Source organism: Eubacterium sp. ER2 (genome assembly GCF_000765215.1).
Lineage (GTDB): Bacteria > Bacillota > Clostridia > Lachnospirales > Lachnospiraceae > Claveliimonas > Claveliimonas intestinigallinarum.
This window is the reverse complement of sequence record NZ_JPJE01000048.1, coordinates 1-56,137: the sequence shown is the minus strand read 5'-3', so window position 1 is coordinate 56,137 and position 56,137 is coordinate 1. Positions and strand designations below refer to the sequence as shown.

The window sequence follows — 56,137 nt, the reverse complement described above, 5'->3', positions numbered from 1 at the left end:
TCAATTCCCTCGATCAGCTCCAGCCGCCCCGGGACGGAGGACTTATAAAAATCCAGCATTTTCCGGTTGTAGCCGATGATCCCCACATGCTTATAATAGGAAAAAGACACATCGCAGAAGGGGTATGGCACCGGCGTCCTGGACATGTAGAGGGCCCGGAAGCTGTCGTCAAAGACCACCTTGATGTTGGAGGCGTGACAGAGCTGGGCCGGGTCCTTCACCCGGGCGATGATGTTGGTGCCGAACTCCACGTCCAGGGGAACCTCGTCCGGCACGGCGGCGTCGATGTTGGCCGGGTCGATGAGGGGCTCATCCCCGTTGATCTGCACGTAGAAGTCCGCCCTCACCTGCCCTGCCGCCTCCTGCAGCCTCTCCGCCGCCGTCCGGTGCTCCCGCCCTGTCATGACCACCGGGATCTGAAGGCCTCTGCAGGCCTCCTCTATCCGCCGGTCGTCCGTGGCCACCCACACCTCATCCAGCCGCCGGGCCCTCCTGGCCCTCTCGCAGACCCACCACACCATGGGTCTGCCCTGGATCTTAAGCAGGGGCTTCCCGGGCAGCCTGGTGGAGCCGTACCGGGCCGGTATGATGCCTGCTGTCCTCACTGCGTCCTCCCCCCTCTTCTCTCGCCCGCTTCCTTCAGGCTTCTTATTTCCTCTCTCAGCTCCTTCTCCGTCTCTATATACTCCAGCAGCCGCCGCTCCGTAGCTGCCAGAATTCCCTCCAGCATGCAAATCCGCAGCTCCTCCTCTGTCAGCCCTTCCACGGAGATGGTCTTCCCCTGGTGGGGAAGCTCCCTCCTTTCCCTGAACTCCTCTGCCATCCTGTTCACCTCGCTCCTTGCCGAATAAAAATACATGATATGCCGCGCATCTCCCTCCCGGACCACCAGGGGCCGCAGCTGAAAAAAGCGCTCCCTGCTGCCGGGGTCATACATCCTGTACCTTCCCTTTTCATTGAGCCAGAGGACTGCCCAGGGATCCGTCTCCTCCCCGGGAGGACGCTCCCCCGGCAGCTCCCGGGAGCCTTCATCTCCCCGCAGCAGGAGGAGGGCGCAGGCCTCCGCCTCCCGGCACTCTTTTTTCCGGTACTCTCCTTCCCGGTACTCCCGGATGTCCAGGGCGTCCCAGGGCTCTCCCATACACCTGGCCATATTCCGCAGCTGCGCCAGGTTGACCCCCTCTGTCAGGATCCCCTCCATCCCTAAATGCAGCGCCAGACAGAGAGCCATACAGTAAAGGGCATCGTGCTGATAGCTCTCCTCGTACTCCGGATTAAAAAGGATCTGTCTGTCAAAAAACCGCCGGATCTGGTTCACCCCTGTGGAGCTGACCGTGCAGACCGTGCCCGGAAGCCGGTCAAAGGCCAGGGGCAGAAGCTCCGAGGGAAAGTTCCCCTCTATGAGCTCCGCCTCGGGAAAGAGGAGGGAGTAGTAGAGGATATCGTCCGGATGGGGCTTGATGCGCACCCGTCGGCCCTCCAGATAGTAGTCAAACAGATGCCGGTAAATGTCGATCTGGCCGTCAAAGGTAAGCTGGCCCAGGCTGGCAAACTGCTGGGTGAGAAGGAGCACCTCATCCTCCCGCCCCGAAAGCCTCGGAACCTGGAAAATGCACCGGATCTCCTCCTGCTGCCGCCCGGGCAGTCTGTGGAATTCCTCCATGACCTGAAAATCCTCCGCTCTGGGGTCCAAAAAGCCCGGCTCCTGGGCAGCCATGTCGCAGTACTTCTTTGTGATCAGGGGACTGGTGTGGTCGTAAAGTCCGTATTTCTCTATGAGGGCGTACCGCCCCGGCGCGCTCTTTTGGTGAATCTGCGCCAGGACCCAGGGACGGCTCAGAGCCCCGCTGCCGTCCTCGAACATCTCAAAGGAGATGCCCTCTGACAGGAGATAGACCTGCAGGTAGGTGTGGATCCCGGCGATGAGTATCCTCTCAAAGTCCTGTGGCCTGTAGGGAATGCTCCTTGCCAGCTCCTCTCCCACCTGGCGGATGATCTCCTCCTCCGACCCTCTGTAGCCCCCGAACCGGAACAGGTACACCTCATTGAAGAACCGCTTCGTCTCCAGCTCAAAATACCGGGGCATCCTCTCTTTGATGTAGTCCCCCAGTATGAGGACACATTTTCTGTCTCTGTAATACATCTGCCGGTGGACCATACACTCCAGTATCTGGTAGGCCGACAGAGCCTGGTACAGTATCATTGTCTCTCCTCCCATAATCCGGCCTTTTCCATCACCTCCCGCACGGACTCCATCACTGCCTTGTCCTGGGTGGCAAAAAGGTCTCTCCCGAAAATATAGTCTCCAAAATATTGTCTCATCCAGAGAAGGTTTCTGGAAAAATACTGGAAGGGCATGTAGGCGTCATGCCCGGAGATATCCATCATATAGGGGAAGTCCCTGAATATCTCCGTGTAGTCCCTCACAAAATCCAGCGCACCCTCATGGATCTGTCCGTCTCTTGCGTAGTTCTCCACCTCCGGAATGTCGTAGAGGAACCGGCCCTGGCTGTCAAAGCCGAGGAAGGTGGGGGTGGCGGACTGGGTCAGTATCTCAAAGAAGAAGGAGTTAAGCCTCTCATTTTCCTCCTGGTGGGCATCGTGGAGCCCCTTGTTGTGCATGGGGGAAAAGAGGTAGGTCTGCACCTGCCCCCGCTGCATCATGCCTGCCATGTAGGTGTCGTTGACATCCCTCGCGGCCGCCAGAAGACAGTGGATCTTGCAGTCCATGCCATACTCCTCCTCGATCAGATGCCTGACCTGGAGCACATTGTTGCCGGACCAGCCCACGTCCACCACGGCGGCTCTGCGGGCGTCCCCCACCTGCCGTCTCAGGTAGGACTCTATGCAGGCCTGGTCCGCGCTGTAGCAGGAGGCCAGCTCATCCCAGTGCTCCGTCACCAGTCGCCGCACCGCCTTCTCGTTCTCACTGGTTAGGTACTCCTCCTCCCGCAGCCTGTAGGCGGGAAAATATTTTTTCAGGGCCCCGATGCCCACTCTATCAAAAAGGATTCCCAGCCTGGACTTGTAGAGAGCCCCGGCCTTGTGGTGGATGATCTGGAGAAGAAAGGGATGCCTGTTCCAGTTCACAGTAGTCTTCACCACGGGAATTCTGGACCAGAGCACATAGGCTGTGGGGAAATCCGGGTACATCTGGCAAAACACCTTCTGGTACAGATCCCCTTCTCTTGCCAGAAACAGGATCTTCTCCAGCCCGTGTGCCCTGGCCTGCTCCATGATCCAGCGGCAAAATCCCATACAGTACAGCCCTGTGTACACATAGCCCACCTCGTACCAGGGTGTGTACCGGTCTCTGCCGTTGTGTAGCTTCGCGTTGACGATGCCCCGGTAGGCGCTGCCCGCCAGGCGGGACATATCCTTTGCCCGGAAGGGCCTTCCGGCCTCGTTCACATTCCTGTACTGCCTCGCCTCGATGCCCCTCTCCCGGGCGGCCTCCACATCGGACCTTGGATGGTCCCCCACATGGAAGATCGCGCCCCTGTATTTCTTTCTCAGGATGTCGAACAGGCCGCCCTTTCTCTTGGTGCAGCTGTAGTCGCAGGAGACGAGGATGTCGTCAAATCCCTCGTATCCGCAGGACCGCAGCAGCTCCTCCATCAGCTCCCGGGGCAGATACATGTCCGACACGGCCACCACCGTCTTTCCCCTGGCCTTCACCATGCGGAATACCTCCAGCATATAGGGGTTGGCAAAGCAGAGCTTTCTCTCTGTGAGGAACTCTGTCCTGGCCCCCGACACCGCCTCCACGCCGGTCTCCTCCTCCACCATCTCGTAGATGTCGTACAAGGTCACCTCCCGGCTGCCCCGCAGGAACTCGCTCCTTCTGCGGGCGTCCTCCTCCGCCTTCTTTCGTATCTCGCAGAAGTCCATGATACCCAGCTCCTCACCCACCAGGATAAAGAGGTCTGAGGGCTCGGAAAAGGGGCGCAGGATGAGTGTGTCAAAGACGTCAAAGGAAACCACGTCAAAGGCCAGCATGCTCTTGGCCAGATGGACCGGCAGAGGCCGCCCCACTGCCTCCGACTCAGCCCCTCTCTCCCAGAGACGCCCGCTGTTGGCGTTCCGGTATTTTTCCAGCGGCGCCCGCCCGGCCGCCTGCTCCGGGAACTCGTGGTACCTTTTCCCGTCAAAGGTGTACTTGAGCTTATATACATAGGCGTCTCCGCCCTTCACCTGGCTGTCCAGATACCGGTCCTCCTCGGTCTGCACCGCAAAACGCCAGTTGCCGCCCTCCCGGGACCGGTACAGATTGTAGTGGAGGGCTCCCGGGATCTTCTCCCAGACAAGCAGCAGGCCTCCGGACTCCCCCGGGGAGGCCGAAAAAGCATAGCTGCCGTCCCCCTTTTTTTCTCTCCTGTCCTTCCCCGACCCGGTCTCCGCTCCGGGGAACTCCCTGTCATCGGCCCTTCCGCAGCCTCCCTCCGCCTCTCTTACAGAGATCTGCTCCATCAGGTAGTGCTCCTTGTTTTTGACAGCCGTGACAGTCAGCGCCTCGGAGAACTCGCTGTAGCTGCTGCCGTCCAGGGAGACCTTGAACCGGAAAAAGTACATTTTGTCCTCCTCCAGCCCCCGCACCTTGCACACGTGCCTCTTCACCTTCTCCACAAAGCGGTAGTTCAGCCCGTCCCGGGACATATACACATTGTACCAGACCGCCCCCGGCACCCACTCCATGCGCAGCTTCGCGGTCCCCTCCTTCAGCTTCACAAGGACAAGGCTGTGGACCCGGTCCTTCTGGCTGTCCCTGTATTTCACTGCCAGCAGGAGAAGGACGATCCAATGCTTCCACCTTTTCTTCCTGTGCTCTCCCATATGTCCCCGCACATACCGCTCATACTCCCTCTGGATCCTCTCGTTATGGCGGACGATCCTGTCATAGAGCCAGTCCTTCATACTGTATCCCTCGCTTTTCCAGTATCATTTCCACAAATTCCCGCACAGCCCCCTCACCGCCTCTGGCGGAGAGAACGATGGGACAGTAGGCCTTCACCTGCTTGGCCGCGTCCTGAGGGCAGACGGCAAGGCCCACGCACTGCATGGCCTCCAGGTCGTTCAGGTCGTCCCCCATATAGGCCGCCTCCTGGGGGAGGATCTCATTGGTCTCAAGAAATTCCAGAAGGAACGCCCTCTTGTCCTTCACTCCCTGGAAGACGAGAGGGATGGCAAGCTCCTCGGCCCGCTTCCGGACACACTGGCTCTCTCTCCCTGTGAGGATGACGGACTCGATGCCTGCCCTCCTGGCCAGGAGGATCCCCGCCCCGTCCTTGATGCTGAACTTCTTCATCTCCGCTCCCCTGCTGTCCAGATAGACACCCCCGTCCGTCATGGTGCCGTCCACGTCCAGTATGAGATACCGTATTTTCTCCAGATTTTCCATCACCTGCTGCATCTACACCGCCTCCTCGTACAGAGAGGGAGTGAGGAAGGTGACAGGAAGACTTCTCCCCACTTCCCGGATCTCCTCCGCGATCTCTTCATTGTCCGCGCTCCTGGCGCTGTGGTATTCCCCGAAATATCCCTTCATGTAATTGTCCTGCCCCGTACTGTAGCCGTCAAAGCCGGCCAGGGCCGCCTCCTTTGCCCCCAGAAGCCGCATCAGGCGCAAAAGCAGCACCCCGCAGTTCTCCGTGGGACGGCCGTCCTGTGCCAGCCGTCCGTAGCTGACCACATCGTCCTCCTCTCCCACCCCTCTGGTAATGTTGGAGGTGAGGATCACGTGCTCCCGCGGGTTCCGGAAAGCCCGGTAGCTGTCGTACCTCTTGGCGTTGCTGAAGAAGGCGTAGCCTCCCTGCTGTTCCTCAAAGTAGAAATTGGCTGACACAGGGATGGCATCCTTCTCACGGATATAGTCCCGCACCCTGTCCCACTGGTACTCCAGGGACTTTCCCGGCGCCAAAAGGACTGCGGTCCTCCCGGCAAATACCTCCCCCAGGCTCCGGATAGCGGCCTGATCCTGGACCGTGCGGTCCTCGTAGACCCGGTACAGCTTCTCCACAAACCGCTCGTCATAGACACTCTTTTTCTCCTCTGGTATGAGCTGCAGGATGCGGTGCATGTCCCGGGCTGTCAGATTGCCCCTGGAGAGCAGGTACTCCGCGTAGTTTCTGTGGAGGTTCAGTTTGGCGGACAGAAAATATTCCGCCATGTATCCCCAGGGCTCCTTCTCCCTGATGGGCGTGATGCAGGTCTCGATGACATCCAGCACCGGATCCAGGTCGTAGCGCTTCCCGTAGCTTCGGTTCAGATAGTCCATGATCAGCTCCATGCACAGGTTGCCCGGCACCCGCCCCATCCCGTTCAGGGAGGCGTCCAGCACGCAGGATCTCTCCTGGCTCTTGATCTCCAGAAAGGTCTGGGCCAGCAGAAAGGACTGGGCCATATTCTCGTGGAGATGAAGTCCCAGCACGGTTCCCCTGTCCAGGTTGTTCTCGCACAGGGAGCTGATCCGCACCAGCTCTTTTTTGGTCATGGAGCCAAAGGTGTCCACGATGGAGAAGCCGTAGGGCCGAAGCTCCCTCACCTTCTCCAGGAGCCGCAGGAGACTGCTGTCGCTGTAGCCCATGATGTTGATGGGGTTGACAAAGAGACGGTATCCTTTCTCCATGACCCTTCTGCCAAATTCCAGCCCCTCGTCCACATCGTAGTCGTGAAAGGTGACCCGGATGGCCTCCACAGTACCGTCATTTTCCTCCAGCTTGCGGACATCGTACTTATCGTGGAGGGCCATGAGGACGTAGCCGCCCCGTCCGCCGCCCTCAGGCAGGATCTGCTTAAGCTCCCGCACCGAGTTGAAGAGGGTGCGGTCCTCCCGGTAGGCGCAGTCCCGCAGGAAACCCGCCTCAATGAGGTCTGTCCCGGCCTCCTCCAGCCCCGCCATGATCCTTCGTATGTTCTTCCGCTTAAAGTCCCAGTCATTGATGTACCCCCCGTCTCTGAGGGTACAGTCAAGAAGTCTGATCGTCTCCATCCTGTCTCTCCTTTCTTTCCCTCACAGCGCTCCTGCGCCCCTCCTCCACCCCCTCTGCGCTCTCCTTCTGGAATAAAATCCGGACCGTGAGGAAAAGGAGGCGCACATCCAGCCTGAGGGAGTAGTTGTATATATAGATGAGATCGTACTTGATCTTGTCCTCCGGCCCGGTGTTGTACTTGCCATAGATCTGGGCGTACCCGGTGAGGCCGCCCTTCACCTTCATGCGCTGGGAGAACTCTGGGATAACGCGGGAGTATTCTTCAATAAACTCCCGGCGCTCCGGCCTGGGCCCCACCATGGACATGTCCCCCTTCAGCACATTGACAAGCTGGGGCAGCTCGTCAAAATGCAGGTTCCTTATGATCCGCCCCACCCGGGTGATCCGGCTGTCATTCCTGCTGGCAAGCCTGGCCCCCTCCCGCTCCGCATCCACATGCATGCTCCGGAATTTGAGCATCCGGAAGGGCCTGCCCCCTTCAGTGTACCTGATCTGCCTGTAGAGCACAGGCCCCCCGTCCTCCAGCCGGACGCACAGAGCGATGACCAGCATCAGAGGCGCCGACAGCGCAAGGAGAGCCAGAGCCACCCCTATATCCAGGGCTCTCTTTGCCTTTTTCTGCCCCGCCGTCAGCCCTCCTTTGTGGTACTGGAACAGTACCTTGTCCTGGAGCCGCAGAATACGGGCGTTCTGGGTATAGACATCTATGAGCCCGGGGATGCTGTAGCAGTCCTTTCCCATGATCATGCACTGCTCCAGGATGGCCCCCTTGTCCCCCGGGGGCAGGTCTCCCAGGTACACCGCCTGGTATCCGCCCAGCACCTCCCCCGGCCTTTTGGCCGCCTCCCGGCAGGGGACACTGGCCGCAATGTGAAAATAGCCGTTGATCCGGTTGTTTTTCTCTGTGATCTCCTCCGGTTCCTCCCTCTCCCCGTAGATGAAAAGCGCCCGCTTGTGGGATTGTCCCCGCAGGTACAGGCCAAAGCAGAGGGCCGCCCATGCCATGCCCGCCCCGGACTGCAGGACGAGGAGCAGGAAGAACTCCCCCAGTATCTGCCACATGGAAAGGGAGCTCACCGCGCACATCAGCGCCCCGAAGAAAAGGCTGGCCGCCGCGGCCCCGAAGAACTGACTGTACATGAGATCCAGAAATCTTCGCTGTTCCACATCTCCTGCCTCCAGAATAAGCCAGAACCCCTCCAGAAGGACAAGGTACAGGACCGCCAGGGGAAGAGGCCGCCCATGCCCCAGATCTTCCAGCACCCGAAAGGCTCCAAGAAAGCTGCCCCCAAGGACCAGGAGATGACCGCCCGTCTTCAACGCCCTGAATATAGTGTATCCCTTCCTTCTTTTCTTCATACCTGCCATTTCTTTCTACTCCACATTCACGTCCGTGTCCCAGCAGAAGGAGGCCTCAAATTTTCGCCTTATCCTCCTGTCCCTCAGGAACAAAAGCAGCGGGGCGTAGGCGTCCCGTCCGGAGATCCAGCCCGTCTCCCCCTCCAGGAATTCCGGGAAGCAGCGCATGTAATCCCGGACAAAATCCAAAATTCCCTTCTGGATCCGCCGGATCTCATCCGCATGCTTTTCCTCCCTCCCGTACCGGAACACCACCTCCCCCTCCTCCCCCAGGGCAAAGCCTCTGAGCCCCGGGGAGGGGGAGGTAAACAGAAGCTCCATGTAGAGGTTATGCTTTTCCCCCAGGTTGTGGAATTTCCAGAGATCCCTGTTCTTGCTCTGGGAGAAGAGGTAGCTGTCCATCTGTCCGGAGAAGAAAAAGCCTTCCGCCGTGTCCGGGGAGGCGCTGTACACAGTGGCCGTGCCCGCCAGGGTACCGTAGACCCAGCAGGGCAGCCCCAGAACCTGGCGCAGGAACACATCCAGGGAGGCGGCCCCGCTTCCGGCCCACCCCACGTCCACCGCCGCCATGGCCGCCGCGCCGGAGGAAAGCCCCGCCAGGTATTTCCCGGCCGCCTCCCGCTCTCTCTCGTAGGACGCCTGCACCTCCTCCCACTTAGAGAGGAGAAAATCACGGCACGCTTCGGCCCTGGCGGCGCTTAGCCGCTCCTCCTGTCCCCAGCCCTGCTTCCGGCAGGCCTCCTCCAGGAGAAAGTCCAGCTCCATACTGGCAAAGATCTGACGGATGGAATACCCCTGGTCCGCCTTCTGGAAGAGAAACCTCTGAAAAAAATCGTGCTGATTGACGCCAGACAGAAGCCTGGCGGCCGCGCTCCTGGACCAGAGCACATAGCAGGTATCCTCCCCCGGATAGAGCTGGTCGTACACCTTCTTCAGCACCTCCCCGTCCCGGGAGAGAAACCAGAGCCGGCGGATTCCCCTGTCCCTGACAAACCTGTGTATGAACCGACAGTAGCCAAGGGCCAGGAGACCGCCGTACACGTAGCCGTACTCGTAGAAGGAGGTGTATCTCTTAAGTCCGCTGTGGAGCCGGATGTTGACAAGGCCCGCGTACATGCTGCCGGTGACGGCGGACATGTCCCTGGCACGGCAGGGCCGTCCGGCCTCCTGGGGACCCGGGTACCAAAAGGCCGCAAAGCCGGCCCTCTCTGCCATGCGCACATCCGCGTGGAGATTATCCCCCACGTGGACTGCCCGGCAGTCTCCCCCGTCCGTCCATTTTCTCTCAATGCTCCCTCTTACCTCCTGGTACAGGTCTCCCCTCCACTTGGACCGTCCCTGCTGGCAGGACACAAAGCAGCCGTCAAAGGCCCCCAGCCCCTTCTCCTTCAGGAGCTGCCGGATAAAATCAGACTCCAGGTACATGTCGCTCACAAGGAGGAGCCGCTTTCCCTCTCCTCTCAGCCGCTCCAGGATGGGGATGAAATAAGGATTGGCCTGACAGTACTGCCTCTCCAGCTCCATCTCCGCCCTCTGTCCCTCTTTCGCGTCCGCCCCTGTCATGGCGGAGAGGATCCTCCAGATCTTTTCCAGGGTTACCTCACCGCTGCCGCCCCGCCTCACATCCTCCTGCCTTGCCAGATGCTCCGCCTCTATCCGAAGATGCCGGAAATCCGGAATGGACAGCCTCATTCCCAGCAGATAGAAAAGATCCGCAGGCTCCCGAAAGGGGCGAAGGAGCAGAGTGTCGAAGACGTCAAAGGATACCAGGTCAAAGGAGAGCAGCAGCTCTGCCGTCTCCTTCCAGGTGGGAAGACCAGTGGCACCCGACTCCGGCAGCCTCAGCCTCCTCCTCTCATAAAAGCCGTATCCGTCCGGAAACCTGAGGCTCTCCTTTCGCCCTCCATAGTAGAGAGCGTTCCACCACAGGAGGCCTGCCGCCGCCCCCACTTTGCCGGCCATCCCCGGATGGTCTTTCCGAAAGCGCTGGTATCTCCCGGCGATCCCCGGCACCCTGCCGGCCAGGAGGCTGTACACCTTCCGTTTTACATTTTCCTGTCTCGTATGCTCCTTCATCCTTCTTACCCCTTCCCTTCGTTTTCCTGCCTGCCCCACTTTGTGTAGGCCGCACACACCTCCCCGGGGGATCCTTCCATCCGCTGACGGCCTCTCTCGAGCCACAGGGTCCGGGTACAGTTTTTCCGTATCGTGTCCACCGAGTGGGACACGATCAGGACCGTAGCCCCGCTGTGGATCATCTCCTGGATCCGGCCGGCGCTTTTTTCCCGGAAAAACATATCTCCCACGCTGAGCACCTCGTCCAGTATGAGAATGCCAGGCGTCTCCCTGGCTGTGGCGATGGCAAATCCCAGTCTGGAGACCATGCCGGAGGAAAAATTCTTCACCTTCTGCTCCATAAAGCCCTCCAGCTCCGCAAATTCCACGATCCGCCTGTATTTGCGCCGGATAAATTCCCTGCTGTAGCCCAGAAGAGCGCCGCTTAAATAGACATTCTCCCTGGCTGTCAGCTCCCGGTCAAACCCGGTTCCCAAAGTGAGGAGCTGGATGCTGTCCTGGTCCGCCACCACCCGCCCCTCCGTAGGAAGGAGGGCGCCGGAAATGATTTTCAAAAGGGTGCTCTTTCCGGACCCGTTTGTCCCGATAATGCCCAGTATCTCTCCCCGCCTGACCTCAAAGCTGATGTCGTCCAGGGCGCGTAAAATCCGGGTCTTGTTTTTCCCACGCAGCCCTCCTATGACATACTCTTTCAGGCTGGAGGCCCCCTCCAGGGGCACCTTAAAATGCATGCTCACATGCTGCACCGAGATGATCGGCTTTTCCTCTGTTCTCTTCTCCATGACCTCTCACCTGCCTTACAGTTTCTGTATCACCTTGCTCTGACTCCTGCGGAACACAAGCCTCCCGATCCCGTACATGCCGGCTCCCCACACTGCCGTCCGAAGGAGGACGCCGGCCGGGGGGATCCTGCCGTAGAGGATGCAGTCCCTGGCCCCGGCGATGAAGTTGTACACCGGGTTCTGCCAGATCACCGCCTGCATAGTCCCAGGCAGAAGCTCCAGAGGGTAAAACAGGGCGGACAGATACATCCACAGCGTCAGGGCCACTCCGTACAGGTGGCGGATATCCCCGAAAAACACATAGAGGACGGACAGGATATACCCCATGCCCAGGGAGAAAAGGAAGAGAAAAAAGACCAGCACCGGAAAGACAAGCGCGCTCCCCCTCACCGGAATGCGGAACAAAAGGAGCATGACGCCGTAGGCTGCCAGGGAGTAGAGAAAATTCACAAAGGCTGTCACCACCCTGGAGAGGGGGAAGACAGACCTGGGCAGCCGGACCTGGAGGATCAGGGCCTGGTTGTCCGCCAGGGCTGTCATAGCCGTGTTGGTGGCCGCAGTGAAAAAGCTCCAGATCACAAACCCGGTCAGATAGTATACCGGATAGTTCTCGATAGACTTTCGGAACATGGTGGAAAAGACCAGGGACAGAACAGCCATGGAGAGGAGCGGACTCAGCACACTCCACAGGATGCCCAGCCTGGAACGGCTGTATTTTCTTTTCATTTCCCTTGTCACCAGCTGCCTCAGCGCAAAGTATGGCTGTCCCTTCATCGCTTCCTTCTCTCTCCCATCTGTTTTCTGTAATACAGAGCGTATTTGTACAGGCGGTTATGCCAGAGATGGCGCCTCACATGTCTCCCGCAGAGGAGAATGGAGCCCTCCATCCAGGCGCTCTCATGGACCGGATCCCTGCGAAGTCCGACCATGGAAAGGCCCCGTGCCAGAAACCTGTTTTCCCGGATCTGCTCTTCGCTTAAGGGCGCCGCCAGGGTCTGATCCGCATCCAGCACGTCGTCGGAGAAGGCCATGCCCCCGAAGGCCTCCGCCTCCTCCCGGGTAGGGCTTCCCATGAGCCGGGCCAGCTTCCTCTGGGCTGTCCCCGGATCCTGGATATGCCAGTCCAGCGTCCGCTCTGCCAGCTCCTTTCTCTCCTCTCCCGCCTGCTCCTCCACCGCCTCAGTCACACAGGTGAGGAGGGCCCGGTTTTCAGGCCGGCCTTTCTCCCGCACGGGAGCCATCCCCTCCTTTGTCCTCCCGTATCCGACGCACATGCCCTCGGGCTGGCTGAACACGCACTCAAAGAGACTGTTGGAGAAATACACCTTTCTTCTTATCTTTCCATCCGGGCCGAAATAATATGCATGGTAATCCCGGGGATCTGCCTGTTCCGGAATGTGGTACAGCCCGTAGTAAAAGCCCTCCAGCTTCCCTCTGTAGTTCATGGACTCCAAAAGCCGCTTCAGCGTCAGCTGCATACTCCCTGTCCACCCGCTGTCCGCCACAGCGCACCGGACCGGCTCCAGAAATCCCTCCTGGGCGATCCAGGAGACTGCGTTGTCATAGGCTTTTGCCGCGTGGCTGTACACATACCGCCAGAACAGCTCCCCCTCCAGGAGGCTCTCCCGCAGCCGGAGAATCTCCCGGTAGGGGAGGACCCGGTCCAGCTCCTCACGCATGCCCATCACCTCCGCCGTCCTCTCTGCCTCCTTTTCATCCAGCCCCCCTCTTTTCAGGATTTTCCGCAGTGTGACATCCACTCCTCCCACGCAGACCTGATCCGCTATCTCTCTTTTGTCCATGAGGTGAAAGCAGGGGATCCGAAGCGCATACCTGGAGCAGCAGAAATACCGGCAATCAACAGCAGGCTCCACATCCCTTCCCAAAATCCTGGCAGCCCGGTACATAGGCCAGCCGTCCCTGGCAAGAAAATAGATCCGCCGGATATTTCTCTCTCCGGCGGATCTTAAGATCCACTTTACAAATTCAACCATGGCAGGCGCCAGCACCTCCCGGGCACGATCCCGCACAGTCTCGAGGCGCTCCTCCTCTGTGACAAGACTTCCGTCCATATCCGCTCCTTCCTCTGTCACCTGCCCCCTTATCTCCCCCGCCGGCTAGTCCGGGCCGGTCTGCGGGCCGCTGTGTGAAAGCGCGGCCTGCCGCCTCTTCAGCCATCTTCCCGCTGACCGGGGAATCATCCCTGCGGCCAGGGGACGGAAACGGCAGATCCAGGCCTTGCCCCCTGTGAGCCCCAAAGCCTGAAAGCCCTGGCTGCGAAAACGCATTTCGTCCAGGCGGTAACAGAATTTTCTCTTCTTCCAGCTGTCCGCTCCCTCCCGGTAGCAGATCAGCCTCTCCTGGAGATTATACCCACGGCAGCCCAAAATATGCAGCCTCACAAAAAGCTCATAGTCCTCACATCTCCTGACTCTCTCTGACTCATCATAGAATCCGCACTTTTCAAAAATGCTCCTGCGAAACATGACAGAGGGGTGGATGTAGGGGGAAAAGCAAAGGAAATCCTCCCTCTTGGGCTTCTCCCTCATCAGTCTCTCTCCCCAGATGCCGCCCTCGTCAAAGAGCCAGGCTCCGGTGCCCACAAAGCCGTACTCCTGGTGTTCCTCAAGAAACCGGACCTGCCGCTCAAACCGCTGGGGAAGAAGAAGGTCATCTCCGTCCATCCGGGCGATATATTTCCCCCGGGCCTTCCTGATGCAGCAGTTCAGCCCGCTGGCAATACCTCTGTTCTCATCCCCTTCCAGATAAAGGATCCTCGGATCCCTCTTGGCCAGCTGCCGGATCCTCTCCGACACAGCCTCGCAGGAGCCGTCATTGTACAGGAGAAGCTCAAAATCTGAAAAGGTCTGCTCCAGCACAGAGTGCACTGCCTCCTCAAGCTGCCTGAAAGGTCTTGGATCATACACACTCATAATGACGCTGACTTCGGGTCTTTTTTCCATATTCCAACGCTCCTGTAAATTTCTTCCATTTTTTCTCCTGCCCTCTGCCGGGAGAACCGAAGGCTCATCCTTCTTGCTTCCCTGCCCATGTCGCTTCGCAGATCCTCCCTCTGCCACAGCTCTCTGACCGCCTCCGCAAACTCCCGGGGCTGCCGTCCGCTGCACAGGAAGCCGTTCTCCCCCTGGCGGATATACTCTCTCGTCCCCCGGCTGTCTGCTGCCACTACCGGAAGGCCGCAGGCCATAGCCTCCAGAGCCGCCATTCCCAGCCCTTCCCTGAGAGAGGGGAAGAGAAACAGGTCGGCGCCCTGCAGAAGGAAATCCATATCTGCCCGAAAGCCCATGAGCCTCACCCTGTCTTCCAGCCCCCGCCGCCTGACCTCTCTTTCCAGGAAGGGCCGCCAGGGTCCCTCCCCGCAGATCACATACCGGCAGGGGATATCTCCCAGCTCCTCCATGGCTCGCAGGACAGTCTGACAGTTCTTTTCCCGGTCCAGGCGGGCCGCTGTCACAAGGCAGTACTCCCCCTCCTTCACACCCATGACCTGTCTCGCCTCCTGCCGTCTGCTCCTGTCCGGGCAGAACCTGTCTGTATCCGTCCCCGTTCCCGGCATAAACGCCACCTGGCCGCCCTTCTTTAAGATAAACCGGCCGGCACAGCTTCTGTCCTCCCTGTTGATAGTCACCAGCACATCTGTCATCCTGGCCAGCGCTCTCTCCACAGGGTAAAAGAGAAACCAGCTTTTCAGAGGCCCACCTTTGTAGAAATGAAAGCCGTGGGCCGTGTAGATCACCTTCACCTCTCTTGCGGAAAGCCAGGCAGCCAGCCGTCCAAGCACACCTCCCACAGGATTGTGGCAGTGCACCACATGGATCTCCTCCCTGCGTATGATGCGGATCAGCTCCACCAGCGCCCGGCAATTTTCCTTTATATGAAAAGGGGACTTCCGGATAGAAACAGGGTGCACCTGGATCTCATTTTCCGTGAAATACTCCTCATCAAAATCATAGTCCTTACTCCCGAAGTCGGACGCATAGTGGATCCTGGCTCCTGCCTTTCGCAGAATGTCCACTGTATTCCTTTCAAACTGCCACAAAAAGCCGCTCACCGTCGTCACAATCAGTACATTCTTCTGTCTCACAGCCCATCTCTCCTTACCCCTGTGTCTCTTTCCTGCTGCGCTATCAGTCTAACATCCTGCCCATGGATATTCCTTATGGTTTTTCTGGAAAAACATATGAAAGCTGGAAATCAAAAAGCGGCAAAAAAATGATGTGATTTTTAAGGGGATACCACTGGCATTTTCCCGCCATCCGTGCTATACTTAGTTTACAGATTTTTACGTAAACTTCTGAGTTTCTCGCTGACAAAGCGCTTTTTGACAGGCAGGAGGTGAACACATATGTCAAACGATGAGCTGCTTCGGTACATAGCGGAGCATATGTTGACTAAGGACGAATTCAGGACTCTGGAGGGCAATCTGGAAGCTTTGGAAACAAAGATGGCTACCAAGGACGAGCTCAGGGCTCTGGAGGGCAATCTGGAAGCTCTGGAAACAAAGATGGCCACCAAAGATGATCTTAGAGAGACGGAAAACATGATACTCACAGAGGTAGACCGGATCCAGGAACGGTCTGAAGAGCACTACGCAGAGCTCAGCACCCGCATCAGAAATCTGGAAAATAAAGTCGTTGTACGATCAGAGCAAAGCACGATCGCTCTGCTGGTGGATGTCGTTTCTACGTTAAAAACGGATGTCGAATATCTGAAGGCCAAAATCTCGTAACTATTCCCATTATTGTTCTTTCCACTTGTTTTTCCGACATGTGTGTCGTATAATTATTTTACAGACATACGTGTCGGAAAATTTGTGTACAGAAATCACCCATAATTTGACTTACAATGATCAGGGAGGAACCTATATGAACATGCGCGGCGCCCAGACCCGGGAAATGATCAAAAAAAAGTCCCTTGTCCTCTTCTCACAGAAGGGATTTAAGGGAGTGACCATGAAGGATATCTGCGGGATAACCGGACTGAGCCGGGGCGGTCTCTACTGCCACTACAGCAGCACCAGACAGATCTTCCGGGAAATCATAGAGGATCTCATGAAGCAGCAGGAAAATGAATTCCGCGCGAAGATCCAAGCGGGAAAAAGCGCCGCTGCCATACTGGACGATGTTCTGGACCGCTATGAAGCGGAGATGGCAGAAAGCTCCTCGTGCCTCTCTCTGGCCATCTATGAATATTTCAGCAGCAGGGAAACGGCCGCCTCCGGGAAAAATCAAAATCCCATCTCCCTCCAGTATCAGCGCTCTGTGGCCATGTGGACGGAGCTGATACAGTACGGCGTGGATCGGGGTGAATTCCGGCAGGTTCACATCCCTGCTGTGTGTGATCTGATCCTCTTTTCCTATCAGGGTGTCCGGATGTACAGTCAGATCGGGCCAGCCAGCCGGTCTCTCCCCTCCCGCATCACAGGGGAAATCCGAAAAATTCTGGTCAGAGATCAGGATGGAGGGCAAAAAGGAAAGGACGGGACAGCTCTCATCAATCCCACCGATGTCATCTCCAGGATTCCCGGCTTTCCTGAAGTGTGCATCACCACCTTCTCGCAGGACATGATCGCACAGTTTGTCAGCAATAATCCAGCCCGGATGATCGCATCCCTGAAAACTGCCAACGGGGATCTGCCTGTGTATGAGATATCTGCCGGCGGGAAAAAAGCGGCCCTTTTCCTCTCCCGCGTGGGCGCCCCCGCCTGCGCCGTGGGGCTTGAGGAGGTTATCGCCATGGGCGCAAAGAAAATCATCTTTTTCGGGAGCTGCGGAATTCTGGATGAAGCAAAAACAAAAGGCCGGATCATCCTCCCCTCCTCTGCTCTGCGGGACGAGGGTACCAGTTTCCACTACTGTCCGCCCTCCCCGGAGCTGACCACGCCGGAGCACATACTTTCTTTTATGGAAGAAATCCTGGCAGAGCTGGAAATACCCGGCGTTACCGGAAAAATCTGGACCACAGACGCCATTTACCGGGAGCTTGACTCCCAGGTCGCGCAGAGGCGGGCACAGGGATGTCTGGCGGTGGAAATGGAGTATGCGGCAGCCCTGGCTGTAGCCATCTTCCGCGGGGCAGAGCTCTACCCCTTCTTCTATGGCCTGGACAGCTTTGAGGGGGATAGCTGGCAGATGAAGGACTTGCCGGAATACGGCGTCAAGAGCTGCGGGAAATTCTTCCGCATCGCTCTTGCCTGCGCCGGCCGCCTCGCCTCTGAGAGGTCGTGACCCTGCCGTCCCTTTAACCCTGGCAGCTTTTTAATCCCGCCATGCTCTCTTTTACTGGCCGCCTGGCTCCTCCCTCTGGTACTCCAGTATATCGCCAGGCTGGCAGTCCAGCACATCACAGATGGCATCCAGCGTAGAGAACCGGATGGCCTTCACCTTCCCTGTCTTTAAGTTGGACAGGTTCACATTGGAGATCCCCACACGCTCGGACAGCTCATTCAGAGACATTTTCCGATCCGCCATCACCCTGTCAAGCCGAAGTATAATGGACATATCTCTCACCTCACAATGTCTCATCCGCTTCCTTCTGAAGCGCAGAGCCGTACTCAAAAATATAGGACAGGCTGATGATCAGGCAGCCCACCAGCACCATTTTCCCGTCCACCAGTGAGACCTGTGCCCTCACCAGCCAGAGGATCCAGGTGGTGACAGCGCCAAGCAGCACATACACCGCCATACCCGCCATAAAGCAGAGCTTGGGGGAGCTCTGGGCGGCATAGCTTAGGACTCCCTCCTGGAATTCAATCCTCTGCCCCGTCCCATAGAACGCCACCCCGTAGGTCAGGCCTTCCGCGTCCATCAGAGTCAGACGGAACGAAGACCCGGGCATGGTCCCTATGTAGATGGCCCATATGACTTTTGCCGCCAGGAAAAGAAGGGAGATCCAGAACAGGATGCGGAAGAGCATCCCGATCTCACCGCATCTTTTCTTTACCACATTCCCCGGTGTTTCTCTTTCTTCTATAAAGTTCATATCCAGTTCCTCCTGTATCTATATCGTCTCCTCCACCTCGTTTTGACAGGCCAGCCCCACCCGCAGGATATATCCCAGTATCAGGCAGAGAAGTCCGATCACAAAGGGGAAGCCGTCAATCACAAAAACATCGGAAATCTTCAATATATGCAGGCCCAGCAAGATCCTGTAGCCCGGCACAAAGGGAAAAACTGTGGAAGCCGCCGTCACGCTGACACCGCTCACATACATAGCTCTGTAGATTTCTTTTCCCAGAATTCTTTGACCGTCATGTAGCCTTGCTATCACACAGATAAGCGCTCCCGCCCAGAACCATGACAGGACAGACAGCAGTAAGCCCCACAAGACAGCGGCTGCATTGTCTCCTGACCAGATTTCCCGGTCCAGAAGCCAGTCCAGATACATAACTGTGCAGCCCGCTATAATCACAAGAAAAATAATCGTCACAACCGTCAGCCTGCGAAACAGCCTTCCTCCGGGGACTTCCTTCTCCCTGCTGCAGTCCACCCTGATCTTTTCATCCATACACATTTCCTCCTCTCATGTCTTCTGTCCTTCTCCGCGGTTTTATCCGCCTCGCTCTTTTTATTACCTGCTTTCAGCATACCAGCATATTTTATGTTTTGCAATGTATTTTTAATGATAATCATTAAAAAAGCAGGCTGCCCAGGGAAAATCCCGCGGGCTGACCTGCCTGAAAGGAGAAAATATCTTCACTTATTTATCTTTTGATGTTGAAAGCCCCAAAGCCCGGGTAGACAGCCGCGTCTCCCAGCTCCTCCTCGATCCGCAGAAGCTGGTTGTACTTGGCCACCCGCTCGCTCCTGCTGGGAGCCCCGGTCTTGATCTGGCATGTGTTCATGGCCACTGCCAGGTCCGCGATAGTGGTGTCCTCCGTCTCGCCGGAGCGGTGGGATGAGATAGCCGTGTATCCCGCCTTGTGTGCCATCTTGATGGCCTCCAGCGTCTCGGACACAGAGCCGATCTGGTTCAGCTTGATGAGGATGGAATTGCCGCATCCAAGGTCAATTCCTTTTTTCAAGCGCTCTGTGTTTGTCACAAAAAGGTCGTCGCCCACAAGCTGCACCCGTCCGCCCAGCTCCTCTGTCATCATCTGCCAGCCTTCCCAGTCCTCCTCGTCAAGGCCGTCCTCGATGGAGTAGATGGGGTATTTGTCACACAGGCTCTTCCAGTGGGCCACCAGCTCGGCGGATGTGAATTTCTTTCCGCACTTGGGTAGCACGTACTCGCCCTTTGTGCCGCTCTTCCACTCGCTGGACGCTGCGTCCATAGCCAGGACAAAATCCTTTCCCGGCTCATATCCGGCCTTCTGCACAGCCCGGAGGATGTACTCGATGGCCTCCTCGTCGCTTGACAGGTCAGGGGCAAATCCCCCCTCGTCCCCCACAGAGGTGGCCAGGCCGTTCTCCTTCAGGAGCGCTGCCAGGGCGTGGAACACCTCGGTGCACCAGCGCAGCCCCTCCCGGAAGCTGGGGGCTCCGGCAGGCATGATCATAAACTCCTGCACGTCCACTGTGTTGGCCGCGTGAGCGCCGCCGTTCAAAATATTCATCATAGGCACGGGGAGACGGTTGCCTCCTGCCCCGCCCAGGAACTTATAAAGGGGAAGCTCCAGAGCGCAGGCCGCCGCCCTGGCGCAGGCAATGGAAACTGCCAGGATAGCGTTGGCTCCCAGCTTTGACTTGTCCTTTGTGCCGTCCGCCTCGATCATGGCCCTGTCCACAGCATAAATGTCGGAGGCGTCCATTCCCTTCAGCGCGTTGTTGATCACTGTGTTGATATTTTCCACTGCCCTGGAGACGCCCTTTCCGCCAAACCTTGCCTTGTCCCCGTCCCGCAGCTCCAGCGCCTCAAACTCTCCCGTGGACGCGCCGCTGGGAGCGGCTCCCCTCGCGGTAGTGCCGTCCGCCAGATACACCTGGGCCTCCACAGTGGGATTGCCTCTCGAGTCGATGATCTCCCGGCCTGTTACTTTTTCAATTTCTAAAAAATCCATCGTTCCTTCTGTCCTTTCCCATGGGCCTCCCTTTTGCCCTGCCTGCCAAGGAAAAGGGCAAAAGGAGTTGTCCATGATTTATTCACACACAGTTAGCAATAGCTAACTATATGTATCGTACCAGAAGAATGATGGATAATCAATCTCTTATTTGAGAACTTTTCTCAATTATTTTATATGTCTCATTATTCAGTGAAAATAGTGGTCACCAATACGGATGCCGTAATTTCCATTTCCAAAGGAAAGACACCCCTCCACCGGATCACTGCCTGCCAGGGCGTCCGCCGCGGCCTGCAGGGCAGTCTGAGTATAGCTGCCATTTGCCAGGACCTGATCCAGCCATCCGGTCATGGCAGGCCCAAACTGTCCGGACTGGTAGATCACCTCGCGGATAGAGCCCGGATAGGCGCCGCTGTTCACCCGGTTCATGACTACGGCCCCCACGGCCACCTGGCCCTCGTAGGGCTGGTTGCCGGCCTCGCAGAAGATCAGGGCTGCCAGCAGTCTCTGATCCGCCTCTCTGGCCTGCCTCTCGGCTTCCTCTGCCGCCTTCCTGGCCTCCTCCGCCTGTCTGGCAGCTTCCGCCTGGGCCTTCAGCTCCTCTTCTCTCTGTGTCCTGTTCTCCGCGGCGATCTGCACTGCCGACTGTGACAGAGTCTGGGCCATCTCATCCGTCAGCACACTGTCCTCTGCTGTGAGAACGCCGCCGTCTCTCCCCTGGTCAGGCGACATAGCATAGCTGGTAAATCCGGCTGTGCAGAAGGTGCAGGCCGTCATGACAGCCGCGGCACAGAATAGATTTCTCGTCCTTATTAACTTCATATACTCCTCCTGATTTCCATTTCCTGCAATATTCTTACATTTGTTTTATATTTATATGTATTTATATGCGTTTTATTGCACATGTATTACAAATATTACAAAAATGTTACGCCGGCTATTCTACTATAAACCACCTGGGCTGTCAACTTTTTTATTTCCCATCCGGAGAATTTACCGCTTTTCACCGTAAAACTGCACAATATTTTTCCCAAAAATATAGGAGTTATGATAGACTGGAATAGGAATTTTTGCTTTTCAGAAAGGAAATCATTATGAAATTTGAGAATATTATTTTCGATGTGGACGGAACTTTGTGGGATACCACCAAAACTGTGGCTGACTCGTGGAATTACGCGGTGGAGACACTGGGCTATCCCTCTGCTGGCATCACGGGGGAGCAGCTGAAAAATGAGTTCGGAAAGACAATGGACGTGATCGCCGAGGATCTATTCCCCCACCTGCCTGTGTCAGAAAGAGATGTGCTCATGGAGGCCTGCTGCCGCTGGGAGGACGAATTTCTGGAGAGGCTGGATATCCCACCCCTCTACCCGGACGTCCGGGAGACCGTCGCCGCCCTCGCAGGGACCCACAGGCTCTTTATCGTCAGCAACTGCCAGAGCGGCTATATCGAGCTTTTCTTAAGAAAGACCGGCTTGGGGAAATATGTCACAGACATTGAATGCTTTGGCAACACAAAAAGGACAAAGGGGGAGAACATCAGGCTCGTCATGGACAGAAACATCCCCGGCAGCACCTGCTATGTAGGGGATACCGCCGGTGACCAGAAAGCCGCCAAATGGGCTGGGATACCGTTCATCTATGCCTCTTACGGATTTGGCCAGGTGGAGGAAAGGGACTGCTTTGCCTCCATCTCCTCCATCCGGGAACTGACGAAGGTGACCGGATAAGGCCCCCGTTCACAGCTAATCACAGCGCCCTGCTAAGTATCAGCTCTGAAGCTGCTTACAGGGCGCTGTGTATGATCAGGCTCCACGCAGGAATGGCGACCACGGACAGGAGGGTGGTAAGTACCACGCACTGGGTGGCAAACTCCTCATCTCCATGGTACTTCATAGCCAGGATGGCTGTGGTCGTGCCGGCGGGCATGGCCGCAAGAGTCACAGAGACGCCGGCCACAATGGAGTCAATACCCGCCAGCCAGCACCCCGCAAACACCGCCGCCGGGATAAAGATCAAACGGATAAAGGAATAAAGGGCCGTGGTCTTTGTCAAAATATGGCGCATGTCCGCATCTGTCAGGATGGTGCCGATAAGGATCATGGTAATGGCCGTGGTGCAGCCCCCCACATTGTCAATAGCAGAGCTTAAGAACCCAGGCAGCTTTACCTGGGTCACCATCAGCACGATGCCAATTTCCACCGCTACGATACAGGGATGTGTCAGCACCTTTTTTACAACCTCTTTCCTGCTGGGGCTCTCTGTAAAATAGGATATCCCCGCTGACCACATGACGATCCGCTGGGGGATCAGGTAGACGGAGGCGTACAGAAGGCCGATGGAGCCGTAGAGCCCCTCCGCCACCGGATTGCCGAGAAATCCCGCATTGGAGCAGACTGTGGCATACTGAAGAACCATCTTCTTCTCCCTTGGCACCTTCCGGTAAAACACAGCGCTCACAAGGGTACAGAATATCTGGATCAGTATGGAGATGACGAGGATCTCCAGCTCCGCCACAAATACCGACTTGTCCATAGGCATGTAGAAGGCCGATATGATGTTGCAGGGAAGGATCAGGTCAATGACAAGATCCGTCATCATGCTCTTTCCCTCTTTTGTGATAATATTCATTTTTCTCAGGACGACCCCCACAGCCATGAGAAGAAACATCATGACCTGGAGGTCAAAAAGCCCGTCTATTTTCATTTATGCTCATCCTTTTTGCTGTAGATCACTCTGTTATGCTCTCCGTCATCCAGAACGTGGACACCGGAGAAACTCTGAATATACTGCTTGAACTGGGAATACCCGTAATCCCGTACCTTAAAGTCCCCGAATTTGTTCCGTATCCGGTTTCCCAGGACACTCAGGAAAATGCCGTGCTTCCCGCTGTCCTTGATCTGCTTTAAGATAAACTCCTCGATCTGCTCTCTCCTGCTCTTATCCTCAAAAAGAGTCACTGTAATCTGGGAGCCGGACTGGATCAGCTTCAGCTTGGGGCAGGACTCCAGGAACCGGGACAGAAGGCTGTAGCCGTAGCGGCGAACGTCAAAGTCCGGGTACAGCTTCACGAGACGGCTTCCCACCTCGCCCAGGCCTGTCTTTCTGTCATCGTTCTGGTTCTCTGTGATGATCCGGATGACCGCCTCCTCGATCTGGCTTCTGTCCACCACGTCGCTGTCTCCCATATTCTCCTCCATGAGGAGCTCCAGCACAGTGAAAATGTCGCAGGCCTTGCGGAAGGGAGCCGGCGTCTTGTTTTCGCCCATCCCGATCACAGTCTTACCGCTCTCCCTCAGACGGCTGGCCAGCTTAGTAAAGTCGCTGTCGCTGGACACAAGGCAAAAGCCCTCCAGCTCACTCGTATACAGCATGTCCATGGCATCAATGATCATGGCTGAGTCCGTGGCGTTTTTCCCGTGGGTATAGCTGAACTGCTGGATGGGTGTGATAGAGTTGTTGAGAAGCTCATCCTTCCACCCTGAATTGTTGGTGCTGGTCCAGTCCCCGTAAATCCTTTTGTATGTCACTTTCCCATATTTTGAAAGCTCATCCAGAATGGGCTCAATGTACCTGGATGATACATTGTCCGCATCGATGAGCAGCGCAAATCTGTCCTCCACGCCTGTTACCTCCCATTAAATCTTTCCGTTCTGAATAACACATTCTTATTTATTATAGCAGAATTTTCCGGTCATACATAGTAAAATATAACGAAAAACGTTTTCGGCAAAAACACTTCAAGCCGCTCTTGTCATCTGGTTTTGAATACTATATAATAGGTATATTGAGGTGGTGAAACTATGACAATTGATACAAAAGATATGCTGAACAGTATCCTGCAGAGCCTCTCCCGCATCGACTACGTGAAGCCCCAGGATATTCCGAATATTGACCTGTACATGGATCAGGTCACAACCTTTATGGAGAGCCAGCTCGGCTCCACCCGCCGGCACGGCGAGGACAAGATCCTGACAAAGACCATGATCAACAACTACGCAAAGAACAATCTTCTTCCCCCTCCGGTGAAGAAGAAATACTCAAAGGAGCATGTGCTGGTCCTGATCTTTATCTACTATTTTAAAAATATCCTCTCCATCAAAGATATCGAGACGCTCCTTGTGCCTCTCACGGAGAAATATTTTCACAATGGGGAGGACTTTGACATCACCTCCGTGTACGAGGAGGTATGCAGTCTGGAGAAATCCAGAATCGACCAGCTGGCAAAGGATATCGCGAAAATGTACAATACATCTGCCGAGACCTTCCAGGACGCGCCAGAGGAGGACCAGGAGTCGCTGCAGCTCTTCTCTTTCATCTGCAGCCTTGCCTTTGATGTCTATGTAAAAAAACTCCTCATGGAAAAGCTGATCGACCAGCTCCCCGGCTCTGAGGAGAAGAAATAGCATATTATCAGTGCACCTACGCAAAAGAAGATTGCCTCGGGCAATCTTCTTTTTTATCTATTCTTCTTTTTTGTTGATCCTCTCAAACACCATGTCGTACCCATCGTTCCCGTAGTTGAGAGAGCGGTTCACCCTGCTGATAGTGGCAGTGGAGGCCCCGGTCTTGTCCGCGATCTCCAGGTAAGTCTTGTGGTCCCGCAGCATCTTGGCCACCTCAAACCGCTGGGACAGGGAGAGCAGCTCGTTGATGGTACAGATATCTTCAAAAAATATATAACACTCTTCTTTATCTTTCAGACTCAGTATGGCGCTAAACAGATAGTCCACCGCCTCGGTTCTGATTTTTTTGCTCATATTTATTCTCTCCTCCGAAACGAAATTCATTATGCGTATATTTTAGCACACTAAATTCATAAAGTCCATAGGGAGGCCGGAATATTTTCCCTTCGGGTATTTTGCCCTATATTTTATCCGCTATTTGCGGGCCCTGCGCTTCAGCACGGACATCAGCCTGTCAAAGGATGTATTGGCCACCAGCTCCTCCGGGAAGTCTGCCTCAGTGAGAAGCCTTTCCGAGTACTCTGTGTTCACGATGTCCACATCCACGTGGGCATCGCTGCCAAGTGTCACCATTGTGCCGTATTTCTTGCAGCAGCGCAGCATTTCCAGAGCGTTTCCATAGGTGTTTTCCCGGAAGCCGCCCGGCCGGAGGGAGGAATTGTTGATCTCCAGGAGCGTACCCGTCTCCCTGGCTGTCCTGGCAAGGATGTCATAGTCCGGTCCGTACCGTCCATCGTCGGGGTGGCCGATAATGTCGATATAGTCCTTCCTCATGGCATTGACGTAGGCTCTTGTATTCTCCTCCCTGCCGCTTGTCTTTCCATAGCAGGGCGGATGGATACTGGCCACCGCTATGTCAAGAGACCGGATCGTCTCCTCCGGCAGATCCACCGTGCCATTCTCATCCAGTATGTTCAGTTCCACACCGAAGAGCAGCCTGAGATTTCCCAGCTTCCTGGGGACCACCTTCAGGTTCTGGAAATAGTACAGGCCGCAGGTTCCGGGCATCTTCGGCGCGTGCTCCGTGATAGCAAGTCCCTCCAGCCCTTTACTTTCAGCCATGGAAGCCATCTCCCGGATCGTGTTGTAAGCATGGCCGCTGGCAATGGTGTGGGTGTGGGTATCAATCTTAATTTCCATCTCTTCCTCCTTATCATCTGCTGTCGCTTATGTCTGTTTTTCTCCGTTCGTATCAGGTATAAATTTCTTCTGTCCGGTAATCATTATAACGTATCCATTTTTATTTAGCAAATAAAGGAGGTCCCAGTCACATGAACAGAAAAGAAAAGAAGGCCGCATCACAGAAGAGGGAGGACCTGGACAACCAGTCACTCATCGACTCCTACGACTATATATCGGGCGCCGCCTCGGCCGGCGACTGCACCGGACTGATCCCTTCCGAGCCCGTCTCGGAGGCGGAGCGGGAGTCCTACCAGGACCTGTACGCCTACCAGTATCTCCCACCTAAATTTCCCCCAAAGAAAAAATAGGGAAACACATCCTCCTTTTTCCGCATATAGTAAGGAAAAAAGGACTGTATTATTATGGCAAATCAGACACTTGTCCCGGTGAGTGGTGTGATCCAGCGCATCACGCCTCTCTCCGGAGACTGCTGCTCCCTGCAGGTCTCAATCGTGAACAACAGCGGGGTATCCAACTTTATCGTCAGCCCCTCCACCTACGTCATCCAGGAGGTTCATCTGCGGGCCGGCATGCTGGTAACCGCCTTCTACGACAGCGATCTGGCGATCCCTCTCGTGTATCCGCCGGAATACCAGGCCGTCATCATCGGCCGGAAGAATGCCAACGAGACGATCTACGCCGGCTGGTTTGACGGAGACCTGCTGGCTGTGGACCAGTCGCTGAAGCTGAATGTGGGACCCTCCACCCAGATCATGACATCCAACGGGCAGAGGTTTAACTGCAGCCTGGAAGGACAGCTCCTCATCGTCTACTACTCCGCCGCCACCATGAGCATACCGCCCCAGACCACACCCAGGCGGATCATTGTCGTGTGTTAGCACTTTTCCTCCTTCCGCATATACTAAACCACCAGAATTTTTAAGGAGGATTTTATGAAAAAGCGTCTGTTTACTGTACTGCTTGCCGCCGTCCTGGCTCTTGCAGCCCTGGCCGGCTGTTCATCCGGTAAAGACGATGGCACCTCTGCCTCCGGCCAGGCCGGCGGCAGCGAAAAAAAGTCCACAAAGGTAGTGCTGAACGAGGTGGCACACTCCATCTTCTATGCGCCCATGTACGTGGCCATCGAGGAGGGATACTTTGAGAAGGAAGGCATACAGGTAGAGCTGGTCAACGGCTTTGGAGCCGACAAGACCATGACCGCCGTCCTCTCCGGTGAGGCAGATATCGGCTTCATGGGGTCAGAGGCCTCCATCTACACCTACAACGAGGGAGCGGGCGACTATGTGGTCAACTTCGCCCAGCTGACCCAGCGGGCCGGCAACTTCCTGGTGGCCCGGGAGCCTGTGGAGGATTTCTCATGGGAGGACCTGAAGGGTCACCTTGTTCTCGGAGGAAGAAAGGGCGGCATGCCGGAGATGGTGTTTGAGTATATCCTGCGCCAGAACGGCATAGATCCGCAGAGCGACCTGACCATCGACCAGAGCATTGATTTCGGCTCCACCGCGGCGGCCTTTGCCGGCGGTCAGGGAGATTTCACGGTCGAGTTCGAACCGGGAGCCACCAGCCTGGAGCAGGAGGGAAAGGGCTATGTGGTGGCCTCCCTTGGCACAGACAGCGGCTATGTCCCCTACACCGCCTTCTCCGCGAAGAAGAGCTATATAGAGGAGAACCCGGATGTGATCCAGGGCTTTACCAACGCCCTCCAGAAGGGCATGGACTATGTGCAGGGCCACACTCCGGAGGAGATCGCAGGTATCATCGCGCCTCAGTTTGAGGAGACAGACCTGGATACCATCACCACCATTGTGACCCGCTACTATGACCAGGACACCTGGGCTGACAATCTGGTCTTCTCTGAGGACAGCTTTGACCTTCTCCAGGATATCCTGGAGGATGCAGGCGAGCTGGAGAAGCGAGCCCCCTACGAGGACCTTGTAACCACAAGGTTCGCCCAGGAGGCAGCCAGATAGTGACCATCCTGCTTGCAGGCTGATCATATATATCGCCGTTCCTTTCGCGCCGCTTTGGCGCAGGGCGGCCGGGCAGGAGGCATCCTTTTGATGCCCCTGCCCTTTTCTACGTTTCTGAAGAAAATCTTAGGACTTTATAAAGCTTCTGTGTCTTTGCTTGCATCCCGCCCTCATACATTATAGAATAGTCCTGTTATAAGGAGGTATACATATGAACGGCAAATCATACAGTGACTTTTTTGACGACGACTTCGAGGTAGTCTACGAGGAGGATCTGCCCGAAATCAATATAAACGATGATGACAATGATGACGAAGATGAGGAATACGGCGATCGCAGCCGGGGCTCTTCCGCAAGCCGGAAGAGCAGGCGCTCCGGCTCCGGAAAAGACAAAAGAGAGCGCTCCGGCAGGGACGGCCAGGAGGACGGAAGGAGCAGGTCCCGCTCCAGGAGCAGGCACAGCGTCCTCTCCCCCGTCAAAAAGACAGCCCAGACAGGGGCCCGGGCTGCGGCCCGTCTGATACAGGTGGTCTGTAAGACAGCCTCCCTTGTTCTGATTGCAGTGATCACATTGATCCTGGGCTCCCACTTTCTGGAGGGGCTCTTCACCTACGGCAACCCGGCCGCGGCCGTGGGGGAAAAGAATTATACGATGGCAGCCTACGCCGCCTTTGCCCTCTTCCTCCTGCTCTTTGAAATCATCTCTTTCCTCTGGGCCCTGACCGGCCCCCGGGTGGCAAGAGATGGCAGACGCAGCTTCCAGAGCGACACAGGCAGAGGCATGTTCTCCTTCATTCTGGTGGGTGCCGGCTCCGTCCTGGCCTATGTACTGGCAGGCCTTATCCCCGGATCCCCTGCGCCTCTTAGAGGACTTTCGGGAGCTGTGGACATCTACGGATCTCTCTCCGTCACACTGGTGCCCCTGTGCATCGCGGGCGTCATAAGCTGCATACTCCGGAAGCTTTTCTCCCGATAGCTCGTAGAGCTGACGCCTAATATGCGTCAGCTCTTTTCGTGTGTCCTGTCCCAGAAGTAATCGTCCAGGGCGTTCAGGTTTTCGTCCGAGTGCTCGATCTCCCTGGCATAGCGGCGGGACATGCGGATCAGCGCCTCTATGTCAGCAGTGGTTCCCCGGACATACCACTCCATCATCACAAGCTCCTGTATCCACCGGGTGGAAAAGAAGGCCAGGCATACCTTGGCGTGGACCGCGTCGTCGTACACAGCTCCGCAGAAGTAGGTGTAGACGAAGAACAGCGCCAGCTTCTCCAGCCTTCGGTCCCAGGCCTCTCTGCCCGGCCCGCCGCTTTCCAGGCTCTCCCGGAAGGAGGCCCGTATCTTCTCATACTTCTCTTCCCCCGCCTGGCGAAGGAACGCCTCCTCCTCTCTCAGCAGCGCCTCCCAGGCAGGCTCCAGTCTCTCCAGACCTTCCAGCACCCGCAGCTCCTCCAGCAGCCTGTCATAGCGGGACAGCCGGGCAGGATTCACCCACCTTTCCTCCTCCGGCAAGCCAGGTTCCTGTTTTCCCCCGGTCCGGATCCACTCCTCCATACCGGGATAGTCTCCCTCCTCCAGCAGGAGCTGCACACCGCCCGCAAAGGCCAGACAGGCCCTCTCCTTCTCTTCAAAGGGCAGATCACTCCTCTGCAGAAGGGCATACAGGGCTTCCCTTGCGTCTACCAGATTGGTATAGAGAAGAAAGTCAAAGCCCTCCTCAAAGGTCTCCTCCTCCGGGGTGTCCTCTGTCACAAAGGACAGCTCCCTGTCCTCCTCCAGCATGATCCGGGCCGCCTCAGGGCAGGACAGGGAGAGGGAGTACTCCCGCACATTTTCAAACTCCTCCACATGTCTGGGATACCGGGTGCATGTCTCGCAGAGAGCCTCCTCCCCCTTCTCGATGTAGAGGTCACAGAGCCCCTCCCGGTTCAGCATGGCGCACCTTCCCTCATACTGGCGGAAGGTGCCGTCCTCCCAGGAGACGGACCTGGCCATCCTCCTCCCGAAATCCCCCTGGTAGCCTCTGTATTTTTCCAGGGATGCCTCGTCGATAACGATCTGCCATCCCTCACAGCAGGAGGAGGGGCACCTGTCTGCCAGACATCTGAACGTATCATAATAATCAGGTCTTATATACCGCATGTCACTCTCCTACAGGAAAATATATTTCAGGATGAACAGAACCGCCAGCACATACATGAGGGCACTCAGCTTTTTCTCCCTGAATTTGCCGCTCAGCAGGTTGAGGGCCACATAGGAGATCACTCCCATGGAAATGCCCTCGGATATGCTGTAGAAAAACGGCATGGCTCCGATGCAGATGTAGCAGGGAATGGCCTCGCTCATATCGTTGAAATCAATGTTGACCACGTTGGTCAGCATATAGAAGCCCACGATCACCAGCGCCGGCGCGGTGGCAAAGGAGGGGATGGCGAGGAAGATGGGCGAGAAAAACAGCGCCGCGCCGAACAGGATCGCTGTCGTCAGGGCCGTGAGCCCGGTCCTCCCCCCCTCTGTCACGCCGGATGCGCTCTCCACAAATGTGGTGGTCGTGGATGTGCCCAGCACAGCTCCCGCGGCGGTGGCCACCGCGTCGGCCAGAAGCGCGCCCTTGATGTGGGGCAGCCGCCCCTCCTCGTCCAGCATGCCGGCCTTGGAGGACACACCGATGAGTGTCCCGATGGTGTCAAACATGTCCACAAAGAGGAAGGCGAATATGACAACGAGGAAATTCAAAGAGAAGATCCCGCTGAACTCCATCTTGCAGAAGATGGGAGACAGACTGGGAATGGACAGCCCGTTGCTGAAATCCGGCAGGAGCCCGTAAAATCCGGCCTCCGGGTTGGGCACATAGATGCCCGCCAGCTGACAGATGATCCCCAGCACCCAGGTGATCAGTATACCCCAGAGTATATTGCCCTTGACATTGCGCAGCACCAGCACTCCGGTGATGATCACGCCGGCCAGCGCCAGGATCACCGTGATCCCCACGTCGTTGAAGGTGGCCTCCACACCGTTTGCCGCATTGTACCCGTCCAGAGAGTAGAGCTCTAGCAAAGTGGAGCCTCCCACCACGATATTGGCGTTCTGCAATCCGATAAACGCGATGAAAAGGCCGATTCCCACGCTGACCGCCGCCTTCAGATTCTGTGGGATAGCGTTAAATATAGCCTCCCGCACGCTGGTCAGGGAGAGGATGATAAAAATAATACCCTCCACAAAAACCGCTGTCAGAGCCACCTGCCAGGTGTATCCCATGCTCAGCACCACCGTGTAGGCAAAATAGGCGTTCAACCCCATGCCCGGCGCCAGGGCAAAGGGATAGTTGGCAAAAACAGCCATCAAAAGCGTCCCGATCAGGGCGGCCAGCGCCGTGGCGGTAAAGACAGCCCCCTGGTCCATTCCCGTGGCCGACAGGATACTGGGGTTCACCGCCAGGATGTAGGCCATGGTCATAAAGGTGGTGACGCCTGCCAGGATCTCGGTCCTGACATCAGTACCGTTCTGCTTCAGTTTAAATAATTTTTCTAACATCTTCTCCTCCTTTGTACTCTCTTCCACTGCTGTACTTTCCTTTAACAGTTTTAAGTATAGCAAAACGGATCTGCCAGTTCAAACAGATCCGTCTTTCCGTATTCGTCTGATATCCATCCTATATCCGTCTTACATCATCTGTTTCTCCGGAAATCAGCGTATCTCTCGGATCTTCTTCCTGAGGGGCAGCACCTTTCCGGGAGCCACAGAGAGCTCGTCAATGCCCATCTGTATGAAGGTCTCGGTCATGCTGGTGTCCGCCGCCAGATCGCCGCAGATGCTGATATGCTTTCCCTCCAGGTGGACGTTGTTGGCCACGATCCGGATCATCTTGATCAGGGCCGGGTGATAGACATTGTAGTAGCCTGTCAGCTTCCGGTTGGTCCGATCCATAGCCAGGGTGTGCTGGGTCAGATCGTTTGTCCCAATGCTGAAAAAGTCCACCTCCCTGGCCAGCTCCCCGCTGATCATGACGGCCGCCGGCGTCTCGATCATAACGCCCACCCTGATGTTCTCGTCAAAGGCTGTCTTCTCTTCCTTCAGCTCAGCCTTGGCCTTCTCCAGCACCTTCTTTGCGGCTGTCACCTCCTCGATGGAGGTGATCATGGGAAACATAACCTGCAGATTTCCAAAGGCGGACGCCCGCAGGATGGCCCGCAGCTGGGTCTTGAACATCTCCTCCTTGTCCAGGGAGATGCGAATTCCCCTGTAGCCCATCATGGGATTGCTCTCCCCGGAAAGATCCATGCTCTCCGGCAGCTTGTCCCCGCCCAGATCAGCGGTGCGGATGACTACCTTCTTGGTCCCCATGGCCTCCGCCGCCAGCTTGTACACCTGGAACTGCTGATCCTCTGTGGGCAGCTTCCCGGGGGACTCCATGTAGAGAAACTCGCTGCGGAACAGGCCGATGCCGCCCGCATCATTGCGCAGCACTCTCTCGATATCCTCCCGGCTTCCTATGTTGGCGCACACATCGATCCTCTGGCCGCTCTGGGTGACATTTTCCTTTCCCTTCAGCCGCTCCAGAGTCTCCACCTTCTGGAGATTTTGCTGCTTTTTCTGCTTCATCTTCTCCATGGTCGTCTGGTCCGGCTCAATGTACAGCTTGCCGTCAAAGCCGTCTATGATGACCATCTTGCCCTCATAGTCCTTCTTGAGAGCCTCTCCGATGCCAATGACCGAGGGAATCCCCTTTGTCCTGGCCAGCACGGCGGTGTGGGAATTGATGGATCCGTACATGGTGACAAAGCCAAGCACCTTTGTCTTGTCCAGCTTGACAGCCTCGCTTGGATAGAGATCCCTGGCTGCCATGATAAACGGCTCGTCCATGAACATCCGGTCCTTCCGGCTCCTGGAGAGGATGCGCAGGATGCGGGACGCCACGTCCTGCACGTCCGCCTCATGTCCCCGCACATAGCTCTCCGGCCTGCCTGAGAAGACCTTCAGAAAGCGTTCCACCGACTCCTTCACCGCGTATTCCGCATTCAGCTTCTGCTCGGTAATGATGCGCACCACCTGGTTGACGAACTCCTCGTCCTCCAGGACAGTCTGCTGCATCTCAAAGATAGTAGCGTTGGCCTCCCCCAGCTCGCTGGCGGACTCATCGTACAGCTCCTGGAGCTCCGCCGCCGTCTTCTTTCTGGCCTTCTGAAATCTGATCAGCTCCTTCTCCGGATCCTCCACATAAATCTTGCGGATCTCCCGCTCTCCCCTGTTAAAAAACACAAGCCGGCCAATCACGATTCCTTCCGATACTTTTTTTCCTGTCAACGTTATCATATGATACTTCCCTGTCCTTTATTTGTTCTGTATGCCTTTTACTTTACACGCTGGCGCAGGTACAGTCAAGTGCGGGCTTGTCCGTCTTACTCCTCAAACAGGGGCGTGGAGAGATATCTCTCCCCTGTGTCCGGGAGCAGGGCAACAATAGTCTTTCCCGCAAATCTGTCCTCTTTTGCAAGCTTCAGCGCGGCGTGAAGAGCTGCGCCGGAGGTGATGCCTACCAGCACGCCCTGTTTTCTTGCCAGCAGTCTGGCCGCCTCATAGGCATCCCGGGTCTCCATCCGGATGACCTCGTCGTACACCTCGGTGTCCAGGATCTCCGGTACAAACCCGGCTCCGATCCCCTGCAGTCCGTGCGGGCCCGGCTTTCCGCCGGAGAGCACCGGGGAGTCGGCAGGCTCCACAGCCACCACATGGATAGCCGGATTTTTTTCCTTCAGAAATCTGCCGGTGCCCGTGATGGTTCCTCCTGTGCCCACGCCGGCCACAAACACATCCACCTTCCCTTCTGTGTCCTCCCAGATCTCCGGGCCGGTTGTCTCCATGTGGGCTCTGGGGTTGGCGGAATTGACAAACTGTCCAAGGACAATGGCTCCCTCTGTCTGCCGGGCCAGCTCATCGGCTTTTGCAATGGCTCCGGACATTCCCTTGGCTCCCTCTGTCAGCACAATCTGAGCCCCGTAGCTTGCAAGCAGCTTTCTCCTCTCCACGCTCATGGTCTCCGGCATGGTGAAGACGACCTTATAGCCCCGGGAGGCCCCCACAGAGGCCAGGCCAATGCCGGTATTTCCGCTTGTGGGCTCTATGATGGTGTCCCCCGGATGGAGGAGTCCTCTCTCCTCCGCGTCCAGGATCATAAAGAGGGCGGCCCTGTCCTTCACACTCCCGGCCGGGTTAAAAAGCTCCAGCTTCACAAGCACCCTGGCCTTCAGGCCCTCCTCCCTCTCAATCTTTTCCAGCTCCAGGAGGGGGGTCCCTCCAATCATTTCCTCAACCTTCTTATAAATATGTCCCATGATGTTCTCCTCTCGTCTTGTTGTTTTTGCTATGATGTTTTCTCAGATCGGATCTATTCTTTTCCGTTAAAGCAGTAGGTACATACCTTACACGGCTCTATGCCGATGGAGGCCAATAGATCGTCCAGGCGGTGGTACCGCAGGGTGGTGAAATTCTGCTCCTTCCGGATCGCCTCGATCATCTGCGCGTAGCGGCAGGAATCCGGATCGGTGTACTCCTCCAGTACCTCCTCCGGACAGTTCTCCCCCTCCTTCTCGCGGATGACTCTCCTGGTGATCAGCTCCAGCTCTGATTTGGTCCGGGAGAAATTCAGATATTTGCAGCCGTACACAAGGGGCGGGCAGGCGGGACGCACATGCACCTCCTTTGCGCCGCTCTTGTACAGGAATTCCGTTGTCTCCCGAAGCTGGGTCCCCCTGACGATGGAGTCATCGATAAGGAGCAGCTTCTTGTCCTCGATCAGCTCCCGCACCGGTATAAGCTTCATCCGTGCGATGAGATTTCTCTGGCTCTGGTTCTGAGGCATAAAGGACCGGGGCCATGTGGGCGTGTACTTGATAAAAGGACGGGCGTAGGGGATGCCGGACTCATTGGAGTAGCCGATGGCGTGGGCCACGCCGGAGTCGGGCACGCCGGCCACAATATCCGGCTGGACAGAGCCGTTGTCCCGCTTTGCCAGCATGCTTCCGCATCTGTATCTCATAGCCTCCACATTGACTCCCTCGTAGGAGGATGTGGGGTATCCATAGTATACCCACAAAAAGGAGCAGATTTTCATCTTATCCCCCGGAGGCAGGACTGTCTCCACTCCCTCCGGCGTGATGTAGGCGATCTCTCCGGGGCCCAGCTCCCTGCAGTCGGTGTATCCCAGGTTGATGTAGGCAAAGCTCTCAAAGGAGACGCAGTAGGCCCCCTCCTTCTGGCCGATCACAAGGGGCGTCCTCCCCATGATATCCCTCGCCGCGTAGATGCCCTCCTTTGTCATGACCAGCATGGTCAGAGAGCCGTCTATGGTCTCCTGAGCATAGCGGATCCCCTCCGTGAAGGATCCCTTTCTGCAGATCAGGGACGCCACCAGCTCCGTGGCATTGATGAGGCCGCCGCTCATCTCCTGGAAATGGGAATGCCCCTCGTTGTAAGCCTTCTCCAGGATCGCGTCCAGGTTGTTGATCTTGCCCACCGTGGCGATGGCAAAGCTGCCCAGATGGGACTGTATGAGCAGAGGCTGCGGCTCGTAGTCCGAGATGCAGCCAATGCCCAGATTTCCCTTCATCTCCTCCACATCCCGCTCAAACTTTGTGCGAAACGGAGCGTTCTCTATATTGTGGATGGCCCGGCAGAAGCCGTCCTCCCCGTGGGCGGCCATGCCGCCTCTCCTTGTCCCCAGATGGGAGTGGTAATCCACCCCGTAAAAAAGTTCCAGCATACAGTCCTTCCTGGACGCCACACCGAAAAGTCCTCCCATGTACTTTTCCTCCTGTTCAACAATAGTTTATCCAATACAGTTACTTTAATAGATACTTTTCCATTATAAATGATTTGCCCTCTATATACAAGCTGAATTGTACAGCTGAATATCTATTTTATGAGAATTTTCTGTATATTTCTGTCATATCGATTGACTTTTTTCATGATTTATGCTACGCTGTCAGAGTAAATTTACAGACAATTCTGTAGATTTATGAACCTTTTATTTTTTATTTCATTTATATGGAGGTAGCATATGAACAAAGGTACTGTAAAGTGGTTCAACAATCAGAAGGGCTATGGCTTCATCTCTGACGAAGAGGGCAACGACATCTTCGTCCACTACTCCGGACTTCTGATGGATGGTTTCAAATCCCTCGAAGAAGGCCAGGCCGTAGAATTTGAGGTGACGGAAGGCACAAAAGGACCGCAGGCTGTCAATGTTGTCAAGCTGTAACTGAAAAAGCATTAATCGGAATAAGATGTACCTTTTATTTATATAAACGGCAATTTCATTTAGATATTTAAAAGCAATACATGCGAATGCGATTAGACACACTGCGCCAGGCGCAAAAGCAAAACGCTGCCCGGGCCGCCGGATTTCCTATCCGGCCTGCCCGGGCAGCGTTTTGCTGTCTGTCATCCTCTGACTACTCGTCCGTGTCCTCCTCCTCGATCAGGCGGAGGCCCGCCGTGTCTGTCACCGGGAGGGAGAACACGATGGCCTTTGCCTTTGTCTCCATTCCCGCCTTCTCCATGACAGCCCGCATAATAGCATTTTTATTCTCCGTCTTTGTGACGATCAGCACCAGCTCCTTCTCAGAGACAATGGATACGCCCAGAAACTTTTCAGCCCTCTTCATGCCGGTTCCCTTTGCGTGAAGGACCGTGCCTCCCGCCGCCCCGGCGCTCCTGGCTGCGTCCATCACCATCTCATTGTAGCCCTGATTTGCGATCACAACTAAAAGTTCATGCGCTGTATCCTTCAATGTCGTCTCCTCACCTTTCTCAAAATTCTGGTTTTCCAGTAAAAACAGCAGCTCTCTCTTGCCTCCGATGCTGCTCACAGGCACGATAAAGGCGATGCCTGTCCCCGGCACATCGATCTGGAACTTCTGTCTGAGTCCTCTTTTCAGCGTTCTCCAGACTGTGTCCGTGACAACGCAAAGAGAAACCGTCTTCTCCGCGTCCTCAAGCCCCAGGTAGTCCAGCACCTCGCTGTTTGCCGTGCCTCTGCCCAGGGTAACGATCTGGGCGTCCGCGTTCTTCTCCTTATAGAACTCCAGAAAGGACGCGGCGTCTTTCCTGTCGGTGATGGTCACCATCATATATACTTCGCTCATACTTCCATCCTTCCCTATAATTCAATGATCGCGTCATCCGCATAGGCATCCAGGGATACGACCTGGCCGGCTGCCGCGGCGGCATCGGCGCGTTTTTCCTGCAGTTTGTAGATCAGCCCAATCACCTGTATGGTGATGAGGGGAGTCATGGCCACCATAGCCACCACGCCAAAGGCATCCGCCACAATGTCTCCCCCCACGGAGAGGCAGGCCCCGGTGGCAAAGGGCAGAAGGAAGGTGGCTGTCATAGGGCCGGAGGCCACTCCGCCCGAGTCAAAGGCAACCGCCGTAAAGATCTTCGGCACAAAGAAGGACAGAAGAATCGCCGCCACATAGCCGGGCACCAGCAAATAGAAAATTGAAATGCCCGTCAGCACCCGCAGCATGGCAAGTCCCACGGATACAGCCACACTGATGGAAAGTCCGGTCTTCATGACCTTTCCCTCGATAGCCCCGTCTGTCAGCTCCTCCACCTGCTTTGTCAGCACGTACACAGCGGGCTCTGCCATGACGATAAAGTAGCCGATCACCATGCCGATGGGAATGATGATCCACCGGTAGGGCAGCGCCGCGATCATCTGGCCCAGATAATTTCCCGCAGGCATAAATCCCACGTTCACGCCTGTCAAAAACAGCACCAGGCCAATGTACGTATAGAAAAGTCCCACTAAGATCTTGATCAGGGGACGCTTCTTCAGTTTCAGTGAAAAAAACTGGAATAATCCGAAAAATACAACGATCGGCAGAAGTGAAACCGCGATCTCTCCAAAATATTCCGGAAGCGCGTGTAAAAACAGCTGTCCCAGCTCTACAGAGTTCTCCACCTCCGTGATGGAAGACATGCTGTAGGCTCCGCCGTCTGTCTCAAAGATCAGCCCCAGTATGAGCACAGCCAGAATGGGCCCGATGGAACAAAGGGCTACCAGTCCAAAGCTGTCGTCCGCCGCGTGCCGGTCGCTTCGGATGGCGGCAATACCGATACCGAGAGCCATGATAAAGGGTACGGTCATAGGTCCTGTGGTCACTCCCCCCGAGTCAAAGGCAACGGCCAGGAAGGATTTCGGTGTCAGCGCGGCCAGCGCAAACACGATCACGTAGAAGAATACAAGCATGCGCGACAGCGGAATGCCAAACAGCATACGCAGAAGCGCTACAACGAGGAAGATCCCCACCCCGGTGGCAACGGCCAGGATGATCACCATGTTGGGGACCGCCGGAACCTGTTCCGCCAGAACCTGCAGATCCGGTTCCGACACGGTGATGATAAAGCCAAGGACAAAGCCAAGGATAACCATCACCCACAGCTTCCTGGAGCGGGTCATGCTGCTTCCCACCCGCTCTCCCATGGGAGTCATGGCCATCTCAGCTCCCAGGGTAAAAAACATCATTCCGATCACCAGCATCACGGCTCCGATAATATATTCCAGCATAATGCCAGGCGAGATGGGAACGATGGTAAAACACAGCGCCAGCACGATAATGATGATCGGGAGTACTGCGCTGACAGCCTCTTTCAGCTTTTCCTTCAGTCTTTCTTTCAATTCGATTTTATAGTGTCCTGTTTCTGTGTAAGATGTACTGCCTCTGCTCAAAAATCGTCTCCTTTCTTTTGCTGTGTCAAATTGCTAACTTTATTAGTAATTATACATGGAAAAGGCAGCCCTGTCAAATCCAACCGGGCTGCCCGCAGCGCTCCCGCGCCTTTTTACGCTGACTATACAGTATTTTCTATACTCTCTTTTGTCCGCTCAGGGTTTCCGCCGCCCGGACTACATGCTGGGCCAGCACGGAAGTGGTGACGCTCCCCACGCCCCTGGGCACGGGACTGATAAAGGATGCCTTGGGCTCTACCGCCTCAAAGTCCACGTCCCCGCACAGGTTTCCCTCCGGGTCCATGTTGATGCCCACATCCACTACGACGGCGCCCTCCCCTGCCATGGAAGCGCCCACCATTTTCGCCTTTCCCGCAGCGGCCACCAGTATCTCCGCATCCCGGCACGTCGCGGCAAGGTCTGCTGTCCTGGTGTGACAGATGGTGACTGTGGCATGCCGACCAAGGAGCAGCATAGCCAGAGGCTTGCCCACCACCATGCTCCTTCCGATGACAGTCACCTTCTTCCCCTTCGGGTCAATGCCGTAATGGTCCAGCATCTCCATCACCGCCTCCGGCGTGCAGGGCGCATAGCCGCTGGCATCCCCGGAAAAGATCTTCGCTATGTTGACAGGGCTCATACAGTCCACGTCCTTGACCGGATCGATGATCCGCGTCAGAGGCTCCTCGTCCAGGTGTCTGGGAAGAGGCCGCAGCACAAGAATTCCGTGCACGGATGAGTCCCTGTTCAGCGACTTTAGCGACTCCTCCAGCTCTCTCTGGGAGACATCCTCCGGAAGCTCCACCACCTGGCAGCCGATGCCTGTCAGCTCCATTCTCTTTTTGGCTCCCCTCTCATAGGAGAGGTCGTCCGGCCTTGCCCCTACCCGCAGGATCGCCAGCTTCGGCTCTGTTCCTCTCTCCTTCAGCGCTTCTGTCCTCTGTATCAGGCGCTCCTTCATGGCCTTGGCCACTTCGGTTCCCAGCATCACTGTTCCCATCTTTTTGTCCCTCCTGTGTTGTAATCTGCATGTTGTATTACCGCTTTATTTTACACTCTGAAGCACCTGGCTGTAAATACGCTCTTTCTTCTCCCGCCCCTCTGCGATCATCCGGTCAGCCCGGGCGTTCAGCTCCTCCGCCTGGCTTCGGTCCTTCATAAGGCGGGTGTTGATAAAGACATTTAAGGAGGCACCCTCCAGGGCCGCCTGGGCGAAGAGGATGCCCACCCCCACGTCGCTTAGGGCCAGCCTGCTGCCCTTCTCCCCCAGCGTCTCCAGCAGATCCATGGAGGAGAGCACGGTCTCCATGATCTCCATGGGGACCACGCTGGCCTCATAGAGGGCAGACTCCATGATCTTCTCCCTGGCCGCCTTCTCCTCCTCTGTGTTTTTCGGGAGACCGTAGGCCCTGGACAGGGGCTCAAAGGCCTGGGCATCCCGGTCTGTCAGTGTGACCAGCCTGTCCCGCAGCCTCTCCAGCTCCTCCCGGGCCGCCAGGATCTCCTCCTCCACTGCCGCGTATTTCTTTTTCCCCACAGTCAGGTTTGCCACCATCATGCCAAGGGCAGCCCCGAAGGCTCCCACAGCCGCGGAGGCTCCCCCTCCCCCGGGCACGGGGGCTTTGGAAGACAGCTCCTCAAGAAACTTTGTAGTCTTCATCTCCAGCATCATCATTATCCTTCTCCTTCTCTTTTTGTCTCTGTCTATCTCTTCTTTCTGGGCATCACATGGATGGCTCCGCCCTCCAGCTCCTCCAGGGCCTCCGCCACACCCTCGTTGTAGGTGGGATGGGGACGCATGGCCCTGAGCACCTGGGAGGCAGTCAGATGGTTGGAGATGGCACTGACAAACTCACCGATCATGTCAGTGGCCCGGCCGCACATCATCTGAGCGCCCAGTATCTCCTCTGTCTCTTCGTGGACAACCACCTTGATAAATCCTCTCTCCTCCTTTGAGATGAGGGATTTCCCGTTGGCGCTCATGATAAATTTTCCTGTCCGCACAGGAATTCCCTGCGCTTTGGCGGTCTCCTCGTCCAGCCCCGCCGAGGCGATCTCCGGCTCCGTGTACACGCAGCCCGGCACAACGGACAGATCCACGGAGGGTTCCTGCCCCGCCAGCAGCTCCGCCAGAACCATGCCCTGTGCGCTGGCAGCGTGGGCCAGCTGGGCACCCGGGATCATATCCCCGATGGCGTAGACGCCGGGAATGCTTGTGGCAAACTTCTCGTCCACAAGGATACGGCCCCGCTCCATGTCCGGAACCGCGCCCTCCCCGAAAAGTCCCTCTGAGGCGGGCCGCCTCCCCACGGCGCAGAGCACATACTGTCCGGAGACAGTCTGCTCCTTTTCCTTCTCCTCAAACCGGCAGACAAGCCCCCCTGGCTCCTCCTCCACAGACCGGACCGCCGCCCCGGTGTGGATATCCACTCCTCTCTTCTTCAGGACCATTTTTAAATTCTGGGAGATTTCCTTATCCATGTTCGGCACCAGCCGGGGCATGGCCTCCAGGATCGTCACCTTACATCCAAGAGAGGAGTAGATGGTGGCGAACTCCACGCTGATGACCCCTCCCCCGATGATGACCAGGCTCTCCGGCACCTCCCGCAGCCGGAAGAGCTCGTCGCTTGTCAGAACGCCCGGCAGATCCATGCCCGGGATAGGCAGGATAACAGGCCTGGAGCCGGCCGCCAGCACCACATGCTCCGCCTGGTACACCTGCCTTTCCCCGTCCTTCTCCACTTCCACCTGTCTTCCCGGCAGGAGCTTTCCTCTGCCCTCCAGACAGGTCACTGCGTTGGCCTTAAAGAGCTGCTCCACTCCCTGCACCAGCTGATCTGTAGTCTCCTCCTTGTAGGCCAGTATCCTGTCAAAGTCATAGCTGACTTCCTCTGCCTTTATCCCGAACCGCTCAGCCTGGCGGATCTCCCGGTAGAGCCCGGAGGCGTGGAGCATGGCCTTGGCGGGAATACAGCCCCGGTTCAGGCAGGTGCCGCCTGCCCGGCTCTCCTCCACGACAGCCGTCTTAAGTCCCAGCTTGGCGGCCTTGATGGCGCACACATAGCCCCCCGGGCCTGCGCCTATGATGATCAGATCAAATCTTTCTTCCATTTTCCTGTTCTCCTCTTGTTTTCCTATATATCCGCCGAAGCGATCCACTGGATGACATCCCGCAGCATCTCTGTCTCAGCCGGGTCAGCCGGATGGAACAGGCCCAGCTGCCGGCAGAGCTCCTCCCTGCTGTACCTGGCATGCTTCAGACAGGCGGGCAGAGCCAGGATAAAATCCGGCCTGAGTGCGTCGGAATAGACCGCCGCGTCTGTCACCTTCCCCTGGTCCACCTTGAGCTCCAGAGAAAGGCTCCCCCAGGAAAACCGGTGGGACAGCTCAAACTGGAACTCCAGACTGCGGCCGAATTTCCACTCCCAGGACGCAAAGCGCTCCTCGTCGGCCTTCAGCCTCTCCCCGTCCAGCTCCTCCTCTGTCAGGGGAGTGCTCCTCCGGCCGTACACCTCCTCAAAGGCCTGCCGCAGGGCCGCCTTCAGCCTTTCTATCGTCAGATCCGGGACAAATTCTCTCAGGTTCACCACCCTGGAACGGACAGAGTCCACCCCCTTGGACTTCAGCTTCTCCCTGTTCACCGTGAGATAGTTCCCCAGCACCTCCTTGTCCACGTCCACCATCAGCGTGCCGTGATGATAACAGTGATCCCCCTGCTCGTAGTAGGCGTTCCCTGAGAACTTCCGCCCGTCTGCCAGAAGGTCGTTCCTCCCCGACCGGACGGCCGGGATGCCCAGGGCTTTGACTGCCCGCAGGATCACCTCGGTCTGCTTTTCCACACTGTAGTTTTTCTTTCTCACCAGAAAGGTAAAATTCAGGTTTCCCAGATCGTGGTAGACAGCGCCGCCTCCGGAGAGGCGGCGGGCCACATACCCGCCGTCCTCTTCGAGGCGGCTCACCTTACACTCTTTCCAGGCGTTCTGGTTCCTCCCGATGACGACAGTCCTCTGGTTCTGCCAGAGATACAGGATGCACTCCCTCTCCCCGCAGGTCTCCAGAAGATATTTTTCCACAGCCAGATTGTGGTAGGGCACAAACTGCCTGCTCTCCGTGTATCTGATTGTATCGATCATGCTTCTCCCTCTGCTCCGAAATCATAGGTGAGGACCGGATGTCTGGCCGCCTCCACCTCGTCCAGCCTTGTGACCGGCGTGGTGACAGGCGCCGCGTGCAGCTTCTCCGGATCTGTCTTTGCCATCTCATACAGGCTGCGGAACACCTGGATGGCGTCGTCCAGCGTCTCCTTTGACTCGGTCTCCGTGGGCTCCACCATGAGGGCCTCCTCCACGATCAGCGGGAAGTACATGGTTGGCGGATGGATGCCGTTGTCCAGAAGTCCCTTGGCAATATCCATAGCCGAGATACCGGTCTCCTTCTTCAGATCCGCAAGGCTCATGACAAACTCGTGCATACAGGTCTCATCATAGGCCATGGTGTACAGATCCTTCAGGGCACATCTCATGTAATTGGCGTTCAGCACCGCGTTCTGGCTGGCCTCCTTAATGCCCTCTCTGCCCAGAGTGAGGATGTAGGTGAGAGCCTTCACCACAACAAGGAAATTGCCGTAGAAGCTCTTCATCTCTCCTATGCTCCGGGACGGCTTTTCAAACCGGTAGGGGGCCTCCCCCGTCACGAGCACGGAGGGAAGGAAGTCTGCCAGCAGCTCCCTGCATCCCACCGGGCCGCTCCCCGGGCCGCCGCCGCCGTGGGGCGTGGAAAAGGTCTTATGAAGGTTCAGGTGAACCACGTCAAAGCCCATATCACCTGGCCGCACTGTGCCCATGACCGCGTTCAGATTCGCCCCGTCATAATAGCACAGTCCGCCGCACTTGTGTACGATATCTGTGATCTCCAGGATATTTTTGTCAAACAGGCCCACTGTGTTGGGGTTGGTCAGCATCAGGCCCGCCACATCGTCCCCGGCTGCCTCCCGCAGCTTCTCAATGTCCACGCAGCCCTCTGCGTTGGACGGAATAGTCACCACCGAGTAGCCTGCCATGGCCGCGCTGGCCGGGTTGGTGCCGTGGGCAGAGTCGGGGACGAGGATCTTGGTCCTTTTGCTGTCCTTTCTGCTCTCGTGGTAGGCCTTGATGAGGAGAAGCCCGGTAAATTCACCGTGAGCCCCCGCCGCGGGCTGGAAGGTCATGCGGTCCATACCGGTGATCTCACACAGGTATTTCTCCGCCAGGTGCAGCACCTCCATGCATCCCTGCACCGTGTCCTCTCCCTGGAGAGGATGGATATCGGCAAATCCGGGAAGGGAGGCCACCGCCTCGTTGATCCTGGGATTGTATTTCATTGTACAGGAGCCCAGGGGATAAAAGCCGTCATTGACCCCGTGGGTCTTCCTCGCAAGCTCCGTGTAGTGCCGGGATATCTCCACCTCGGACAGGGCGGGCAGATGGAGCTTCTTCTCCCGTCTGTCTCCCTCCGGCAGGCCCACTGTCTCCACATCGCAGGGAGGAAGCTCAAGGCATCCTCTGCCCGGTCTGCTCTTTTCAAATACTAACATGCCTTACACCTCCTTCAGGATGCGGACTGCCTCGTCCATCTCTTCTTTTGTGTTCATCTCCGTGCAGCACCAGAGGATCCGGTGATCGTCCAGGGGAAGTCCCCCCAGGATTCCATGCCCCTCCAGCGCCTGCAGCGCCCGGCCGGACTCCTTTTCTGACACGGTCACGAACTCGTGGAAAAACTCGCCCCTGTTCTCCAGCTCAAAGCCGGCCTCTCCCAGCCTTTTTGCAAAGTAGTGGGCCTTGGACATACAGGAGGAGGCGGCTCTTTCGAGCCCCACGTTTCCCATGGCTGTCAGGTAGACGCCCACCGCCAGGGCGCAGAGAGCCTGATTGGAACAGATGTTGCTGGACGCCTTCTCCCTGCGGATGTGCTGCTCTCTGGCCTGGAGAGTCAGCACGTAGCCGGTCTTTCCGTTCCGGTCCTTCGTCTGTCCCACGATCCTGCCAGGCAGCTTGCGCATCATGGCTCTGGTGGCAGCCATAAAGCCCAGGTAGGGTCCTCCGAAGGCGAGAGGAAGCCCCAGGGGCTGTCCCTCTCCCACCGCTACATCGGCCCCGTACTCGGCCGGCGTCTTCATAATTCCAAGGGAAATAGGGTTCACGCTCATAATGAATTTGCCCCCTACCTGGTGGACCGCCTCCCCGATCTCCTCTGCAGGCTCCAGGTTTCCGTAATAGTTAGGGTGCTGAATGAGAACGCAGGCGGTCTCCCCCGCCAGCCGTTCCTTCAGCCACTCCACATCCGTCACGCCGTCCTTTTCCGGTATCACCTCCAGCTCCATCCCGTTTCCAAAGCAGTAGGTCTTTACCGTCTCCAGCGTGTAGGGGAGAACGGCGGCAGATATGTAGGCTTTGCCTCGCTTCCTCTCCCTGCACATGGCCACTCCCTCTGCCGCGGCTGAGGCGCCGTCATAGACAGAGGCGTTGGACACGTCCATCCCGGTCAGGTCGCAGATCATGGTCTGATACTCAAAGATAGACTGGAGAATTCCCTGGCTGATCTCCGCCTGATAAGGGGTGTAGGCAGTCTGGAGATTTTCCTTGGATGTCACGCTGCCCACCACGGCCGGGATATAGTGGCGGTAGGCCCCCGCTCCCCGGAAAATGGTGGGGAACACTTTATTTTTTGCAGCAATGGACTGCATCTTTCTCTTTACTTCCAGCTCAGAAAGCCCTGCAGGTATGTTCAGTCCGCCCTTCAGCTTCACCTCCTCCGGGATATCCCGGAACAGGTCGTCCATGGACTCATAGCCGGCGGCCTCAAGCATTGCCTGCCGTTCCTCCTGGGTGTTCGGCACATAGCTTCCCATATATTTTCCTCCTTCTGTTTTTCTCCTTTGCCCGTATGCCCTTATGCGTCCTTCTCGCTCTCCACAAACGCCTCATACTCCGCCGCTGTCAGCAGCTCCTCCCGGTCAGAAATATCCTTGACTCTGACAAACCAGGCATCGTAGGGCGCCTCATTGATGGACTCCGGCGCGTCCAGAAGCTCCTCGTTCACAGCGCTCACCACGCCGGTCACAGGGGAGTACACATCTGACACGGCCTTGACAGACTCCACATCCGCGAAGCTCTCCCCGGTAGTTACCTCGTCGCCCTCCTCCGGGAGATTGACGAACACAAGATCCCCCAGCTCAGACTGGGCGTAGTCTGTCAGTCCGATGAGGACCTCCTCGCCCTCCTCTTTTACCCACTCGTGTGATTTTGAATACAGCAGTCCCTCTCTTAATTCCATGATCTTTTCTCCTTTCACTCTCTATGCTCTGTTTGTTTCTCCTGTTGCTCTCTTTATATCTCTGTTATCCTACTTACTTCTCTTGTAAAACGGAAGGGGTACGATCTGGGCCTCCACCCGGCGTCCTCTCACGTCTGCCTCCACCTTTGTCCCCGGCTCGGTACAGTCCGCGTCCACCAGGGCCATGGCCACCGGGCAGCCCAGATAGGGACAGTGGGTCCCGGATGTAGTGTGGCCGATAAGCCGGTCGCCCAGGTACACATCCTGATGTTCTCTTATGATGCCCCGGCCGGTCACCTTCAGTCCAATGCGCTTTCTCGCCGGTTCTCCCTTCTCCTCAAGAGCCTTCTTCCCGATAAAGTCCTCCTTTGTCATCTTCACAGCAAATCCCAGGCCGGCCTCAAGTGGTGTCACCTGTTCGTCCATCTCGTGGCCGTAGAGGGGCATAGCTGCCTCCATCCGGAGAGTGTCTCTGGCTCCCAGTCCGCAGGGGATGAGTCCCTCCTCCTTCCCGGCCTCGAGAAGAGCGTCCCACATCTCCTGGGCCCTTGCGCTGTCCAGGTAGATCTCCACCCCGTCCTCGCCTGTGTAACCGGTCTTTGAGATGATACAGGGAATACCCGCGGCCTCCGTGTCAAACACAGCGTGATAGTATTTCTTCGGGATATTTTCCTCCGGGGCGAGCTTGCGCAGGATCTCCATGGCCTTCGGGCCCTGAAGAGCCAGCTGGGCGTACTGGTCTGACACATCCGTGAATGTCACTTCCCCGAACTGATGGTCCAGCATCCACTGGTAATCCTTGTCCTTGTTGGCCGCATTGACTACAATGAAATAATCCTCATCGCCCTTTTTGTATACGATCAGATCATCCACCGTGCCCCCCTGCTCATTGCACATGGGGCTGTATCTGGCCTGACCGTCCGTCAGGTTGTCAAAATTGTTGGTCAGCATCATCTGCAGGTTGGCCAGGGCGTCCTTCCCCTGACAGAGGATCTCTCCCATGTGGGACACGTCAAAGAGACCCGCCTGGGTGCGCACTGCCATGTGCTCCTTGATCACTCCTTCCTTGTACTGTACCGGGAGAAGGTATCCCCCAAAGGGCACGATCTTTCCGCCCGCCTTCACATGCGCCTCATAGAGCGGTGTTTTCAATTCCATTCCTACTTTTCCTCCTTTGCCGGACTTACATTTAAGAGACAGATAAAATAAAACAGGGAGAGACTGTCCCCTTCATTTGAAATCAGTCTCTCCCTGTCTGTTCATCCAGAGCCTCGTCCGAACCCAATACCTTTGCCTGAGAGTTTCAAGTGTCCCCTTGCCCCTTCGGCGCTGCCTCAGATATATGTGACAGTCTCTCTTGGATCCTTCACCCGATCATTTGTCTCATTAAATCTGGCTCTATTATAACCGCCCGTGAATTTTCTGTCAACAATTGTTTTTTATTTGACATTTCGTACAATTGTCTATTTTTTCACAACTCTGCAGTTTTTTACACGTTAGCCCGGTATGCCTCGTCTGCAGTATACACATCAAAGCCGCTTCCCTTCAGGATGTCGATCACTCTTCCCGGCTCGTCGCTTTTCAGCACTGCCGCCGCGTCGCTTCCATTGGCAAAGGCGTACATGTACTCGATATTGACCTCTCCCTCCACAAGCTGGTGCATAGCCTTGGAAAGCGAGCCCGTGGCGTGAGGCACCCGCAGGGCCACCACGTCCGTGAGCATGGCCGTGATCCCCTCCTCCTTCAGGACCATCCGTCCCTTGTGGGGGTCCGATACGATCATCCGGAGCATACCATACTCGGAGGTGTCCGCCAGACTGAGGGCCACGATATTCACGCCGCCCTTTGCCAGCGCTGCCAGCACCTCGTCCAGACGTCCCTCCCTGTTCTCCAGAAATACGGATAACTGCTGTACTGTATTACTAATTCCCATGATATTCCCCTCCTTCTTACATCTGCCTGTTGTCGATGACGCGCTTGGCCTTGCCTTCGCTTCTCTGGATGGTCTTCGGCTCTACCAGCTTCACGCGGACAGATACGCCGAGCGCCTGCTTCAGCACAGCCGCCACCTTGTTCTTCAGCTCGTCCAGCTTGCGGATCTCGTCGGAGAAATATCTCTCGTCCACTTCCACCATGACCGTGAGCACATCCATATTGTTCTCCCTGTCCACGATCATCAGATAGTGGGGCGCCACGCCTCCGCCCATGGACAGCAGGGCCGTCTCCACCTGGGTCGGGAATACATTCACGCCGCGGATGACCTTCATGTCGTCGGTGCGTCCTGTGAACTTGTGGATCCTCACGAGCGTTCTCCCACACTTGCAGGTGCCGTGGGTCATACTCGTCAGGTCCTTTGTGCGGTAGCGGATCAGGGGCATTCCTTCCTTGGATAGGGTTGTGAACACCAGCTCTCCCGTCTCTCCGTCCGCGCAGGGCTCGTAGGTCGCAGGATTGATCAGCTCCGGATAGAAATGGTCCTCGTATACATGGAGTCCCTCGTGGTGGATGCAGTCCAGGGCAACGCCCGGTCCTGTCACCTCACAGAGGCCGTAAATATCAAAGCAGTTGATATGGAGGATATCTTCAATCTTTCTGCGCATCTCCTCCGTCCAGGGCTCCGCACCGTGGATGCCCGCCTTCAGCTGCATGCGGTCCACAAGCCCTGCCTCCTGGATGGACTCGGCCAGGTAGAGGGCGTAGGACGGGGTGCAGGCGAAGGCTGTGGCTCCGAAATCCTCCATGCACATCATCTGTCTCTGGGTATTCCCCGCAGACATGGGAATGGCCATAGCTCCCAGCTGCATAGCGCCATAGTCGAGCCCCATACCTCCCGTGAAAAGCCCGTACCCGTAACAGATGTGGATGCGGTCCTCGCTTGTAAGGCCGGCCATAGTGAGGGCCCTGGCCACGCACTCACCCCACACCTCCACGTCATACTTTGTGTAGGAGGCCAGTGTCAGCTTGCCTGTCGTGCCGGATGTTCCCTGTACCCGGGCGATCTTCTCCTGGGGCACTGCCAGCAGACCGAAAGGATAGTTGTCTCTTAAGTCCTCCTTTGTGGTGAAGGGCAGCTTTCCTATATCCTCAATCCCCCGGATATCGCCGGGCTCCACACCTTTTTGCTGCATTTTTCTCCGGTAGAAGGGTACGTTCTCATACACTCTCTTTACCTGCTTAACAAGCTTTTCACTCTGCAGGGCGCTCATCTCGTCCCTGCTCATACACTCGATCTTCGGATCCCTGATCCTCTCCTGCCAATTTTCTAATGATACTCCTGCCATTTTCTTTTACTCCTATTCTTGATACTTTTGGTGCGGCCAGGCCTACAGGTCTGACTCGTCTACCATCTTCACACCTGCATCCTTAAGAATGGAAGCTGCTTTCTCATAATCGTCGGTGCTGAAAACCAGAACCGGAGCGCGTCCTTCGCGGATTACAAATGAATAGATGTAGCGCACGTTTATGCTGTTTTCTGCAAGTACTGCCAACATCTGATTGAGATTGCCCTTTTTGTCCTCCAGCTCTGCGCCGATGACATCATTCACTCTGACGACAAATCCCCTCTCAGTGAGATAACCCTTCGCCTCTGTTGGCTTATCTACTACGAGACGAAGGATCCCAAACTCCGGAGTATCAAAAGACGCGACGGCCCGGATGTTGATGTGTGCTTCTGTGAGCTTGGATGTAACCTCCATCAGGCTGCCCGGCTTATTCTCCACGAAAACTGATAGCTGCTTGATCATGTGACACCTCCTTTTTTCTGGTCCTTAAAATCTATATCATCTTGCAGTAAGGTGATATCCTGTGTCAAATGCCTTCCTGTTGATATCTATTGTCTTTGGCGGCACTGTATTTTCAATGACCCTGTACCAGTCCTCCTTGCTGAAATCCATGTGCTGCGCCGCCACGCCCAGCACGATCATGTTGAACACCTTTGGATTGCCCAGCCTCTTGGACTCCTCCGTGGCGTTGACCGCGTACACCTTGTGGGTCTTCCCCAGCTCCTCCAGGATGCCCTCCGGATAGCTGGCGCTGCCGATCACGACAGGCATGGGGTCTATCCTCCAGTCATTGACTACAAGGGCCCCGTCCTTTTTGAGGAAATGGGCGTACCGCATGGCCTCCAGTCTCTCGAAGGCGATGATCACGTCCGCCTGCCCTTCCTCCACGATGGGCTCCGCCACCTTGTCTCCGTAGCGCACAAAGGTGACAACGCTTCCGCCCCTCTGGGCCATACCGTGCACCTCGGACAGCTTCACGTCATAGCCCCCGGCGATGGCCAGCCCTCCCAGGACACGGCTGGTGAGCAGGGTCCCCTGGCCGCCCACGCCTACGATCATAATATTTTTTACTGCCATTATCTGTCACCTTCCTTTACCAGTTCGATCGCCCCGAATTTGCACAGCGACTGACACAGTCCGCATCCGGTGCACATCGTATCGTCAATATGGATGGTTCCGTCTTCGTTTCTCGTCATGGCCGGACATCCCGGTTTCATGCACATGCCGCACTTCTTGCATTTGTCCGCATGTACAGTGTAGAGAGGCTTCTTCGCCTTGGACAGGAGCACACAGGGGGTCTTTGTGATGATGACCGACACCTCGTCCCTTGCCACCTCTTCCCTGATGGCCTTCTCCAGAGTGTCAATGTCCAGAGCATTGATCTCCTGCACGTGCTTCACGCCCAGTGCCCGGCAAAGTCCCGGGATGTCGATGGCGTAGGTGGGGTCGCCCTGGAGCGTCTTGCCCGTGGCCGCGTGGTCCTGATGTCCTGTCATTCCGGTGGTGGAATTGTCCAGGATGATCACCGTTCCCGTGGCCTTGTTGTACATCATGTTCATGAGGGAATTGACACCTGTATGTAAAAATGTGGAGTCGCCGATGACGGCTACCCAGTTTTTAATATAGTCTTTGCCCTTCGCCTTTTCCATTCCGTGGAGAGTGGAAATGCTGGCACCCATACAGACGGTGGTGTCCACCACGCTCAGCGGCGCTACCGCTCCCAGCGTATAGCATCCGATATCGCCTGCCCCGTGTATCTTCAGCTTGTTCAGCACATAATAGACGCTGCGGTGGGGACATCCCGGGCAGAGGATAGGCGGGCGTCCCGGCACCTGGGCCGGCGCATCAAGCTGCAGGTCCTCATGGAGGATGGCTTCCCTGAGCATATTGGCGCTGTACTCGCCCTGCACGGTAAAGATCTCCTTGCCGATGGCTTTAATGCCCCAGGACTTCACCTGCTCCTCGATCACCGGATCCAGCTCCTCCACGATATAGAGCGTTTCCACCTTTGACGCAAAGTCCTCGATCAGCTTTCTCGGCAGAGGATTGACCATGCCAAGTTTCAGCACGGATGCCTCCGGCAGCACTTCTTTTACATACTGGTAGGGAATACCGCTTGTGATGACGCCGATCTTCGTATCGTTCATCTCCACCCTGTTGATGGAAAGTGTGTTGGCTGCCTCAGCCAGCTCCTCCATCCGCCTCTCGATGACCACATGGCGCCCCTTCGCGTTGCCTGGCATCATGACGTTCTTGGCCGGGTCTCTCTCGTAGGGCTTATCCGGCACTTCCTCTCTCTCACACAGCTCTACCAGCCCCTGGGAGTGGGCCAGCCGGGTAGTGGTCCGGTACACGAAGGGCCGGTCAAACTGCTCGCTCAGGTCAAAGGCCAGCTTCATGAACTCCTTTGCCTCCGCGCTGTCGGAGGGCTCCAGCACCGGCAGGTGGGCCGCCCTTGCCACCATCCTTGTGTCCTGCTCGTTCTGGGAGCTGTAAAGTCCCGGATCGTCGGCCACCACGATGACAAGGCCCCCGTTCACTCCCATGTAGGAGACGGTGTAGGCCGGGTCTGCCGCCACGTTAAAGCCCACGTGCTTCATACAGGACATAGCTCTCGTCCCCGCTATGGAGGCGCCGATAGCCACCTCTGTGGCCACCTTCTCGTTGGGAGACCACTCGCAGTACAGGTCGTCTCTGTACTGTACAAGATATTCGCTTATCTCCGTGCTCGGCGTGCCCGGGTAGGCGGCTGACACCTTCACTCCCGCCTCGTAGGCGCCTCTGGCAATGGCCTCATTGCCGAGCATGATCACTCTCTTTGACTCTGACATTTTACAGTCCATCCTTTCTCAAATCTGTCACTCTCTTTGCCTTTCCCTCAAACCGCTTCAGGGAGTAGGGAGCCACCAGCTTGATCTGGGTGGCAAGGCCCAGCTGGGACTTCAGTCCCTTCCTGATCTTCATCTCCAGCTCGCTGAGCTGCGCGTAGCTGTCAAGCAGCCTGTCGTCCACCAGCTCCACGGTGATGGTCATGACATCCAGCCGGTTCTTTCTCTCCACCAGTATCTCGTAGTGGGGTCCGATCTCCGGTATCTGGAGCAGCACCTCCTCGATCTGGGTCGGGAATACATTCACGCCTCTGATGACCAGCATGTCGTCCGCCCGGCCGGAGATGTTCTCCATGCGCACGGTCGTCCTTCCGCATCTGCAGGGCTCATACATGAGCCTTGTCATATCCCCTGTCCGGTAGCGCACAAGGGGCAGCGCCTCTTTCCCGAGACAGGTGACCACCAGCTCGCCTCTCTCTCCGGGAGGCAGCACCTCCTCTGTCTTTGGGTCGATGATCTCCGGGATAAACCAGTCCTCGTTGACATGCATGCCCACAAGCTCCTCGCACTCTCCGGCCACGCCCGGGCCGCACAGCTCGCTCATGCCGTAGTTCTGGGTGCACAGAAAGCGCTGGCCCCACACCTTGTGCATCTCATCCCGCATGGGCTCCGTCATGCCCTCGCCTCCGAAGAGACCGATGTGCACCTTCAGATCCTTCTCCGGGTCCAGGCCTCTCGCCCGTATCTCCTCCCCCAGGTGGAGCGCATAGGAGGGGGTGGCCACCAGAAGGGTCACGCCCATATCCTGCAGGAACATGATCTGCTTCTTCGTGTTTCCCGAAGACATGGGAATGACAGACGCGCCGATCTTCTCAAGACCTCCATGGAGTCCCAGGGCCCCTGTGAAGGTCCCGTATCCAAAGGAAATCTGGGCCACGTCATCGGCTGTGGCGCCGCCCATACAGGCGATGCGGGCCACGTTTTCCAGCCACATGTCCAGGTCATTCCTTGTGTATCCCACCACCGTGGGCTTTCCTGTGGTCCCTGAGCTGGCGTGGAACCTGACCAGCTCCTTCTTGTCCACGGCAAAAAGCCCCATGGGGTAGTTGTCTCTGAAATCCGCTTTGTATGTAAAGGGCAGCTTCGTCAGATCCGCCAGTGTCTTTATATCCTCCGGCTTCACCCCTGCCTCGTCCATTTTCCTGCGGTAGGGAGCAACCCTCTCATAAATATAGGGCACCGTCTCCTTCAGCTTCTTCAGCTGGATCGCTTCTATCTCGCCTCTTGGCAGGGTCTCTTCCTTCGACCAGATCATGACATTTCCTCCTTCAATTTTACGCTTCCGCGTCGTGCTTCCCTTAGTATAGCACAATACTTTCGCAAGTTAAAGCATTAATTTGCGAAAAATTTAAAATCCCCCGCCCGAAAGGCCCCTGCTGATTTCTCTTTTCGTTTTAAGAAAATAATACTCCAAAGAGTGTTGAAATACAACTGACTCTCCGGAGTATTATTTAAGCAAGCGTCTACAGACTCCCGGCGCTCTCCTCGAGCTGGCGCACAGCCTCCCGGATCTCCGCGAGCTGCTCCTCTGTCACCTTGTCCAGGCGGCACTTCATAGTCAGCTTGTTCAGTCTGTTCACGTCACCCTTCACCTGCTTTTTCGTCCCTCTGTCCAGGTCTTTTTTCTTCTCCTTCAGCTTCCGCTCTGTCTCCGCCATCAGCTTCCGGGCCTCTCCCAGGATCTCCACCGCGTCCTTTCTCGTCTGATCCTGCCCGGCGTAATCCCGGGCGTCCCGGATGGCCTGCTGGATCTCATCCTAGGACATGCTGTCGTTGGAGGTAATGGTGATGGACTGCTGCTTCCCTGTGTCCAGATCCCGGGCAGACACCTTCAGAATGCCGTTGGCGTCAATGTCAAAGGAGACCTCGATCTGGGGCACGCCGGCGGGAGCCGCCTTGATACCCTTCAGCCTGAATTTGCCGATGGTCTTGTTGTCCCTGGCCATGGGGCGCTCCCCCTGGAGCACATGGATATCCACGGAGCGCTGGTAGGGAACCGCTGTTGTGAACACCCTGGAATACCGGGTGGGAAGGGTCGTGTTCCTCTCTATCAGGCGGGTGGCCACGCCGCCCACAGTCTCAATGGACAGACTCAGAGGGGTCATGTCCAGAAGGAGCAGGCTCTTGCCTGTTCCTGCCGCCACCAGACTGTTCCCTTCCAGGGTGCTTCCCAGGATGGCCGCTCCTTTCGCCACGCACTCGTCCGGGTTGATGTTCCTGGAGGGCTCTTTTTCCGTCAGCAGCCGCTCCTTCTCCTGGACAGCCGGAATTCTCGTGGAGCCTCCCACCAAGAGGACTCTCCCAAGCTCCGCCGGGGCGATGCCCGCATCGCTGAGGGCGCCGCGCACTGGCCGGGCCGTGCGCTCAATGAGGTCTCCTATGAGCTCCTGGAGCTGTCCTCTTGTGAGGGTCAGATCCATGTGCAGCATCTCCCCTCTGTGCTGGGTCAGATATGGGAGCGTGATGTGGGCGCTCTCCGACGCGGACAGCTCCTTTTTGGCCTGCTCCGCCGCGTCCTTCACCCGCTGCATGGCCCCGAAGTCGCGGGACAGGTCTGCCCCTGTCTCCTCCTTAAAGCGCCTCACCAGCCACTGGCTGATCCTCTCATCAAAGTCATCGCCGCCCAGGTCATACACCATCACCTTCTGGGGCTCCCCGTGGTTCAGCCCGTAGGACATGGCCGCGCTTGTGGGCTCGTTGATGATGCGCTTTACGTTCAGGCCGGCGATCCGTCCCGCGTCCTTGGTGGCCTGCCTCTGGATATTGTTGAAGTAGACGGGCACTGTAATGACCGCCTCTGTCACCGGCTCCCCCAGAAATTTCTCCGCGTCCTCCTTCAGCTGCATCAGCACCATGGCGCTGATGGTCTGCGCCTTGTAGTCCGTCCCGTCAATGCGCACGCTCCACTCGGTTCCCATGTGGCGCTTCACAGAGCTGATGGTCCGGTCCGGGTTTGTCACGGCCTGCCGCCTGGCAGCCTCTCCTACCAGCCGCTCACCCTTCTTTGTAAAAGCCACTACGCTGGGAGTCGTCATGCTGCTGCCACACGCCCCTGTACAGGATATGCCGCATGAGGGCAGCGTCCTGGATAAGGGGAAGCTTCTCAAATATCCTCATGGCGTTCCCCAGAGGGATCTCCATGAGTTCCCTCATGTCCTCCGGCTTTCTTCTCATATAGAACAGAGGATTGTAATTTCCCTTTTTCTCATCCTTTTCATAATCCATGGCCGCGTCCATCAGATAGATGAACCTGCCGATCTCGCAGCCAAAGGTCCGCAGGCTGTCGCTCCAGAAATCCTCCCCGCAGACAAAGAGCTCTGACAGCATCTGCCCGGAGCAGTTGATGGCCCTGTCAAACTCCCGGGCCGCCTTCTTCTCCACCGCTTCCAGACCAGCCGTCCCCTCAGCCACAGCCCTCCACTGCCTGGGATACCGCATTTTCAGCTCCTCACACTTTTTTTCAAGGGACCGGGCATACCAGCGCTGAACGCGCTTTCCCTCGTCCTCCCAGTCGTCCCGGCATTTATAATAGGACAAAATAATGGTCATATCCGCCGCATAATCTGTAAATCTGTTCCTCGTCTCCTCCCTCCCACCGAGAGGATGGACGCTGCACCGGAACCTCCCGCTCCTCTCCTCCGGCTCATAGAGGGAAGACAGAAGGAGGATGAGAAAGGCCATATCGTAGGACAGACACATCCGCTCCATCTGCCCGTACCTCTCCTTTAGGCTCCTGCACAGTCCACAGTAAATACTCTGATACTGCTTCTGCTGATCCTCATCCAGATTTTCTTTTATACATCCGATATATCCGAACATAGATTTCTTCGATCCTTTCCGCCGGCAGACAGCTTGCCGGCCACAGCCATGACAAGCCCTCGCCCATCGTTTTCCAAGGATTACTTGGTACATTTTCCCGGCCGTTTCAACAAAACCCCAAAAAAGTTAATAGATTTCACAGTCTTTTTATTTTTCTCCTGCTCCCGCTCCACAAAAAGAGACATAAAAAAGACATCCCCACAGGGATGTCTCAGACTGTAGACAAAGGTGGTGCTGGAGCCCTAGCTCCAGCACCACTCTTTTTGCCAAAATGCCAACTCCCATATTTTCTTATAAAGGAT

At 56.5% G+C, this 56,137-nt stretch carries 54 protein-coding genes and 1 riboswitch (1 of these 55 cut by a window edge); of the genes, 9 read left to right on the top strand and 45 right to left on the bottom strand.

Annotated elements, in window-relative coordinates; translation table 11 throughout:
• The 12 genes in view from NI21_RS0114740 to NI21_RS0114685 are tightly spaced (at most 24 nt apart) and all read right to left on the bottom strand, a layout consistent with a single transcriptional unit that may run on beyond the window.
• Positions 1-605: the 5' portion of a 3-deoxy-manno-octulosonate cytidylyltransferase gene (locus tag NI21_RS0114740; RefSeq protein WP_033126967.1), read on the bottom strand. Its footprint begins 130 nt before the window's first position; only the first 605 of its 735 coding nucleotides appear in the window; its start codon is at positions 603-605; its stop codon lies off the left edge, out of view.
• The gene (locus NI21_RS0114735) at positions 602-2,203 is read right to left on the bottom strand and encodes a polysialyltransferase family glycosyltransferase (protein ID WP_033126966.1); all 1,602 of its coding nucleotides are present in this window, start codon (positions 2,201-2,203) and stop codon (positions 602-604) included. The genes NI21_RS0114740 and NI21_RS0114735 overlap by 4 nt, the downstream gene beginning before the upstream one ends.
• Entirely contained in the window at positions 2,200-4,914 is a 2,715-nt protein-coding gene (locus tag NI21_RS0114730; RefSeq protein ID WP_033126965.1) for a hypothetical protein, read from the bottom strand. The genes NI21_RS0114735 and NI21_RS0114730 overlap by 4 nt, the downstream gene beginning before the upstream one ends.
• Entirely contained in the window at positions 4,895-5,410 is a 516-nt protein-coding gene (locus NI21_RS0114725) for an HAD family hydrolase (protein WP_242842878.1), read from the bottom strand. The genes NI21_RS0114730 and NI21_RS0114725 overlap by 20 nt, the downstream gene beginning before the upstream one ends.
• Positions 5,411-6,988, bottom strand: coding sequence for an aldolase catalytic domain-containing protein (locus tag NI21_RS0114720; RefSeq protein WP_033126964.1), 1,578 nt, complete (start codon positions 6,986-6,988; stop codon positions 5,411-5,413). It abuts the gene before it with no gap.
• Entirely contained in the window at positions 6,966-8,348 is a 1,383-nt protein-coding gene (locus tag NI21_RS0114715) for an exopolysaccharide biosynthesis polyprenyl glycosylphosphotransferase (RefSeq protein ID WP_171031558.1), read from the bottom strand. Before NI21_RS0114715 ends, NI21_RS0114720 begins: the two co-directional genes overlap by 23 nt.
• Positions 8,349-8,363: 15 nt before the next feature.
• Positions 8,364-10,424: a hypothetical protein gene (locus NI21_RS0114710; RefSeq protein WP_033126963.1), complete on the bottom strand. Its 2,061-nt coding sequence runs from the start codon at positions 10,422-10,424 to the stop codon at positions 8,364-8,366.
• Between the two features lie 5 nt (positions 10,425-10,429).
• Entirely contained in the window at positions 10,430-11,206 is a 777-nt protein-coding gene (locus NI21_RS0114705; protein WP_033126962.1) for an ABC transporter ATP-binding protein, read from the bottom strand.
• A 15-nt stretch (positions 11,207-11,221) separates the two neighbouring features.
• Positions 11,222-11,980 carry an ABC transporter permease gene (locus tag NI21_RS0114700; RefSeq protein WP_033126961.1) on the bottom strand — a complete coding sequence of 253 codons (759 nt, stop codon included), beginning with the start codon at positions 11,978-11,980 and terminating at the stop codon, positions 11,222-11,224.
• The gene (locus tag NI21_RS0114695) at positions 11,977-13,299 is read right to left on the bottom strand and encodes a hypothetical protein (RefSeq protein WP_033126960.1); all 1,323 of its coding nucleotides are present in this window, start codon (positions 13,297-13,299) and stop codon (positions 11,977-11,979) included. Before NI21_RS0114695 ends, NI21_RS0114700 begins: the two co-directional genes overlap by 4 nt.
• Before the next feature lie 24 nt (positions 13,300-13,323).
• Complete coding sequence (locus NI21_RS0114690) at positions 13,324-14,169, bottom strand: glycosyltransferase (protein WP_081958113.1); 846 nt, start codon at positions 14,167-14,169, stop codon at positions 13,324-13,326.
• Entirely contained in the window at positions 14,136-15,311 is a 1,176-nt protein-coding gene (locus NI21_RS0114685; protein WP_052084182.1) for a glycosyltransferase family 4 protein, read from the bottom strand. Before NI21_RS0114685 ends, NI21_RS0114690 begins: the two co-directional genes overlap by 34 nt.
• A 261-nt stretch (positions 15,312-15,572) precedes the next feature.
• Between NI21_RS0114685 and NI21_RS0114680 the strand changes: the two genes are divergently transcribed.
• Both NI21_RS0114680 and NI21_RS17340 read left to right on the top strand, forming a co-directional pair.
• Positions 15,573-15,956, top strand: coding sequence for a hypothetical protein (locus NI21_RS0114680; RefSeq protein WP_033126959.1), 384 nt, complete (start codon positions 15,573-15,575; stop codon positions 15,954-15,956).
• A gap of 136 nt (positions 15,957-16,092) precedes the next feature.
• Positions 16,093-17,454 carry a TetR family transcriptional regulator gene (locus NI21_RS17340; RefSeq protein ID WP_369792845.1) on the top strand — a complete coding sequence of 454 codons (1,362 nt, stop codon included), beginning with the start codon at positions 16,093-16,095 and terminating at the stop codon, positions 17,452-17,454.
• Between the two features lie 51 nt (positions 17,455-17,505).
• Here NI21_RS17340 and NI21_RS0114670 read toward each other — a convergent pair whose 3' ends face one another.
• The 5 genes from NI21_RS0114670 to NI21_RS0114650 form a co-directional block, all read right to left on the bottom strand.
• Positions 17,506-17,727 (bottom strand): helix-turn-helix transcriptional regulator, encoded by a 222-nt coding sequence (locus NI21_RS0114670; protein WP_033126958.1) that lies wholly within the window; start codon positions 17,725-17,727, stop codon positions 17,506-17,508.
• 10 nt (positions 17,728-17,737) lie between these two features.
• Positions 17,738-18,208, bottom strand: a complete 471-nt coding sequence (locus tag NI21_RS0114665) for a hypothetical protein (protein WP_033126957.1) — start codon at positions 18,206-18,208, stop codon at positions 17,738-17,740.
• 18 nt (positions 18,209-18,226) lie between these two features.
• Positions 18,227-18,733 (bottom strand): hypothetical protein, encoded by a 507-nt coding sequence (locus NI21_RS0114660; RefSeq protein ID WP_033126956.1) that lies wholly within the window; start codon positions 18,731-18,733, stop codon positions 18,227-18,229.
• 196 nt (positions 18,734-18,929) lie between these two features.
• On the bottom strand, positions 18,930-20,225 hold the full coding sequence (eno, locus tag NI21_RS0114655) for a phosphopyruvate hydratase (protein ID WP_033126955.1): 1,296 nt from the start codon (positions 20,223-20,225) through the stop codon (positions 18,930-18,932).
• Positions 20,226-20,414: 189 nt separating this feature from the next.
• Entirely contained in the window at positions 20,415-21,047 is a 633-nt protein-coding gene (locus NI21_RS0114650; RefSeq protein ID WP_033126954.1) for a cell wall hydrolase, read from the bottom strand.
• Between the two features lie 272 nt (positions 21,048-21,319).
• On the opposite strand from NI21_RS0114650, the gene NI21_RS0114645 reads away from it, so the two are divergent.
• A complete protein-coding gene (locus tag NI21_RS0114645; RefSeq protein ID WP_033126972.1) occupies positions 21,320-21,955 on the top strand; it encodes an HAD family hydrolase in 636 nt (211 codons plus the stop codon).
• Positions 21,956-22,010: 55 nt separating this feature from the next.
• Here NI21_RS0114645 and NI21_RS0114640 read toward each other — a convergent pair whose 3' ends face one another.
• Both NI21_RS0114640 and NI21_RS0114635 read right to left on the bottom strand, forming a co-directional pair.
• Positions 22,011-22,931, bottom strand: coding sequence for an AEC family transporter (locus NI21_RS0114640; protein WP_033126953.1), 921 nt, complete (start codon positions 22,929-22,931; stop codon positions 22,011-22,013).
• Positions 22,928-23,848, bottom strand: coding sequence for an NYN domain-containing protein (locus NI21_RS0114635; protein WP_033126952.1), 921 nt, complete (start codon positions 23,846-23,848; stop codon positions 22,928-22,930). The genes NI21_RS0114640 and NI21_RS0114635 overlap by 4 nt, the downstream gene beginning before the upstream one ends.
• Before the next feature lie 180 nt (positions 23,849-24,028).
• Here NI21_RS0114635 and NI21_RS0114630 point away from each other — a divergent pair, with 180 nt between their 5' ends.
• Entirely contained in the window at positions 24,029-24,631 is a 603-nt protein-coding gene (locus NI21_RS0114630; RefSeq protein WP_033126951.1) for a DUF1836 domain-containing protein, read from the top strand.
• A gap of 57 nt (positions 24,632-24,688) precedes the next feature.
• Here the strand turns inward: NI21_RS0114630 and NI21_RS0114625 are convergent, their stop codons facing one another.
• Positions 24,689-24,985 (bottom strand): YerC/YecD family TrpR-related protein, encoded by a 297-nt coding sequence (locus NI21_RS0114625; protein WP_033126950.1) that lies wholly within the window; start codon positions 24,983-24,985, stop codon positions 24,689-24,691.
• Positions 24,986-25,105: 120 nt separating this feature from the next.
• On the bottom strand, positions 25,106-25,831 hold the full coding sequence (locus NI21_RS0114620; RefSeq protein WP_033126949.1) for a phosphatase: 726 nt from the start codon (positions 25,829-25,831) through the stop codon (positions 25,106-25,108).
• A gap of 131 nt (positions 25,832-25,962) precedes the next feature.
• Here NI21_RS0114620 and NI21_RS0114615 point away from each other — a divergent pair, with 131 nt between their 5' ends.
• The 4 genes from NI21_RS0114615 to NI21_RS0114600 all read left to right on the top strand — a co-directional run bounded on the left by NI21_RS0114615 (position 25,963) and on the right by NI21_RS0114600 (position 28,780).
• Positions 25,963-26,181, top strand: coding sequence for a hypothetical protein (locus tag NI21_RS0114615; protein WP_033126948.1), 219 nt, complete (start codon positions 25,963-25,965; stop codon positions 26,179-26,181).
• Positions 26,182-26,235: 54 nt separating this feature from the next.
• Positions 26,236-26,712: a hypothetical protein gene (locus tag NI21_RS0114610; protein ID WP_033126947.1), complete on the top strand. Its 477-nt coding sequence runs from the start codon at positions 26,236-26,238 to the stop codon at positions 26,710-26,712.
• Between the two features lie 54 nt (positions 26,713-26,766).
• A complete protein-coding gene (locus NI21_RS0114605) occupies positions 26,767-27,804 on the top strand; it encodes an ABC transporter substrate-binding protein (RefSeq protein ID WP_033126946.1) in 1,038 nt (345 codons plus the stop codon).
• Positions 27,805-28,015: 211 nt separating this feature from the next.
• On the top strand, positions 28,016-28,780 hold the full coding sequence (locus NI21_RS0114600) for a hypothetical protein (protein ID WP_033126945.1): 765 nt from the start codon (positions 28,016-28,018) through the stop codon (positions 28,778-28,780).
• 26 nt (positions 28,781-28,806) lie between these two features.
• Here NI21_RS0114600 and fliB read toward each other — a convergent pair whose 3' ends face one another.
• The 5 genes from fliB to NI21_RS0114575 all read right to left on the bottom strand — a co-directional run bounded on the left by fliB (position 28,807) and on the right by NI21_RS0114575 (position 35,599).
• Complete coding sequence (gene fliB, locus NI21_RS0114595) at positions 28,807-29,943, bottom strand: flagellin lysine-N-methylase (RefSeq protein ID WP_033126944.1); 1,137 nt, start codon at positions 29,941-29,943, stop codon at positions 28,807-28,809.
• 9 nt (positions 29,944-29,952) lie between these two features.
• A complete protein-coding gene (locus tag NI21_RS0114590; protein ID WP_033126971.1) occupies positions 29,953-31,335 on the bottom strand; it encodes an NCS2 family permease in 1,383 nt (460 codons plus the stop codon).
• A gap of 153 nt (positions 31,336-31,488) precedes the next feature.
• Complete coding sequence (gene ptsP / locus NI21_RS0114585) at positions 31,489-33,114, bottom strand: phosphoenolpyruvate--protein phosphotransferase (protein WP_033126943.1); 1,626 nt, start codon at positions 33,112-33,114, stop codon at positions 31,489-31,491.
• An 86-nt stretch (positions 33,115-33,200) separates the two neighbouring features.
• The gene (cysK, locus tag NI21_RS0114580; protein WP_033126942.1) at positions 33,201-34,133 is read right to left on the bottom strand and encodes a cysteine synthase A; all 933 of its coding nucleotides are present in this window, start codon (positions 34,131-34,133) and stop codon (positions 33,201-33,203) included.
• 53 nt (positions 34,134-34,186) lie between these two features.
• Positions 34,187-35,599: an amidophosphoribosyltransferase gene (locus NI21_RS0114575; protein WP_033126941.1), complete on the bottom strand. Its 1,413-nt coding sequence runs from the start codon at positions 35,597-35,599 to the stop codon at positions 34,187-34,189.
• Between the two features lie 258 nt (positions 35,600-35,857).
• Between NI21_RS0114575 and NI21_RS0114570 the strand changes: the two genes are divergently transcribed.
• The gene (locus NI21_RS0114570) at positions 35,858-36,058 is read left to right on the top strand and encodes a cold-shock protein (protein ID WP_033126940.1); all 201 of its coding nucleotides are present in this window, start codon (positions 35,858-35,860) and stop codon (positions 36,056-36,058) included.
• Between the two features lie 193 nt (positions 36,059-36,251).
• Here the strand turns inward: NI21_RS0114570 and NI21_RS0114565 are convergent, their stop codons facing one another.
• The 19 genes from NI21_RS0114565 to NI21_RS0114480 all read right to left on the bottom strand — a co-directional run bounded on the left by NI21_RS0114565 (position 36,252) and on the right by NI21_RS0114480 (position 55,835).
• A complete protein-coding gene (locus NI21_RS0114565; protein ID WP_033126939.1) occupies positions 36,252-36,944 on the bottom strand; it encodes a P-II family nitrogen regulator in 693 nt (230 codons plus the stop codon).
• Positions 36,945-36,958: 14 nt separating this feature from the next.
• Positions 36,959-38,536, bottom strand: coding sequence for a DUF1538 domain-containing protein (locus NI21_RS0114560; protein WP_207742322.1), 1,578 nt, complete (start codon positions 38,534-38,536; stop codon positions 36,959-36,961).
• A 136-nt stretch (positions 38,537-38,672) separates the two neighbouring features.
• Positions 38,673-39,536 carry a bifunctional 5,10-methylenetetrahydrofolate dehydrogenase/5,10-methenyltetrahydrofolate cyclohydrolase gene (locus NI21_RS0114555; RefSeq protein ID WP_033126938.1) on the bottom strand — a complete coding sequence of 288 codons (864 nt, stop codon included), beginning with the start codon at positions 39,534-39,536 and terminating at the stop codon, positions 38,673-38,675.
• 45 nt (positions 39,537-39,581) lie between these two features.
• A complete protein-coding gene (locus NI21_RS0114550) occupies positions 39,582-40,211 on the bottom strand; it encodes a cyclodeaminase/cyclohydrolase family protein (RefSeq protein WP_330635954.1) in 630 nt (209 codons plus the stop codon).
• A 29-nt stretch (positions 40,212-40,240) separates the two neighbouring features.
• The gene (gene lpdA, locus NI21_RS0114545; protein ID WP_033126937.1) at positions 40,241-41,647 is read right to left on the bottom strand and encodes a dihydrolipoyl dehydrogenase; all 1,407 of its coding nucleotides are present in this window, start codon (positions 41,645-41,647) and stop codon (positions 40,241-40,243) included.
• A gap of 23 nt (positions 41,648-41,670) precedes the next feature.
• Positions 41,671-42,669: a lipoate--protein ligase gene (locus NI21_RS0114540; protein WP_033126936.1), complete on the bottom strand. Its 999-nt coding sequence runs from the start codon at positions 42,667-42,669 to the stop codon at positions 41,671-41,673.
• Entirely contained in the window at positions 42,666-44,108 is a 1,443-nt protein-coding gene (gene gcvPB / locus NI21_RS0114535; RefSeq protein ID WP_033126935.1) for an aminomethyl-transferring glycine dehydrogenase subunit GcvPB, read from the bottom strand. The genes NI21_RS0114540 and gcvPB overlap by 4 nt, the downstream gene beginning before the upstream one ends.
• Before the next feature lie 3 nt (positions 44,109-44,111).
• Complete coding sequence (gene gcvPA, locus NI21_RS0114530) at positions 44,112-45,422, bottom strand: aminomethyl-transferring glycine dehydrogenase subunit GcvPA (protein WP_033126934.1); 1,311 nt, start codon at positions 45,420-45,422, stop codon at positions 44,112-44,114.
• A 41-nt stretch (positions 45,423-45,463) separates the two neighbouring features.
• Complete coding sequence (gcvH, locus tag NI21_RS0114525) at positions 45,464-45,847, bottom strand: glycine cleavage system protein GcvH (RefSeq protein WP_033126933.1); 384 nt, start codon at positions 45,845-45,847, stop codon at positions 45,464-45,466.
• Positions 45,848-45,916: 69 nt separating this feature from the next.
• Positions 45,917-47,005, bottom strand: coding sequence for a glycine cleavage system aminomethyltransferase GcvT (gene gcvT / locus NI21_RS0114520; protein ID WP_033126932.1), 1,089 nt, complete (start codon positions 47,003-47,005; stop codon positions 45,917-45,919).
• A 114-nt stretch (positions 47,006-47,119) separates the two neighbouring features.
• A riboswitch (glycine riboswitch) is annotated at positions 47,120-47,217 on the bottom strand.
• 119 nt (positions 47,218-47,336) lie between these two features.
• Positions 47,337-47,780: an amino acid-binding protein gene (locus tag NI21_RS0114515; protein WP_033126931.1), complete on the bottom strand. Its 444-nt coding sequence runs from the start codon at positions 47,778-47,780 to the stop codon at positions 47,337-47,339.
• Between the two features lie 16 nt (positions 47,781-47,796).
• Positions 47,797-49,128 (bottom strand): phenylacetate--CoA ligase family protein, encoded by a 1,332-nt coding sequence (locus tag NI21_RS0114510; RefSeq protein WP_033126930.1) that lies wholly within the window; start codon positions 49,126-49,128, stop codon positions 47,797-47,799.
• A gap of 42 nt (positions 49,129-49,170) precedes the next feature.
• Positions 49,171-49,590 carry an ACT domain-containing protein gene (locus NI21_RS0114505; protein WP_033126929.1) on the bottom strand — a complete coding sequence of 140 codons (420 nt, stop codon included), beginning with the start codon at positions 49,588-49,590 and terminating at the stop codon, positions 49,171-49,173.
• Between the two features lie 36 nt (positions 49,591-49,626).
• On the bottom strand, positions 49,627-50,205 hold the full coding sequence (locus tag NI21_RS0114500) for an indolepyruvate oxidoreductase subunit beta (RefSeq protein ID WP_033126928.1): 579 nt from the start codon (positions 50,203-50,205) through the stop codon (positions 49,627-49,629).
• Positions 50,205-51,959: an indolepyruvate ferredoxin oxidoreductase subunit alpha gene (gene iorA / locus NI21_RS0114495; protein ID WP_033126927.1), complete on the bottom strand. Its 1,755-nt coding sequence runs from the start codon at positions 51,957-51,959 to the stop codon at positions 50,205-50,207. Before iorA ends, NI21_RS0114500 begins: the two co-directional genes overlap by 1 nt.
• Position 51,960: 1 nt before the next feature.
• Positions 51,961-53,271, bottom strand: coding sequence for a phenylacetate--CoA ligase family protein (locus NI21_RS0114490; RefSeq protein ID WP_033126926.1), 1,311 nt, complete (start codon positions 53,269-53,271; stop codon positions 51,961-51,963).
• Positions 53,272-53,479: 208 nt separating this feature from the next.
• On the bottom strand, positions 53,480-53,704 hold the full coding sequence (locus tag NI21_RS17140; protein WP_052084180.1) for a hypothetical protein: 225 nt from the start codon (positions 53,702-53,704) through the stop codon (positions 53,480-53,482).
• Between the two features lie 69 nt (positions 53,705-53,773).
• Positions 53,774-55,051 (bottom strand): Hsp70 family protein, encoded by a 1,278-nt coding sequence (locus NI21_RS15935; RefSeq protein ID WP_242842877.1) that lies wholly within the window; start codon positions 55,049-55,051, stop codon positions 53,774-53,776.
• Positions 55,011-55,835 (bottom strand): DUF5685 family protein, encoded by an 825-nt coding sequence (locus tag NI21_RS0114480; RefSeq protein ID WP_033126925.1) that lies wholly within the window; start codon positions 55,833-55,835, stop codon positions 55,011-55,013. Before NI21_RS0114480 ends, NI21_RS15935 begins: the two co-directional genes overlap by 41 nt.
• Positions 55,836-56,137: the final 302 nt, after the last annotated feature.

What these genes read in the sequence shown, in the direction of transcription:
- NI21_RS0114735 (WP_033126966.1), bottom strand. Translation starts at nt 2,203, where the DNA reads ATGATACTGTACCAGGCTCTGTCGGCCTACCAGATACTGGAGTGTATG.
- NI21_RS0114730 (WP_033126965.1), bottom strand. Translation starts at nt 4,914, where the DNA reads ATGAAGGACTGGCTCTATGACAGGATCGTCCGCCATAACGAGAGGATC.
- NI21_RS0114725 (WP_242842878.1), bottom strand. Translation starts at nt 5,410, where the DNA reads ATGCAGCAGGTGATGGAAAATCTGGAGAAAATACGGTATCTCATACTG.
- NI21_RS0114720 (WP_033126964.1), bottom strand. Translation starts at nt 6,988, where the DNA reads ATGGAGACGATCAGACTTCTTGACTGTACCCTCAGAGACGGGGGGTAC.
- NI21_RS0114715 (WP_171031558.1), bottom strand. Translation starts at nt 8,348, where the DNA reads ATGAAGAAAAGAAGGAAGGGATACACTATATTCAGGGCGTTGAAGACG.
- NI21_RS0114710 (WP_033126963.1), bottom strand. Translation starts at nt 10,424, where the DNA reads ATGAAGGAGCATACGAGACAGGAAAATGTAAAACGGAAGGTGTACAGC.
- NI21_RS0114705 (WP_033126962.1), bottom strand. Translation starts at nt 11,206, where the DNA reads ATGGAGAAGAGAACAGAGGAAAAGCCGATCATCTCGGTGCAGCATGTG.
- NI21_RS0114700 (WP_033126961.1), bottom strand. Translation starts at nt 11,980, where the DNA reads ATGAAGGGACAGCCATACTTTGCGCTGAGGCAGCTGGTGACAAGGGAA.
- NI21_RS0114690 (WP_081958113.1), bottom strand. Translation starts at nt 14,169, where the DNA reads ATGGAAAAAAGACCCGAAGTCAGCGTCATTATGAGTGTGTATGATCCA.
- NI21_RS0114680 (WP_033126959.1), top strand. Translation starts at nt 15,573, where the DNA reads ATGTCAAACGATGAGCTGCTTCGGTACATAGCGGAGCATATGTTGACT.
- NI21_RS17340 (WP_369792845.1), top strand. Translation starts at nt 16,093, where the DNA reads ATGAACATGCGCGGCGCCCAGACCCGGGAAATGATCAAAAAAAAGTCC.
- NI21_RS0114670 (WP_033126958.1), bottom strand. Translation starts at nt 17,727, where the DNA reads ATGTCCATTATACTTCGGCTTGACAGGGTGATGGCGGATCGGAAAATG.
- NI21_RS0114665 (WP_033126957.1), bottom strand. Translation starts at nt 18,208, where the DNA reads ATGAACTTTATAGAAGAAAGAGAAACACCGGGGAATGTGGTAAAGAAA.
- NI21_RS0114660 (WP_033126956.1), bottom strand. Translation starts at nt 18,733, where the DNA reads ATGGATGAAAAGATCAGGGTGGACTGCAGCAGGGAGAAGGAAGTCCCC.
- eno (WP_033126955.1), bottom strand. Translation starts at nt 20,225, where the DNA reads ATGGATTTTTTAGAAATTGAAAAAGTAACAGGCCGGGAGATCATCGAC.
- NI21_RS0114650 (WP_033126954.1), bottom strand. Translation starts at nt 21,047, where the DNA reads ATGAAGTTAATAAGGACGAGAAATCTATTCTGTGCCGCGGCTGTCATG.
- NI21_RS0114645 (WP_033126972.1), top strand. Translation starts at nt 21,320, where the DNA reads ATGAAATTTGAGAATATTATTTTCGATGTGGACGGAACTTTGTGGGAT.
- NI21_RS0114640 (WP_033126953.1), bottom strand. Translation starts at nt 22,931, where the DNA reads ATGAAAATAGACGGGCTTTTTGACCTCCAGGTCATGATGTTTCTTCTC.
- NI21_RS0114630 (WP_033126951.1), top strand. Translation starts at nt 24,029, where the DNA reads ATGACAATTGATACAAAAGATATGCTGAACAGTATCCTGCAGAGCCTC.
- NI21_RS0114625 (WP_033126950.1), bottom strand. Translation starts at nt 24,985, where the DNA reads ATGAGCAAAAAAATCAGAACCGAGGCGGTGGACTATCTGTTTAGCGCC.
- NI21_RS0114620 (WP_033126949.1), bottom strand. Translation starts at nt 25,831, where the DNA reads ATGGAAATTAAGATTGATACCCACACCCACACCATTGCCAGCGGCCAT.
- NI21_RS0114615 (WP_033126948.1), top strand. Translation starts at nt 25,963, where the DNA reads ATGAACAGAAAAGAAAAGAAGGCCGCATCACAGAAGAGGGAGGACCTG.
- NI21_RS0114610 (WP_033126947.1), top strand. Translation starts at nt 26,236, where the DNA reads ATGGCAAATCAGACACTTGTCCCGGTGAGTGGTGTGATCCAGCGCATC.
- NI21_RS0114605 (WP_033126946.1), top strand. Translation starts at nt 26,767, where the DNA reads ATGAAAAAGCGTCTGTTTACTGTACTGCTTGCCGCCGTCCTGGCTCTT.
- NI21_RS0114600 (WP_033126945.1), top strand. Translation starts at nt 28,016, where the DNA reads ATGAACGGCAAATCATACAGTGACTTTTTTGACGACGACTTCGAGGTA.
- fliB (WP_033126944.1), bottom strand. Translation starts at nt 29,943, where the DNA reads ATGCGGTATATAAGACCTGATTATTATGATACGTTCAGATGTCTGGCA.
- NI21_RS0114590 (WP_033126971.1), bottom strand. Translation starts at nt 31,335, where the DNA reads ATGTTAGAAAAATTATTTAAACTGAAGCAGAACGGTACTGATGTCAGG.
- ptsP (WP_033126943.1), bottom strand. Translation starts at nt 33,114, where the DNA reads ATGATAACGTTGACAGGAAAAAAAGTATCGGAAGGAATCGTGATTGGC.
- cysK (WP_033126942.1), bottom strand. Translation starts at nt 34,133, where the DNA reads ATGGGACATATTTATAAGAAGGTTGAGGAAATGATTGGAGGGACCCCC.
- NI21_RS0114575 (WP_033126941.1), bottom strand. Translation starts at nt 35,599, where the DNA reads ATGGGAGGACTTTTCGGTGTGGCGTCCAGGAAGGACTGTATGCTGGAA.
- NI21_RS0114570 (WP_033126940.1), top strand. Translation starts at nt 35,858, where the DNA reads ATGAACAAAGGTACTGTAAAGTGGTTCAACAATCAGAAGGGCTATGGC.
- NI21_RS0114565 (WP_033126939.1), bottom strand. Translation starts at nt 36,944, where the DNA reads ATGAGCGAAGTATATATGATGGTGACCATCACCGACAGGAAAGACGCC.
- NI21_RS0114555 (WP_033126938.1), bottom strand. Translation starts at nt 39,536, where the DNA reads ATGGGAACAGTGATGCTGGGAACCGAAGTGGCCAAGGCCATGAAGGAG.
- NI21_RS0114550 (WP_330635954.1), bottom strand. Translation starts at nt 40,211, where the DNA reads ATGATGATGCTGGAGATGAAGACTACAAAGTTTCTTGAGGAGCTGTCT.
- lpdA (WP_033126937.1), bottom strand. Translation starts at nt 41,647, where the DNA reads ATGGAAGAAAGATTTGATCTGATCATCATAGGCGCAGGCCCGGGGGGC.
- NI21_RS0114540 (WP_033126936.1), bottom strand. Translation starts at nt 42,669, where the DNA reads ATGATCGATACAATCAGATACACGGAGAGCAGGCAGTTTGTGCCCTAC.
- gcvPB (WP_033126935.1), bottom strand. Translation starts at nt 44,108, where the DNA reads ATGTTAGTATTTGAAAAGAGCAGACCGGGCAGAGGATGCCTTGAGCTT.
- gcvPA (WP_033126934.1), bottom strand. Translation starts at nt 45,422, where the DNA reads ATGGGAAGCTATGTGCCGAACACCCAGGAGGAACGGCAGGCAATGCTT.
- gcvH (WP_033126933.1), bottom strand. Translation starts at nt 45,847, where the DNA reads ATGGAATTAAGAGAGGGACTGCTGTATTCAAAATCACACGAGTGGGTA.
- gcvT (WP_033126932.1), bottom strand. Translation starts at nt 47,005, where the DNA reads ATGGAATTGAAAACACCGCTCTATGAGGCGCATGTGAAGGCGGGCGGA.
- NI21_RS0114515 (WP_033126931.1), bottom strand. Translation starts at nt 47,780, where the DNA reads ATGGGAATTAGTAATACAGTACAGCAGTTATCCGTATTTCTGGAGAAC.
- NI21_RS0114510 (WP_033126930.1), bottom strand. Translation starts at nt 49,128, where the DNA reads ATGGCAGGAGTATCATTAGAAAATTGGCAGGAGAGGATCAGGGATCCG.
- NI21_RS0114505 (WP_033126929.1), bottom strand. Translation starts at nt 49,590, where the DNA reads ATGATCAAGCAGCTATCAGTTTTCGTGGAGAATAAGCCGGGCAGCCTG.
- NI21_RS0114500 (WP_033126928.1), bottom strand. Translation starts at nt 50,205, where the DNA reads ATGGCAGTAAAAAATATTATGATCGTAGGCGTGGGCGGCCAGGGGACC.
- iorA (WP_033126927.1), bottom strand. Translation starts at nt 51,959, where the DNA reads ATGTCAGAGTCAAAGAGAGTGATCATGCTCGGCAATGAGGCCATTGCC.
- NI21_RS0114490 (WP_033126926.1), bottom strand. Translation starts at nt 53,271, where the DNA reads ATGATCTGGTCGAAGGAAGAGACCCTGCCAAGAGGCGAGATAGAAGCG.
- NI21_RS15935 (WP_242842877.1), bottom strand. Translation starts at nt 55,051, where the DNA reads ATGACGACTCCCAGCGTAGTGGCTTTTACAAAGAAGGGTGAGCGGCTG.
- NI21_RS0114480 (WP_033126925.1), bottom strand. Translation starts at nt 55,835, where the DNA reads ATGTTCGGATATATCGGATGTATAAAAGAAAATCTGGATGAGGATCAG.